At 71.2% G+C, this 56,016-nt stretch carries 54 protein-coding genes (2 of these 54 cut by a window edge); 20 read left to right on the top strand and 34 right to left on the bottom strand.

Translation table 11 applies throughout. The annotated features are described in order from the left end of the window. A protein-coding gene (locus ACYVJ3_RS09545) for a Fic family protein (protein ID WP_460852723.1) crosses the window boundary here: on the bottom strand, positions 1-728 show its 5' portion. The gene continues 4 nt to the left of window position 1, outside the view; only the first 728 of its 732 coding nucleotides appear in the window; the start codon lies at positions 726-728; its stop codon lies off the left edge, out of view. A 64-nt stretch (positions 729-792) separates the two neighbouring features. Here ACYVJ3_RS09545 and ACYVJ3_RS09540 point away from each other — a divergent pair, with 64 nt between their 5' ends. The 3 genes from ACYVJ3_RS09540 (at position 793) to ACYVJ3_RS09530 (ending at position 3,475) form a co-directional block, all read left to right on the top strand. Next, a complete protein-coding gene (locus ACYVJ3_RS09540) occupies positions 793-1,785 on the top strand; it encodes a class I SAM-dependent methyltransferase (protein ID WP_460852722.1) in 993 nt (330 codons plus the stop codon). Positions 1,786-1,936: 151 nt separating this feature from the next. Further along, complete coding sequence (locus ACYVJ3_RS09535) at positions 1,937-2,611, top strand: hypothetical protein (RefSeq protein ID WP_460852721.1); 675 nt, start codon at positions 1,937-1,939, stop codon at positions 2,609-2,611. Positions 2,612-2,932: 321 nt separating this feature from the next. After that, positions 2,933-3,475, top strand: coding sequence for a hypothetical protein (locus ACYVJ3_RS09530; RefSeq protein WP_460852720.1), 543 nt, complete (start codon positions 2,933-2,935; stop codon positions 3,473-3,475). A gap of 49 nt (positions 3,476-3,524) precedes the next feature. Here ACYVJ3_RS09530 and ACYVJ3_RS09525 read toward each other — a convergent pair whose 3' ends face one another. From ACYVJ3_RS09525 to ACYVJ3_RS09495, 7 genes are all read right to left on the bottom strand, one after another. Beyond that, positions 3,525-4,208, bottom strand: coding sequence for a sirohydrochlorin chelatase (locus ACYVJ3_RS09525; protein ID WP_460852719.1), 684 nt, complete (start codon positions 4,206-4,208; stop codon positions 3,525-3,527). Further along, entirely contained in the window at positions 4,205-5,323 is a 1,119-nt protein-coding gene (locus tag ACYVJ3_RS09520; RefSeq protein WP_460852718.1) for a uroporphyrinogen-III synthase, read from the bottom strand. The genes ACYVJ3_RS09525 and ACYVJ3_RS09520 overlap by 4 nt, the downstream gene beginning before the upstream one ends. Next, the gene (gene nirD, locus ACYVJ3_RS09515) at positions 5,320-5,688 is read right to left on the bottom strand and encodes a nitrite reductase small subunit NirD (protein WP_460852717.1); all 369 of its coding nucleotides are present in this window, start codon (positions 5,686-5,688) and stop codon (positions 5,320-5,322) included. The genes ACYVJ3_RS09520 and nirD overlap by 4 nt, the downstream gene beginning before the upstream one ends. Continuing rightward, the gene (nirB, locus tag ACYVJ3_RS09510; protein WP_460852716.1) at positions 5,688-8,249 is read right to left on the bottom strand and encodes a nitrite reductase large subunit NirB; all 2,562 of its coding nucleotides are present in this window, start codon (positions 8,247-8,249) and stop codon (positions 5,688-5,690) included. Before nirB ends, nirD begins: the two co-directional genes overlap by 1 nt. 108 nt (positions 8,250-8,357) lie before the next feature. Next, the gene (locus ACYVJ3_RS09505) at positions 8,358-8,999 is read right to left on the bottom strand and encodes an NADPH-dependent F420 reductase (RefSeq protein WP_460852715.1); all 642 of its coding nucleotides are present in this window, start codon (positions 8,997-8,999) and stop codon (positions 8,358-8,360) included. 57 nt (positions 9,000-9,056) lie between these two features. Further along, complete coding sequence (locus tag ACYVJ3_RS09500; RefSeq protein WP_460852714.1) at positions 9,057-9,677, bottom strand: hypothetical protein; 621 nt, start codon at positions 9,675-9,677, stop codon at positions 9,057-9,059. Positions 9,678-9,681: 4 nt separating this feature from the next. Next, positions 9,682-10,878 carry an ATP-binding protein gene (locus tag ACYVJ3_RS09495; protein WP_460852713.1) on the bottom strand — a complete coding sequence of 399 codons (1,197 nt, stop codon included), beginning with the start codon at positions 10,876-10,878 and terminating at the stop codon, positions 9,682-9,684. A gap of 84 nt (positions 10,879-10,962) precedes the next feature. Between ACYVJ3_RS09495 and ACYVJ3_RS09490 the strand changes: the two genes are divergently transcribed. Together ACYVJ3_RS09490 and ACYVJ3_RS09485 are read left to right on the top strand one after the other, a co-directional pair. After that, entirely contained in the window at positions 10,963-11,847 is an 885-nt protein-coding gene (locus tag ACYVJ3_RS09490; protein WP_460852712.1) for an Fpg/Nei family DNA glycosylase, read from the top strand. Beyond that, positions 11,844-12,194, top strand: coding sequence for a rhodanese-like domain-containing protein (locus tag ACYVJ3_RS09485; protein WP_460852711.1), 351 nt, complete (start codon positions 11,844-11,846; stop codon positions 12,192-12,194). The genes ACYVJ3_RS09490 and ACYVJ3_RS09485 overlap by 4 nt, the downstream gene beginning before the upstream one ends. Here the strand turns inward: ACYVJ3_RS09485 and ACYVJ3_RS09480 are convergent, their stop codons facing one another. Together ACYVJ3_RS09480 and aat are read right to left on the bottom strand one after the other, a co-directional pair. Next, positions 12,195-12,677 carry a hypothetical protein gene (locus tag ACYVJ3_RS09480; RefSeq protein ID WP_460852710.1) on the bottom strand — a complete coding sequence of 161 codons (483 nt, stop codon included), beginning with the start codon at positions 12,675-12,677 and terminating at the stop codon, positions 12,195-12,197. 30 nt (positions 12,678-12,707) lie between these two features. Beyond that, complete coding sequence (aat, locus tag ACYVJ3_RS09475; RefSeq protein WP_460852708.1) at positions 12,708-13,427, bottom strand: leucyl/phenylalanyl-tRNA--protein transferase; 720 nt, start codon at positions 13,425-13,427, stop codon at positions 12,708-12,710. A 62-nt stretch (positions 13,428-13,489) separates the two neighbouring features. Between aat and ACYVJ3_RS09470 the strand changes: the two genes are divergently transcribed. Next, positions 13,490-14,197: an EcsC family protein gene (locus ACYVJ3_RS09470; RefSeq protein WP_460852706.1), complete on the top strand. Its 708-nt coding sequence runs from the start codon at positions 13,490-13,492 to the stop codon at positions 14,195-14,197. Positions 14,198-14,318: 121 nt separating this feature from the next. On the opposite strand, the gene ACYVJ3_RS09465 is transcribed toward ACYVJ3_RS09470, so the two are convergent. From ACYVJ3_RS09465 to ACYVJ3_RS09455, 3 genes are read right to left on the bottom strand one after another with little or no spacing between them, the layout of a single operon-like run. Further along, complete coding sequence (locus ACYVJ3_RS09465) at positions 14,319-15,260, bottom strand: hydroxymethylglutaryl-CoA lyase (RefSeq protein WP_460852704.1); 942 nt, start codon at positions 15,258-15,260, stop codon at positions 14,319-14,321. Beyond that, positions 15,257-17,068, bottom strand: a complete 1,812-nt coding sequence (locus ACYVJ3_RS09460) for an ATP-binding protein (protein WP_460852702.1) — start codon at positions 17,066-17,068, stop codon at positions 15,257-15,259. The genes ACYVJ3_RS09465 and ACYVJ3_RS09460 overlap by 4 nt, the downstream gene beginning before the upstream one ends. Positions 17,069-17,073: 5 nt before the next feature. Beyond that, positions 17,074-18,612 carry a carboxyl transferase domain-containing protein gene (locus ACYVJ3_RS09455; protein WP_460852701.1) on the bottom strand — a complete coding sequence of 513 codons (1,539 nt, stop codon included), beginning with the start codon at positions 18,610-18,612 and terminating at the stop codon, positions 17,074-17,076. A 96-nt stretch (positions 18,613-18,708) separates the two neighbouring features. On the opposite strand from ACYVJ3_RS09455, the gene ACYVJ3_RS09450 reads away from it, so the two are divergent. The 3 genes from ACYVJ3_RS09450 to ACYVJ3_RS09440 all read left to right on the top strand — a co-directional run bounded on the left by ACYVJ3_RS09450 (position 18,709) and on the right by ACYVJ3_RS09440 (position 20,016). After that, positions 18,709-19,155 (top strand): hypothetical protein, encoded by a 447-nt coding sequence (locus ACYVJ3_RS09450; RefSeq protein ID WP_460852700.1) that lies wholly within the window; start codon positions 18,709-18,711, stop codon positions 19,153-19,155. 94 nt (positions 19,156-19,249) lie between these two features. Beyond that, positions 19,250-19,417, top strand: a complete 168-nt coding sequence (locus ACYVJ3_RS09445; RefSeq protein WP_460852698.1) for a hypothetical protein — start codon at positions 19,250-19,252, stop codon at positions 19,415-19,417. A gap of 20 nt (positions 19,418-19,437) precedes the next feature. Further along, positions 19,438-20,016 (top strand): TetR/AcrR family transcriptional regulator, encoded by a 579-nt coding sequence (locus ACYVJ3_RS09440; RefSeq protein WP_460852696.1) that lies wholly within the window; start codon positions 19,438-19,440, stop codon positions 20,014-20,016. A gap of 79 nt (positions 20,017-20,095) precedes the next feature. Here ACYVJ3_RS09440 and ACYVJ3_RS09435 read toward each other — a convergent pair whose 3' ends face one another. Both ACYVJ3_RS09435 and ACYVJ3_RS09430 read right to left on the bottom strand, forming a co-directional pair. After that, positions 20,096-21,733: an acyl-CoA dehydrogenase family protein gene (locus tag ACYVJ3_RS09435; RefSeq protein WP_460852694.1), complete on the bottom strand. Its 1,638-nt coding sequence runs from the start codon at positions 21,731-21,733 to the stop codon at positions 20,096-20,098. 5 nt (positions 21,734-21,738) lie between these two features. Continuing rightward, positions 21,739-22,662: a crotonase/enoyl-CoA hydratase family protein gene (locus ACYVJ3_RS09430; RefSeq protein WP_460852693.1), complete on the bottom strand. Its 924-nt coding sequence runs from the start codon at positions 22,660-22,662 to the stop codon at positions 21,739-21,741. Positions 22,663-22,691: 29 nt separating this feature from the next. Here ACYVJ3_RS09430 and ACYVJ3_RS09425 point away from each other — a divergent pair, with 29 nt between their 5' ends. After that, positions 22,692-23,408, top strand: a complete 717-nt coding sequence (locus ACYVJ3_RS09425; RefSeq protein WP_460852691.1) for a PaaX family transcriptional regulator C-terminal domain-containing protein — start codon at positions 22,692-22,694, stop codon at positions 23,406-23,408. A gap of 48 nt (positions 23,409-23,456) precedes the next feature. Here the strand turns inward: ACYVJ3_RS09425 and ACYVJ3_RS09420 are convergent, their stop codons facing one another. From ACYVJ3_RS09420 to ACYVJ3_RS09385, 8 genes are all read right to left on the bottom strand, one after another. Continuing rightward, a complete protein-coding gene (locus tag ACYVJ3_RS09420) occupies positions 23,457-24,143 on the bottom strand; it encodes an SWIM zinc finger family protein (protein WP_460852689.1) in 687 nt (228 codons plus the stop codon). Beyond that, complete coding sequence (locus tag ACYVJ3_RS09415) at positions 24,140-26,956, bottom strand: DEAD/DEAH box helicase (protein ID WP_460852688.1); 2,817 nt, start codon at positions 26,954-26,956, stop codon at positions 24,140-24,142. The genes ACYVJ3_RS09420 and ACYVJ3_RS09415 overlap by 4 nt, the downstream gene beginning before the upstream one ends. 97 nt (positions 26,957-27,053) lie before the next feature. Beyond that, positions 27,054-28,220, bottom strand: a complete 1,167-nt coding sequence (locus ACYVJ3_RS09410; protein ID WP_460852686.1) for a hypothetical protein — start codon at positions 28,218-28,220, stop codon at positions 27,054-27,056. A gap of 50 nt (positions 28,221-28,270) precedes the next feature. Then, entirely contained in the window at positions 28,271-30,388 is a 2,118-nt protein-coding gene (locus tag ACYVJ3_RS09405) for a DEAD/DEAH box helicase (RefSeq protein WP_460852684.1), read from the bottom strand. A gap of 103 nt (positions 30,389-30,491) precedes the next feature. Further along, entirely contained in the window at positions 30,492-31,049 is a 558-nt protein-coding gene (locus ACYVJ3_RS09400) for a hypothetical protein (protein ID WP_460852682.1), read from the bottom strand. After that, positions 31,046-31,732: a hypothetical protein gene (locus ACYVJ3_RS09395; RefSeq protein ID WP_460852680.1), complete on the bottom strand. Its 687-nt coding sequence runs from the start codon at positions 31,730-31,732 to the stop codon at positions 31,046-31,048. Before ACYVJ3_RS09395 ends, ACYVJ3_RS09400 begins: the two co-directional genes overlap by 4 nt. A gap of 36 nt (positions 31,733-31,768) precedes the next feature. Further along, a complete protein-coding gene (locus ACYVJ3_RS09390) occupies positions 31,769-32,467 on the bottom strand; it encodes a hypothetical protein (protein ID WP_460852678.1) in 699 nt (232 codons plus the stop codon). 9 nt (positions 32,468-32,476) lie between these two features. Then, positions 32,477-34,435, bottom strand: coding sequence for a M13 family metallopeptidase (locus ACYVJ3_RS09385; RefSeq protein WP_460852676.1), 1,959 nt, complete (start codon positions 34,433-34,435; stop codon positions 32,477-32,479). Between the two features lie 86 nt (positions 34,436-34,521). On the opposite strand from ACYVJ3_RS09385, the gene ACYVJ3_RS09380 reads away from it, so the two are divergent. Continuing rightward, positions 34,522-35,007, top strand: coding sequence for a CAP domain-containing protein (locus ACYVJ3_RS09380; RefSeq protein WP_460852674.1), 486 nt, complete (start codon positions 34,522-34,524; stop codon positions 35,005-35,007). Between the two features lie 391 nt (positions 35,008-35,398). Here the strand turns inward: ACYVJ3_RS09380 and ACYVJ3_RS09375 are convergent, their stop codons facing one another. Beyond that, on the bottom strand, positions 35,399-36,370 hold the full coding sequence (locus ACYVJ3_RS09375; protein WP_460852671.1) for an NADPH:quinone oxidoreductase family protein: 972 nt from the start codon (positions 36,368-36,370) through the stop codon (positions 35,399-35,401). 75 nt (positions 36,371-36,445) lie between these two features. Here ACYVJ3_RS09375 and ACYVJ3_RS09370 point away from each other — a divergent pair, with 75 nt between their 5' ends. The 3 genes from ACYVJ3_RS09370 (at position 36,446) to ACYVJ3_RS09360 (ending at position 40,215) form a co-directional block, all read left to right on the top strand. Next, positions 36,446-36,994 carry a PadR family transcriptional regulator gene (locus tag ACYVJ3_RS09370; RefSeq protein WP_460852670.1) on the top strand — a complete coding sequence of 183 codons (549 nt, stop codon included), beginning with the start codon at positions 36,446-36,448 and terminating at the stop codon, positions 36,992-36,994. After that, positions 36,987-39,002 (top strand): FAD-dependent oxidoreductase, encoded by a 2,016-nt coding sequence (locus ACYVJ3_RS09365; protein ID WP_460852668.1) that lies wholly within the window; start codon positions 36,987-36,989, stop codon positions 39,000-39,002. The genes ACYVJ3_RS09370 and ACYVJ3_RS09365 overlap by 8 nt, the downstream gene beginning before the upstream one ends. 70 nt (positions 39,003-39,072) lie before the next feature. Further along, a complete protein-coding gene (locus ACYVJ3_RS09360; protein WP_460852666.1) occupies positions 39,073-40,215 on the top strand; it encodes a MalY/PatB family protein in 1,143 nt (380 codons plus the stop codon). Here ACYVJ3_RS09360 and ACYVJ3_RS09355 read toward each other — a convergent pair. Next, a complete protein-coding gene (locus ACYVJ3_RS09355) occupies positions 40,208-41,560 on the bottom strand; it encodes a glycoside hydrolase family 1 protein (protein ID WP_460852665.1) in 1,353 nt (450 codons plus the stop codon). The genes ACYVJ3_RS09360 and ACYVJ3_RS09355 overlap by 8 nt on opposite strands. Positions 41,561-41,576: 16 nt before the next feature. Here ACYVJ3_RS09355 and ACYVJ3_RS09350 point away from each other — a divergent pair, with 16 nt between their 5' ends. Further along, complete coding sequence (locus tag ACYVJ3_RS09350; protein WP_460852663.1) at positions 41,577-42,224, top strand: pirin family protein; 648 nt, start codon at positions 41,577-41,579, stop codon at positions 42,222-42,224. A gap of 36 nt (positions 42,225-42,260) precedes the next feature. On the opposite strand, the gene ACYVJ3_RS09345 is transcribed toward ACYVJ3_RS09350, so the two are convergent. Then, positions 42,261-44,159: a penicillin-binding transpeptidase domain-containing protein gene (locus tag ACYVJ3_RS09345; protein WP_460852661.1), complete on the bottom strand. Its 1,899-nt coding sequence runs from the start codon at positions 44,157-44,159 to the stop codon at positions 42,261-42,263. A gap of 154 nt (positions 44,160-44,313) precedes the next feature. On the opposite strand from ACYVJ3_RS09345, the gene ACYVJ3_RS09340 reads away from it, so the two are divergent. Further along, complete coding sequence (locus ACYVJ3_RS09340; protein WP_460852660.1) at positions 44,314-45,507, top strand: oxygenase MpaB family protein; 1,194 nt, start codon at positions 44,314-44,316, stop codon at positions 45,505-45,507. On the opposite strand, the gene ACYVJ3_RS09335 is transcribed toward ACYVJ3_RS09340, so the two are convergent. From ACYVJ3_RS09335 to ACYVJ3_RS09305, 7 genes are all read right to left on the bottom strand, one after another. After that, positions 45,504-46,160 (bottom strand): TetR/AcrR family transcriptional regulator, encoded by a 657-nt coding sequence (locus tag ACYVJ3_RS09335; protein ID WP_460852658.1) that lies wholly within the window; start codon positions 46,158-46,160, stop codon positions 45,504-45,506. The two genes, ACYVJ3_RS09340 and ACYVJ3_RS09335, sit on opposite strands and share 4 nt — an antisense overlap. Next, complete coding sequence (locus ACYVJ3_RS09330) at positions 46,160-46,783, bottom strand: aggregation-promoting factor C-terminal-like domain-containing protein (RefSeq protein ID WP_460852656.1); 624 nt, start codon at positions 46,781-46,783, stop codon at positions 46,160-46,162. Before ACYVJ3_RS09330 ends, ACYVJ3_RS09335 begins: the two co-directional genes overlap by 1 nt. An 18-nt stretch (positions 46,784-46,801) precedes the next feature. Continuing rightward, a complete protein-coding gene (locus ACYVJ3_RS09325; protein ID WP_460852654.1) occupies positions 46,802-48,550 on the bottom strand; it encodes a DEAD/DEAH box helicase in 1,749 nt (582 codons plus the stop codon). Positions 48,551-48,614: 64 nt separating this feature from the next. Continuing rightward, positions 48,615-49,103: a hypothetical protein gene (locus tag ACYVJ3_RS09320; RefSeq protein ID WP_460852652.1), complete on the bottom strand. Its 489-nt coding sequence runs from the start codon at positions 49,101-49,103 to the stop codon at positions 48,615-48,617. Then, positions 49,100-49,540: a hypothetical protein gene (locus ACYVJ3_RS09315; protein WP_460852650.1), complete on the bottom strand. Its 441-nt coding sequence runs from the start codon at positions 49,538-49,540 to the stop codon at positions 49,100-49,102. The genes ACYVJ3_RS09320 and ACYVJ3_RS09315 overlap by 4 nt, the downstream gene beginning before the upstream one ends. 135 nt (positions 49,541-49,675) lie before the next feature. Next, on the bottom strand, positions 49,676-51,511 hold the full coding sequence (gene glmS / locus ACYVJ3_RS09310) for a glutamine--fructose-6-phosphate transaminase (isomerizing) (RefSeq protein WP_460852648.1): 1,836 nt from the start codon (positions 51,509-51,511) through the stop codon (positions 49,676-49,678). Positions 51,512-51,521: 10 nt separating this feature from the next. Further along, a complete protein-coding gene (locus tag ACYVJ3_RS09305) occupies positions 51,522-51,785 on the bottom strand; it encodes a hypothetical protein (RefSeq protein ID WP_460852647.1) in 264 nt (87 codons plus the stop codon). Between the two features lie 247 nt (positions 51,786-52,032). Between ACYVJ3_RS09305 and ACYVJ3_RS09300 the strand changes: the two genes are divergently transcribed. After that, positions 52,033-52,164 (top strand): hypothetical protein, encoded by a 132-nt coding sequence (locus ACYVJ3_RS09300; protein ID WP_460852645.1) that lies wholly within the window; start codon positions 52,033-52,035, stop codon positions 52,162-52,164. Positions 52,165-52,367: 203 nt separating this feature from the next. Beyond that, positions 52,368-52,928: a YceI family protein gene (locus ACYVJ3_RS09295; protein WP_460852644.1), complete on the top strand. Its 561-nt coding sequence runs from the start codon at positions 52,368-52,370 to the stop codon at positions 52,926-52,928. Positions 52,929-53,025: 97 nt separating this feature from the next. On the opposite strand, the gene ACYVJ3_RS09290 is transcribed toward ACYVJ3_RS09295, so the two are convergent. Beyond that, positions 53,026-55,002 (bottom strand): M3 family metallopeptidase, encoded by a 1,977-nt coding sequence (locus tag ACYVJ3_RS09290; RefSeq protein WP_460852642.1) that lies wholly within the window; start codon positions 55,000-55,002, stop codon positions 53,026-53,028. Positions 55,003-55,175: 173 nt separating this feature from the next. On the opposite strand from ACYVJ3_RS09290, the gene ACYVJ3_RS09285 reads away from it, so the two are divergent. Next, on the top strand, positions 55,176-55,706 hold the full coding sequence (locus tag ACYVJ3_RS09285; RefSeq protein ID WP_460852640.1) for a TasA family protein: 531 nt from the start codon (positions 55,176-55,178) through the stop codon (positions 55,704-55,706). Positions 55,707-55,747: 41 nt separating this feature from the next. After that, positions 55,748-56,016: the 5' end (the start) of a signal peptidase I gene (locus tag ACYVJ3_RS09280; protein WP_460852638.1), read on the top strand. 289 nt of this gene lie beyond the right edge of the window; the window shows 269 of its 558 coding nt (coding positions 1-269); the start codon lies at positions 55,748-55,750; the stop codon falls past the right edge of the window.

Genomic DNA, 56,016 nt, shown 5'->3' with positions numbered 1-56,016 from the left:
TTGGCGGTACGCCGCAGCGGGCTGGCCTCGGCCGCGGCGGCGTACGCCTCGGCGGTGTAGAGCATCCACGAGTGGCGGCCGGCGGTGGAGCCGGACGCCCAGCCGCGCAGGTTCGACTCGTACTCCGAGCGCAGCGCGAGGTGGGCGGCCTCGGGGACGATCAGCGACTTCTCGTCGACGCCGCGGGCGACGAGCACGAGACGCTCGACGGCGCGGGCCACGATGCCGTTGTGCGACGGGAAGGGTGCGGCCGTGGCGAGGTCGGCGTGCACGATCGCGGCGACACCCAGCGCGGGCGCGTCCAGCGCACCCTGCAGCAGCGAGGCGACGGCCCTCAGCGTCGAGGCGGACTCCGCGTCCCGCGGGCGCCCCAGGCGGTCGGCGGGCAGTGAGGAGCCGGCCGCCAGCGCGTGGATCCGCGCCAACGCCTGCAACGGCTGGCTCCGCAGGGCGGGCGCGAGACCGAGCAGCTCGGTCGAGAGCCGCACCGCGTCCGAGGCGATCTCGTCGCCCTCGCCGGCGCGCACCTGGGCCAGGTCCGAGGAGGATCCCTCCAGCACCGCCGACGCGGCAGCGCCGCGGAGCAGCGACTCGCCCGTCATGTCGGGGCCGGTACGCCGGAGCCCGCGGTCGCGCAGCACCACGTCGATGCCGTCCCGCGCCCCGGCGTACGCCGACGGGACGCCCTCGAGGGAAGAGATCCAGGCAGCGGTGTCGGACACGTTCACGGCGCCGATCCTACGGAGCCGTCTCCCGGGAATCGTCAGTCACTACGCGTAATCTGGACACACCATGGCCGACGAGAACCTCACCGAGCGCGCCCTCGCCGAACGGGCACTGTCCTTCGGCAGCGTCGCCGACGCGTACGACCGTGCCCGACCCGGCTACCCCCTCGAGGCCGCCGAGTGGCTGGTCGGCGGCGAGGCCCTGACCGTCCTGGAGCTGGGCGCCGGCACCGGCAAGCTCACCGAGCAGCTGCTCGCCCTCGGCCACGACGTGCACGCGACCGAGCCCGATCCGGAGATGTTCGACCGGCTCACCCAGCGCTTCCCGGAGATGCGGGTCACCCAGAGCACGGCCGAGGAGATCCCGGTCCCGGACTCCTCGATCGACGTGGTCGTCGTCGGGCAGGCCTACCACTGGTTCGACAAGGAGCGCGCTCTCCCCGAGATCGCCCGCGTGCTCAAGCGCGGCGGCTACCTCGCGCTGGTCTGGAACCTGCGCGACGAGCGCATCCCGTGGGTCAAGCGCCTCGGCCGGATCGTCGGCCGCCACGAGCAGGAGATGGCCGGCCCCGACGAGGCGCTCGAGGCGTCGCCGTACTTCGGTCCGCACGACGAGGCCACCTTCAAGCACTGGCAGACCGTCGACCGCAACACGATCCAGGACCTCGCCCTGTCGCGCTCCAACATCTCCACGCTCCCCGCGGCCGGGCGCGAGGCCAAGATCCGCGAGGTCGTGGAGTTCTACGACGACTTCGGGCGCGGGTACGACGGCATGCAGCTGCCCTACCTCACCACGTGCTACCGCGCGATGGTCGCCATCAAGCCGCACCGCGCCACCGCGCACCCGCTCATCGCCGAGGGCACCGAGCGCGAACGGATCGTCGAGGACGCCGACGCGACGGGCCAGCTCACCGCCGTGCGCCCGTCGTACCTCGGTGAGGACACGGTGCCGATCAGCCAGGACTACACGACCGGCAGCCTGCCCGCCCAGGGCGTGCCCGGGCTCGTCGAGCCTGCGTCCATGGACGACTCCGGGGTCATCCTGATCAACTTCCGCTGAGTCGAAGTCCGCAGCCCTGCTGCTGACCTCTTTCAGGTTCTTGCAGTGCAAGAACCTGAAAGAGCGGTCGCGATTGCGACCCAATTCGGTACGGGCATCATCCGATCGCTCGGCTGCATCGGGTAGCCGACCAATCGCATGTGGGGGATCGATGAACTTCAAGAACCGCGTCGTGACGGCGGCGTTGAGCACAGTCATTGTTGTTGGATCATTGGCGGGACCGGCGATCGCGGCTGGGCAGTCCGACGCAAGTGTGGGAGTCGGTACTTCTGTGTTGCAGGGCGCGCGGCCCACCAGCCCGCGAATCGCAGCGATGAAGCCCGAGGGAATCCAAGCGCATTTCAACGACGAGGGTCGTCATGGAGTCCTGGTGATGTGGGATCTCATTGGCGGCGACGGCGGAACCGTGCAGTACAACACGATCAAGCTTGTGCCACTCAACGGGTGCACGTGCAAGACCTACACGCGGCAGTGCAACTGCATCTACATCCCCTACAAGGACTTCCCGCGCCGTAATTCCGCGTTCAGGATCAGGATCACCGCGCACGGCTGGGACGGCAGCGCCTCGACCGGGACGACGTGGCTCAAGGCAGCGGTTCGCAGATACAAGGTGTCGGTTCGGCAACAGGCGAGGGCGACCGCCTTCGCGCAGTCCTGCCTGCAGAAGGGCGTGTCAGCCGCAGTCACGATTGCGGAAGGCGGAGGAGTCGTGAAGGCAGTTTCATACTTCATCCCCGGAGCCGGCGAAGTGAAGATGGCCACGATCGCGGCGGGTTCGATCTCTTCGGGGATCCTGAAGTACGTCCATTGCACCACTCCATGGTGAAGAGGCCTCGAGCCGAACGTGCGCCCGCAGACGGCGTGATTCTTCGCGCCACGCGATCTGCGGGAGCAGAGACAATCTGAACGCCATCGACCGTGGTTTGATGTTCGCAATCTTCGGGAAGGAACGGGCTATGTACGGCAGCATCGTCATGATCGTGATCGCATCCGTCGGGACGTTCGGGTTCACAAGCTCGTGGGTCGCTGGACTGGGTGCTGGACTCTTGACACTCGTGTTGATCCTCGCCTTCTCGGCCATCGGTCGCTTGCTTCGCGGTCATCGCTCGAGCAACTGAGCGTGTTAGCCATTCTCCGGAGATCCGAAATGAAGCGCACTTCGCAGTTGATGGTCGCGGCGCTCGGGGCGTCGATGGGGCTGGTCGGCCTGTCGGGATGCGGACAGCGCGATTCAACGCCGACACGCGACCAACTGTCCCAGGTCGCACAGTCGTACGAGGTCGCGCAGGCCACGGACGATGTCACCACCGCGTGCGCGCTGATGAGCCCCAGAATGCAACAGCAGGTCCTAGCAGTTGGTGGGCAGACGGATTGCCCGAGCCTTGGGCAGTGGCACAGGCTAAAGACCACGAGGACCGATGAGATGGTCGAGTCGCGTGTCGGTGAGTCGATGCTGACCATACGCCGAGAGACCAAAGTCGACGTCCAAACGACTGTGACGAGGCAAGGCACTCACGCTGCCACGCTGCAGACGACGTCGACGGTCAGTTACGTCGGTGGCAACGCGAAGACGCTTGCCTTTGTCTTCGGCGGCAAGCGTTCGCAGACGAAGACGGCGACACTCACGATGAAGTATGAGAACGATTCGTGGGTCGTCGACGCAGACACGTCCATGATGTCGCGGTACTGAGTCACAACAATCCAGAGCTTGTTCCACCGACACGCCGGCACGCGAAGTCTCAGGCCGAGGCGACGATCAGACCCGCGAGCAGAGCGTCCGCGCGACGGCAGACGAGCTCGACGACCGCGTCGTGGGTACCGATGACGTCGGCGACGACCGAGGCTCCGGCGGCCTCGGCCTGGTCGCGCGCACGGTCGGCGAAGAAGCCAGGCGCGAGGAGGTACGGCGACACCGCATCACCCGGTCGCACCACGTCGGCCACCCGCGGGCCCACGCCCGACAGCACGGCCACCCGGACGGTGCCGCCCCAGGAACGGGCGAGCAGCCGGCCCGCCTTGGCGATGTCGGCGACGGCGAGCGGGTCGTTGGAGCCGGCGGCCACCAGGACGACCGGCTGTCCACGACGGGCACCGGCGGCCTCCAGGCGCGCCACCTGAGCGGCGGCCAGCAGCGAGTCGGGGCCGAGCGCGGGGCCCAGGCGGAGGTCCCGACCACCGGACACGGCCTCGATCGCGGCCGGCAGGTCCACCCGCAGGTGGTAGCCGGTCGACAGCAGCAGCGGCACCACGACCCCCGCCTCCTCCGACGCCCCCACTGCGTCGGAGAAGAGCGGTGCGCAGAGCTCGACGTACGTCGCCTCCGCGGACAGGCCCATCCGCGCGCCGGCGACGGCGGTCAGCTCGCGAGCGACCTCGTTCCCGGCAGCGAGCCGGGTGCCGTGGGCGACGGTGAGGAGCCTCATGTCGCCACCGCGAGCCGGTAGCCGCGCTTGACGACGGTCTGGATGATCCGGGTGCCGAGGGCCGCGCGAAGGCGGGCCACGGCCATCTCGACGGCGTGCTCGGAGCCGGCGGTGCCGGACGGCAGGGCGGCGAGCAGGTCGCGCCGCGAGACGACGTTGCCGGGGTTGACCAGGAGCGCCTGCAGGACGGCGTACGGCGCCGGCGTCAGCCGGACCGCGACCCCGTCGATGAGCACGTCGTCGCCGTGCAGGAGCAGGGTGTGCCCGGCGACCTCGAGGGAGGTGCCGGAGGCGCGCGAGGGGAGCTCGGTCTCGAGCTGCTTGACCATCGCGGCGAGCCGCATGCGGTCGGGGAAGATCGTGGGGACGCCCCACATCTCGAAACCGGCGGCGGTGACCGGGCCGACACAGGCGGCGATGACGTCGGCCTGGAAGGCGCTGACGACCTCGTCGCGGTGGCCGGAGGTGACGGCCGCCTGCATGAGCGCGGCGACAGCGGGAGCGGCGGTGAAGGTGACCGCGTGGACGCGGCGGTGCGCGATGTCCTCGACCAGGCCGAACATCGGCTCGGGGTCGACCGCACCCTCGACGCGGTAGACGGTGACCACGTCGACCTCGGCGCCCTGACGACGCAGCGCGTGGGCGGCCATCGACAGCGACTGGCCGTGCTCCTGCACGACGATCCGCTTGCCGGTGAGGTCCTGCCCGCGCAGGTGCGCGAGCACGTCCTCGAGCTGCTCGGACTCGGGCGCCCACAGCTCGCGCAGGCCGAAGCGGCGCAGCGCGCCGACGCTCTTCGGACCGCGCGCCAGGATCACCGCGGAGGCCAGGTGCGCCTCGAGCCGGCTGAGCATCCCCCACCGCTCGGCGGCGTCGAACCACGACTTCAGGCCGATCCCGGTGGTCGCCAGGAAGATGTCGACCGGTCGCGCCAGCACGTCCTTCGTGGCGGTGCGCAGACCGTCCTCGTCGATGTGGTTCGGGTCGATCGACAACGCCGGGGCGTGCACCACCTCGGCCCCCCGACGTTCGAGGAGGGCGATCTGCTCGTCGGCCCGCCGGGTGGCGGTCACGCCGATGCGGAAGCCGTCGAGCGGGAGCTCGGGCGTGGTCACGACTCGATTGTCCCCTGTCGTGGCCCCACCACGACAACACCGTCGTCGACGCGCACCTGATAGGTCGGTACGACGACCGACGAGTCGTCCAGGCACAGGCCCGTGCGCAGGTCGTACTTCTGCTTGAGCAGCGGGCTGGCGATGAACGGGACGTCCTCGTCGACCCCGTCGACCGAGCGCGTCAGCGAGCCGACGATGCCTCGTGCCAGCACCGACGCGTGGGCGATCGGGTCGTAGTTCGACAGGGCGTACACCTGGTCGTCGTGCGTCCGGATCACGGCCAGCGCGCGGCCGTGGACCAGCGCGGTCACACCGCCCTCACGGTTGATCTGCTCCAGACGGCAGACGCTCTCCCACTCCTGCATCACGGTGCTCCTACCGGGATCATCGAGCCGAGCTCGACCGGGCCATCGGTCAACGCGGCCTGGATCTGGCCACGCTCCTCGCGGAAGGTGATGTTCGGGTCCGGCGTACCGGGGGCGTTCACGAACGAGACGAACCGCGACATCTTCTCCGGGTCCTCGATGGTGGCCTTCCACTCGTCGAAGTAGCTCCCGATGTGGGCCGCCATGGCCGACTCGAGCTCAGCACCCAGGCCGAGCGAGTCGTCGACGACGACCTCACGGACGCGGTCCAGACCGCCGATCTCGTCCATCCAGTACGCCGTGCGCTGCAACCGGTCCGCGGTCCGGATGTAGTACATGAGGAAGCGGTCGAGGTACGTGATCAGGTCGTCCTTGGACAGGTCGCCGGCCAGCAGCTGGGCGTGGGCCGGGATGGCGCCGCCGTTGCCGCCGACGTACAGGTTCCAGCCCTTGTCGGTGGCGATGATGCCGAAGTCCTTGGACCGGGCCTCCGCGCACTCGCGGGCACAGCCGGAGACGCCGCCCTTGAGCTTGTGCGGGCTCCGGAGACCGCGGTAGCGCAGCTCCAGCTCGATGGCCAGGCCGACCGAGTCCTGCACGCCGTAGCGGCACCAGGTCGAGCCGACGCAGGACTTCACGGTCCGCAGCGACTTGCCGTAGGCGTGGCCGGACTCCATGCCGGCGTCGACCAGGCGCTTCCAGATCGCGGGCAGGTCCTCCATGCGGGCGCCGAACATGTCGATCCGCTGGCCACCGGTGATCTTGGTGTAGAGGCCGTAGTCGCGGGCCACCTCACCGATCACGATCAGCTTGTCCGGGGTGATCTCGCCACCGGGGATGCGGGGTACGACGGAGTAGGTGCCGTTCTTCTGCAGGTTGGCGAGGTAGGCGTCGTTGGTGTCCTGCAGCGTGGCGTTGGAGCCCTCGAGCACGTGGTGGTTGAGCAGGCTCGCCAGGATCGAGGCGACCGTGGGCTTGCAGATGTCGCAGCCGCGGCCGGTGCCGTGCGCCTCGATGATGTCGTCGAACCGGTTGTAGCCGTGGATCGCGATGACGTCGAAGAGCTCCTGGCGCGTCATCGGGAAGTGCGCGCAGAGCGACTTGTCGACCGTCTTGCCCTCGGCCGCGAAGTAGTCCTCGACGATCTTCTTGACCGTGGGCTTGCAGGAGCCGCAGCTGCCGCCGGCCTTGGTGTGCGCGGTGACGCAGGCGGCGTCCGCACAGGGCGAGCCGTCGTTGAGGGTCGAGTCGTCGGCGATCGCGGCGACGATCTCGGCCTTGGTCACGTTGTTGCAGGAGCAGACCTGGGCGTCGTCGGGCAGACCCAGCTCCACACCGCCACGCGACGGCGGGAGGATCAGGTCCTCCGGGTTGTCCGGCAGCGTCATGCCGCTGGCGACCAGCGGGCGCAGGGCGCCGTACTGGCTGGCGTCACCGACCAGGATGCCGCCGAGCAGCTCGTAGCCGCCGTCGGGCTTCTCCTTGACGACCAGCTTCTTGTAGACACCGGCGACGGCGTCGGAGAAGACGACCTCGAGGCTGTCCTCGGTGTTGGCGAAAGCGTCACCGAACGAGGCGACGTCGACGCCGAGCAGCTTGAGCTTGGTGGACATGTCGGCACCGTCGAAGGTGCCCTCGCCGCCGAGGAGGTTGTCGACGACGACCTCGGCCATGTCGTAGCCGGGGGCGACCAGGCCGTACATCCGGCCGCCGGGCGCCGCGCACTCGCCGATCGCGTAGATGTGCTCGTCGCTGGTGCGGCACTGGGCGTTGACCAGGACGCCGCCGCGCTCGGCGATCTCGAGGTCCGCGGCGCGGCCGAGGTTGTCGCGCGGGCGGATACCGGCGGAGAAGACGACGACGTCGGCGTCGATCGGGTTGCGGTCCTTGAGCGCCAGACCGGTGACCTTGTCGGTGCCGAGGATGGCCTCGGTCATCGCACCGGTGTGGATGTTCAGGCCGAGCTTGTGGATGTGGCTGTTGAGCGTCGAGCCGGCGGCGTCGTCGATCTGGACCGCCATCAGCCGCGGCGCGAGCTCGACGACGTGGGTCTCCAGACCCAGCTGGTAGAGCGCGTTCGCGGCCTCCAGGCCGAGCAGGCCACCGCCGATGACGGCACCGATCTTGGCCTTCTTCGACGCCTTGCGGATCGCCTCGAGGTCCTCGATGGTCCGGTAGACGAAGACGTTCTTGAGGTCCTTGCCCGGCACCGGCGGGACGAACGGGTAGGCACCCGTCGCGAGCACCAGCTCGTCGTAGTGCAGGTCCTCGCCGGTGTTCAGGGTGACGATGCGGTGCTTCGGGGAGACCGCGATCGCCTCGACGTTGGTGCGCAGGGTGACCCGCGGGTCGGCGTACTTGCCTCCCGGCAGGTAGCTGAGCGCCTCGGCGCCGCGCTCGAAGAAGGAGGTCAGCGCGACGCGGTCGTACGCCGGGCGCGGCTCCTCGCCGATGATGGTGATGTCGTAGGTCTCGGTGAGTCCGCGCTCGATCGCCGACTCGACGAAACGGTGTCCGACCATGCCGTGACCGATCACGACCAGCTGCTTGCGAAGTGCCATCGCGAAGCCCCTTCCTTCTGCGTTGTCCCTATTCAAGGGACCGGGGGTTTCGCTTCCTTCGCCGTTGCCGACCCCGCAGGGTCAACTAGTTCTCACACGCTCACGGGGCTAACGCACGATGCGGTAGTTGAACTGCGGGGTGCCCAGGGCGTCCATCAGGCGGGTCCAGAACGGCATCATCCACTCGGTCCCACGGGCCGTGGTGATGTCACCGAGATCGATGACATCGGCGTGGCCGAGCTCATTGAGGAGCGCGGTCACGGTGGCCTTCGCGTCGGCGTCGTCCCCGGAGACGAAGACGGTCGTCGGCTCCGGCAGCGTCTCGGGATGGACCATCAGACCGGCGTTGAGGGTGTTGAGCGTCTTGACCACCCTGGCGTCGGGGAACGCACGCTGGACCTGCTCGCCGATCGAGTCGTCCTGCGGGGTCGTGATGGTCGGCGGGAAGCCCTGTGAGAAGTCCAGGCCGTTGGCCAGGTCGATCAGCACCTTGCCGGCCAGGTGGTCGGCACCGGCCTGCTGCAGCACGTCGAGGGTGACGCCGCCGTTGGTGGCGTTGATGACGACCTCGGCGCTCGCCGCGGCGTCGGCGTACGTCGCCAGGGCGACGCCGGCGATGGCCCGGAAGTCGTCGCGGGCCTGCGTGGCCGCGGGGTCGCGGGTGCCCATGGCGACCTCGTGGCCGAGCTCGGCCAGGCGCTGCGCGAGGGCGTTGCCGACCATGCCGGTGCCCAGGACGGCGAACTTCATCTCTGTCTCGCTCTCGATCGGCGCTGCCGGACAGTGCGGCCGGACGGCGTTGCGACGCTACCGCGAGGCACGCCTCCAGGCGACGGTACGGCGGCCCTGCCGGGCCTGCCCTCCGGGAACCAGGACCAGCAGGAGGCTGCAGCCCAGCGCGGCGACGAGGGCGATGCCGAGCTGCCAGGCGTCCGCGGCCCCGTGCGGGTCGCCGAGTGCGATGGTCAGCACCAGCACGGTCATGGGCGGAACGAGGGTGCCGAACGGCGGGATGAACGCGCCTCCGAGGAGGAACCCCGAGCCGGGCGACGGACCGTACTTGCCATGGCCGGTGATGCGGTGCTCGGTCCGGCCCCGCGGGGTCGTCGCCGGGTCGAGCAGCACGAGCCCGTCCACCCAGCGCCGCAGGTCGGACTGGAAGCGACGCCACGACCGGAGCATCGCAGCGTTGCCCGCGACGGCGGTGGCGATGATCGACCAGGAGAGCCCGATGAGCACCGGGTCGCGCGAGTCGCCGTCGGCGCCGCCGGTGTTGGCGTAGTAGAGCAGCATCAGGCCGCCGACCAGGACGTAGCCGAGCAGCCCGTAGAGCACGCCGGACCCCATCCTGAGGAAGGCGGAGTCCTCCAGCCGATCGCGCAGGTCGCGCATCTCGAACCGGTCGGGCAGGGACCGCTGCTGCTGCACGGGCTCAGCTGACGGTGCGGAGGTAGCGCCCGAAGTGGGGCACCGTGAAGGCGATCTTGCCGCGTTCGCCGGAGTAGATCAGTCCCTTCTTCAGCAGCGCGTCGCGCGCGGGCGAGAGCGACTGCGGACGCTTCCCGAGCACGGCGGCCACGTCGGCGGTCGCCACGGCACCGACCGGGTCGTCGGACTCCTCGGTCGCGGCGTCGGCCATCGCGCGCAGGTAGTCGCGCTCACCGGGTGTCGCCCGCTCGTAGCGCGACCCGAAGAAGCCGACGGCCAGCTCGCGCTCGGCCTCGGGCGCGGCGACCGCGATGTCGTCGACGGTGATCGGGCTGCGGGGAGCCAGGTCCCACACCGCCTTGCCGTAGGCCTGGATGAAGTAGGGGTAGCCCCCGGTGGCGTCGTACATCGCGTCGAGCGCGTCAGGCTCGAAGCGGGCGTCCTCGTCGGCGGCCGGCGCGCAGAGCGCCCGGTCGGCGGCGTCGCGGGCCAGCCGGTCGATGCGCTGGTAGGAGAAGAGGCGCTCGGAGTAGGACTTGCTGGCGCTCAGCACGGCGGGCAGGTGGGGCAAGCCGGCGCCGACCACGATGACCGGCAGGCCGTTCTGGCTGAGCTCGTGGCAGGCGGCGCAGAGCGCGCTGATGTCGTCGGCGCCGAGGTCCTGCATCTCGTCGATGAAGATGCCGACGCCCTTGCCGACGTCCTGGGCGAGGCCGCCGATGTCGGTGAGCAGCTCCACGAGGTCGATCTCGATGTCGCCGGAGTCGGCGCGACCCCGGGTGGGTGCCGCGTCGATGCCCGGGCTCCACTTGTCCTTGAGCTTGGCGGCCGGACCGGCGTCCCGCTCGACGAAGGCCCGCACCACACCGAGCACCTGCGCGGTCTCGTCGGAGGACGGGTGGCCGAGCTCGCGGACGGCCTGGTGGAGCGCGGAGGCCAGCGGGCGCCGCAAGGACTGGTCGGGCCGGGCCTCGAGCTTGCCGGTGCCCCAGCCCTTGCGGACGGCGGCGCTGCGGAGCGCGTTGAGCAGCACCGTCTTGCCGACACCCCGCAGGCCGGTGAGGACGAGCGACCGCTCGGGACGGCCACGGGAGACGCGCTCCAGCACCACGTCGAACTGCGCCAGCTGCTCGTCGCGGCCGGCCAGCTCGGGCGGCCGCTGGCCGGCGCCGGGCGCGTAGGGGTTGCGGATCGGGTCCATGATGTGACCGTATCGGCGTCTCTATCGCCTGCCCTAGATCCTTCTAGCGTGTCGCATCGTCGGCCCGCTCCCTAAGATTGCGCCATGCCCGAGCTGCCCGAGGTCGAGGCGCTGGCCCAGGACCTCACCGGCCGGCTGGCCGGCCGCGCGATCACCAAGATCCACGTGCCCCAGTTCAGCGCGCTGAAGACCTACGACCCGCCGCTCTCCGCGATCGAGGGCGCGTTCGTGGACGGCGTACGCCGGCACGGCAAGTTCCTCGACATCGAGGCGTCCGGGCTGCACCTGGTGTTCCACCTCGCCCGCGCCGGTTGGGTGCGCTGGAAGGACGAGGTCCCGGCGCTGCCGCCGAAGCCATCGATGAAGTCGAGGCTGGCCGTGCGGGTGGTCCTCTCGCCCGTCGACGACAGCGACGTCACCCCCGGCCTGGACGTCACCGAGGCCGGCACCAAGAAGTCGCTGGCCTGCTACCTCGTGCGCGACCCCCTGGACGTCCCCGGCATCGCCTCGCTCGGCCCCGATCCGCTGCGCGAGGACTTCACCGTCGACGCGCTCGCCGAGATCCTGGCCGCCGAGGGAGGCAAGCAGATCAAGGGCGTCCTGCGTCACCAGGGCACGATCGCCGGCATCGGCAACGCCTACTCCGACGAGATCCTGCACGCCGCGCGGATGTCGCCGTTCAAGCCCGCGAGGTCGATCGAGGGGGCGGACCTCGAGACGCTGTACGCCGCCATCCGCACCACGATCGGCGACGCCGTCGAGCGCTCCCGCGGGCTGGCCGCCAGCGAGCTCAAGGCCGAGAAGAAGTCGAACCTCGCCGTGCACGGGCGCACCGGCGAGAAGTGCCCGGTGTGTGGCGACGTCGTGCGTGAGGTGTCCTTCGCCGACTCGAGCCTGCAGTACTGCGCCACCTGCCAGACCGGCGGCAAGCCGCTCGCCGACCGCCGCATGTCCAAGCTGTTGAAATGAGTGCCATGAACGTCCCCACCATCGCCATCGAGAACGTCCCGAACCCGCTGCCTGAGGGGCTCACCGTCCTCGACGTGCGCGAGCCTCAGGAGTGGGCCGCGGGCCACATCGACGGCGCGCTGCACATCCCGCTCGGGATGCTCCCGGTCCGGATCAGCGACCTCGCCGAGCTCGACCCGGCCCAGACGCTGGTCGTGTGCAAGGTCGGCGGCCGCTCGGCCCAGGCCACCGCCTACCTCGCGCAGCAGGGGTACGACGTCGTCAACCTCGCCGGCGGGATGCTCGACTGGGAGGCCGCCGGCCGGCCCATGGTCAGCGAGACCGATGGGCCGGCGTACGTCGCCTGATCAGTTGCTGGGGATCGCGGTGGCCATGTCGGAGGCCAGGTCGCCGAGGTCGGGCATCTGACCCTTCGCGCAACCCATCATCGAATTCGTCAAGAAGCCCTGGATCACGTCGGCCTTGTCGCCGAACAGGTCCTTCGCGTCCCCTCCCGACATCTTGTCGAAGCGCTTCGCGTCGGCCTCGTCCAGGCCGTTGAGCCACTCGATCAGCGCCTCGAAGCCTTGGCGGTCGTCGCCGGTGACCGTCTTCGGGGTGCCGATCTTGGCCAGGTCCTCGGCGTACTTGTGAGCCTGCTCGACCTGGTCGGCAGGGCTGGCGGAGTCGTTGACCATCTGCTCGTGCTTGGTCAGGAAGTCACAGAAGGCCTTCGGATCGGCGTTCTTGGGCGCCCCTGCGGCATCGGCCCCGCCACCGCCGCAGGCAGTCAGCGAGAGGGACAGGACGGCAGCGGCGCCGAGCGCGCCGAGCTTCTTGTTGAGGGTCATGGCCTCCACGCTGCCCACCATCCTCCGGTTTCAGTCCTCGAAGTTCGCCTCAGGTGTCTCCAGCAGGCCCGGCAGGCGGGAGAGGTACGCCGACCGCGGGACCGTCCTGACGCCGAGCGAGCGCAGGTGCGGGGTGGCCCACTGGACGTCGATCAGCCGGTCGCCTCCTTGGCCGCGGAGCCTCTCGACCAGGCCGACGAGCGCGACCTTCGAGGCGTCGCGCTCGTGGTGGAACATCGACTCGCCGGCGAACAGCCCGCCGACGGCGACGCCGTACAGGCCCCCGACCAGGCGGCCGTCGCGCCAGGTCTCGACCGAGTGGGCCCAGCCGAGTCGGTGCAGCTCGGCGTACGCCTGCTTGATGCGGCGGTCGATCCAGCCGTGCGGGCGGCGCGGGTCGCCGCAGTGGTCGACGACCTGCCCGAACGCGGTGTCGACACGGATCTCGAAGTCCCTGGAGCTGCGGCGGAGGCTGCGGGAGACGCGCAGGTCGGCCAGCTCGAGGACGCCGCGGTGGGCCGGGCACCACCAACCGACGTTGCGGCGGCCCTCGGGCATCGGGAAGAGGCCGCGGCGGTAGGCGGCGAGGAGCGTGCCCGGGGCGAGGTCGGCGCCGATCGCGACCAGGTCGGAGGCGTCCTGGCCGTCCTGCTCCGCCTCGGCCCGTGTGGCGGACGTCTCGGGCCGGAGCGCGCTCAGTTCCGCCACGCTGGGGAAGACCCAGGGTGTCGGCGGCGGTTCGATGGGCACAGGTTGGAAACTAGCGGCTGCCGCCGACGTACCGGTTGCTCCTCGATGATGGGATGGGTGTCATGCGCAAGAGCGTCAAGACGGGCCTGGCGACCGAGGTCGCCCGACAGGTCGCACCGAAGGTCACCTCGATGGCACCCGGCATCACCGAGTCGTTCGTCCGGCACGCGCTGAACCGCGCGATCCTCGGCGTGGGCCGCCTGCCCGGTGCGGCCGCGGCCGCCGACGCGCAGCTGCGCGAGCAGCACGGCGACGTCACCAAGGCGGTCAAGGAGGTCATCGAGAACCACGTCCGGTACGCCGGCGCGGAGGGACTCGTGACCAACCTCGGCGGCATCGTCACCGCCGCGATGGTCGCCCCCGCCTCGATCACCGGCCTGGCGCTGGTGCAGTGCCGGATGGTCGCGGGCATCGCGCACCTGCGCGGCTACGACCTGGACGATCCCGCGGTGCGCAACGCGATCCTGGTCTGCCTGCTCGGCGAGGAGGTCGTGGCCAAGATGGTGAAGTCCAAGCGCATCCCCGGCCCACCCCTCGCCATCGCCTCCGGCCTGGCCACGGTGGCGAGCGACCAGGAGGTCGCGAACCTGCTCGCCGGCGAGCTGATCTCGCGGGTCATCGGCAAGCGCCTCGCCTCCACCGTCGGCAAGCGGATGCCGGTCATCGGCGGCGCCGTCGGCATGGTCGCCGATGGGGTCTCGACGTGGCGGGTCGGGCGCTACGCCGATCGCGAGTTCCTGCCGAAGGCCGTCGTCGTCGCGGCCGACTAGCCGCGGGCACGCCGCGTGTAACACGTCGTTCGCGTGTCTACCGCCCCGTTCTCGGTGCTTCCACGTCGTCACGACAGCGTGGAAGCACCTCCGACGACGTGGAAGTCCGGCGAACAGCGTGTTACATCGGAGCCAGGGCCCGCACGACGGCGCTCGGGCTCGGCCGACCGAGCTGGGCGGCCATCCAGGCCGAGGTGGCGACGTACGCCTCGAGGTCGATCCCGTGCTCGATGCCCAGGCCGGTGAGGAACCAGATGAGGTCCTCGGTGGCGAGGTTCCCGGTCGCGGACTTGGCATAGGGGCAGCCGCCCAGGCCGCCGGCGGAGGCGTCGTACGTCGTGATGCCCGCCTGCAGCCCCGCATGGACGTTGGTCAGGGCCTGGCCGTAGGTGTCGTGGAAGTGCAACGCCAACCGGTCGGCGCCGACGCCGGCGTCGGCGAAGGCCGCGACCAGCGCGCGCACGTGCCCGGCCGTCGCGACGCCGATGGTGTCGCCGAGGCTGAGCTGGTGGCAGCCGAGGTCGAGCAGCCGCTTGCCGGCGGTGACCACCTGCCCGAGGGGCACCGCGCCCTCCCAGGGGTCGCCGAAGCACATCGAGAGGTACCCGCGGACGTCCAGCCCGGCGCCGAGCGCCCGCGCGACCGTCGGCTCGAACATCTCGAACTGCGTCTCCAGCCCGCGATTGAGGTTCTTGTTGGCGAACGTCTCGGTCGCGCTGGCGAACACCGCGACGTGCCGCAGACCCAGCTCGAGCGCGCGGTCGAGCCCGCGGTCGTTGGGCACGAGCACCGGCATCGCGCGTGCGGCATCGCCCATCTCGGCGACCAGGCCGGTCATCAGGTCGGCGGCATCGGCCAACTGCGGCACCCACTTCGGGTGCACGAACGAGGTGGCCTCGACCACGGGCGCGCCCGCGGCGACCAGGCGGTGGATGAACTCGCTCTTGGTCGCCGTCGAGATGGCCTTCTTCTCGTTCTGCAGGCCGTCGCGGGCGCCGACCTCGTAGACCGTCACCCTGCTCGGCAGGCCGGGCTCCGGCACGACCATCGGCAGCGTGGTCATGCCGGCTCGACCACGAACAGCGTCGCGCCGAGGGCCACCTGCTGGGCGGTGGCCGCGGACACGGCGGTCACCGTGCCGGCGTACGGCGCCTTGAGCGCCAGCTCCATCTTCATCGCCTCCACGACCCCGAGGACCTGCCCCTCCTCGACACTGTCCCCGACCGCGACGCGTACGTCGAGGACCGTGCCGGGCATCGGGCTGACGATGGTGCCGTCGGCCGCGGCCGCGCCGTGGTCGGCGGACCCGTCGGGCCGGGTGAAGACGTAGCGCTGGCCGTGCAGCGCCAGCTCGACCTCGTGCGCCGTCACGCGAGATGCAGGTTGCGGCTGGGAATCGGCCCGAGATGCAGCCGGAACCTGCATCTCGACGACGCCGTCGGTGAACTCGACGGTGGCCGGAGCAGGAGCCGCACCCATCCGGAAGCCGTCGCCGGCCATCGGACCGGCGTGCTCGCGATGCCGGTCCAGCCAGAGCCGGGCCGCGATCGCCCGCGCCTCGGCCGGGTCGGGTGCCGGGACCTCGTTGCGGTCCAGCCACGCGGTGTCGATGGCGCCGGGCTTGGCGAACTCCGCGCTCGCGGCGAGCGCCCGCAGGAAGCCGGTGTTGGTGGTGAGCCCGAGGATCGCGGTGTCGTCCAGCGCGCGCACGAGCAGGTTCCGCGCCCGCTCGCGATCGGGCGCGAAGGCGATCACCTTCCCCAGCATCGGGTCGTACGCCGTGCTGACGACCTGTCCCGGCTCGAGGGCGTGATCCACACGGGCGTGGAAGGACCAGTGGACCTGGGACGCCGTACCTGCCTGCGGGAGGAAGCCGCCGAACGCGTCCTCGGCGTACACCCGCGCCTCGATCGCGTGGCCCTCCGGCACGACGGCCTCCTGCTCGACGGTGATCGGGTGGCCCGCGGCGACGTGGAGCTGCAGCTCGACGACGTCGACGCCGGTGACCTCCTCGGTCACGGGGTGCTCGACCTGGAGCCGGGTGTTCATCTCGAGGAAGTAGAACTCGCCGGTGTCGACGTCGAGCAGGAACTCGACCGTGCCGGCGTTCGTGTAGCCCACCGCTTCGCCGAGCGCGACGGCGGCCGCGTGCAGCGCGGCCCGGGTCTCCTCGGGCAGCGCCGGCGCCGGCGCCTCCTCGAGCACCTTCTGGTGACGACGCTGCGCGGAGCACTCGCGGGTCAGCAGGTGCAGCACCTTCCCGTGGGTGTCACCGACGATCTGGACCTCGATGTGCCGGCCACGCTCGACGTACTTCTCGATGATCATCACGTCGTCGCCGAAGGCGCTGAGCGCCTCACGCTGGGCGGCCGCGACCGCCTCCGGCAGCTCGGCGGCGGAGCGTACGACGCGCATGCCCTTGCCGCCGCCGCCCGCGGCCGCCTTCGCCAGCACGGGATAGGCGAACGTCGCCGGGTCGTCGTCGACGTCGTACGACGGCACGACCGGGACCCCCGCTGCCACGGCGATCTCGCGCGCGGCGTCCTTGCGGCCCATCCGCTCGATGACCTCAGGCGTGGGGCCGATCCAGGTGATGCCGGCCTCGCCCACCGCGCGGGCGAAGGCGGCGTTCTCGGAGAGGAAGCCGTAGCCCGGGTGGATCGCGTCGGCACCCGTGAGCGCGGCGGCCGCGACGACGGCGGCCGTGTCGAGGTAGGAGGGCACCGACACCGCCACGTCCGCCGCGCGGACGTGCGGGGCGTCGGCGTCGGCCTCGGTGTGGATGGCGATGGTGCGGATGCCGTGGGCAGCGCAGGTGCGGAAGACCCGCAGCGCGATCTCGCCGCGGTTGGCGACCAGCAGTGACTTCATCGCGCTCACATCCTGAAGATGCCGTAGGAGGGAGCCGGGACCGGCACGTGCGCGGTCACCGACAGCGCCATGCCGAGCACCCGGCGGGTGTCGGCGGGGTCGATGATGCCGTCGTCCCAGAGCCGGGCGGAGGCGTAGTACGGGTCGCCCTGGGTCTCGAACTGGCTCTTGATCGGCGCCTTGAACTCCTCGTCGTCCTCGCGGCCGCTCACGGTGGCGAGGACGTTGGCAGCCTGCTCGCCACCCATCACCGAGATGCGGGCGTTGGGCCACATCCACAGGAACCGCGGGTCGTAGGCCCGGCCGCACATGCCGTAGTTGCCGGCGCCGAAGCTCCCGCCGATGACGATGGTGAACTTGGGGACGACGGAGCACGCGACCGCGGTCACCAGCTTCGCGCCGTCGCGAGCGATGCCGTTGTTCTCGTACTCGCGGCCGACCATGAAGCCGGAGATGTTCTGCAGGAAGACCAGCGGGATGCCGCGCTGGTTGCACAGCTCGATGAAGTGAGCGCCCTTGAGCGCGCTCTCGCTGAACAGGATGCCGTTGTTGGCGACGATGCCGACCTCACGGCCGTAGATCCGCGCGAAGGCGCAGACCAGGGTGTCGCCGTACAGCTGCTTGAACTCCTGGAAGCGCGACCCGTCCACCAGGCGGCGGATCACCTCGCGGACGTCGTACGGCGTGCGGGTGCTGGTCGGGACCACGTCGTAGAGGGTCTCCGGGGCCTCGAGCGGCTCGTCCCAGTCGTCGACGTCGCACGCGACCTGCTTCGGGAGCGTGTCGACGATCCCGCGCAGGATCCGCAGCGCGTGCGCGTCGTCGTCGGCGAGGTGGTCGACCACGCCGGACCTGCGGGCGTGGACGTCGCCGCCACCGAGGTCCTCGGCGGACACGACCTCGCCGGTCGCGGCCTTCACCAGCGGCGGGCCGCCGAGGAAGATCGTGCCCTGGTTCTTGACGATGACGGTCTCGTCGGACATCGCCGGGACGTAGGCGCCACCGGCGGTGCAGGAGCCCATCACCGCGGCGAGCTGCGGGATGCCGCGCGCGCTCATGTTGGCCTGGTTGAAGAAGATCCGGCCGAAGTGCTCGCGGTCGGGGAAGACCTCGTCCTGCATCGGCAGGAACGCGCCGCCGGAGTCGACGAGGTAGAGGCACGGCAGGTGGTTCTCCGCCGCGATCGCCTGGGCGCGCAGGTGCTTCTTGACCGAGATCGGGTAGTAGGTGCCGCCCTTCACGGTCGCGTCGTTGGCCACCACCATGCAGTCGCGGCCCATCACCCGCCCGATGCCGGCCACGACACCGGCGGACGGGACGGCGTACGCGTCGTCGGCGTCCTTGCCGTGCATGCCGTACGCCGCCAGCGGCGCGATCTCCAGGAACGGGCTGCCCGGGTCGAGCAGGCGGTCGACGCGCTCGCGCGGGAGGAGCTTGCCGCGGTCGGTGTGCTTCTTGCGGGCCGCCTCGCTCCCGCCTTGGCGGACACGGGCGAGGCGCTCGCGCAGCTCGGCGGCAAGGTCGGTCAGGGTCTGCTCGGACACGGTCGTCAGGTTAACGATCATTAACCTACGCGGTCAACGGGTGAAGCGCGCCGGATCGGGTACCGACCTCTTTCCACGATCCGAGAGGAGCGGAAGTTGTCCGTCATCACGCTGACCAAGGGCGTCGCCAAGCGGGTCGCGCGAGCGATCGTCCACCCGATCGAGACCACCACGGAGGTCGCCGGCAGCGCGGCCGGTGCCGCAGGTGCTGCCGCCGACGTCATGCGCGGAGCCGTGCAGGACCTGACCGGCGACGCACGCCGTACGCCGCTCGAGCCGGTGCCGCCCGCCCCGCAGCCGGACGTCCGCCGGGCCGGCGTACCGACGCCGCCGCCGGTCGCGACCGAGCCCAAGCCGGCCGACGTCGACGACTGGCACGACGAGATGGACGACCTCGACGAGCTCGACGACGCCGAGGAGCTGCCGCGGGCCCCGATCGACCCGGACGTGCCGCTCATCGACCCCGGCGCCGCCAAGGCGGTGCGCAGCGAGTCCGAGACGCTCCGGCGGGCAGCCGAGCGGGACCCGGCCGACGAGTCGTGAGGCCGATTTCCGCTCGCTGATTGCTGCGACGCCCGACGAGGAGGACATTGGGGTTGACGGCGGCGCGTCGTACGCCGCCCGCGAGGAGGCCGCCATGCTCAGCGTCAGCACCGTCACCCACACCGCCCGCAAGCTCGCCGGCACGGCGTACATCATCGGTGTGGCCGTCGTCGACAAGGCGGAGGAGACGATCGGCGTCCATCCGCGCCAGCTCAAGCTGCCCGCCCACCGCAAAGCGGCCGGCGACGACGCCACGAGGTGAACGGGCGTTAACCTAGGCGGGTGACCGAGCCGACCCGCCGCGAGCAGATCCTGGCGACGGCGGCCGACCTGTTCGCCGCTCGCGGGTTCCACGGCGTCTCGGTCGCCGAGCTGGGTGCGGCGTGCGGCATCTCCGGTCCGGCGCTCTACAAGCACTTCCCGTCCAAGCAGGCGATGCTCTCCGAGATGCTGGTCTCGATCAGCGAGCGACTGCTCGCGGTCGGCCGAGCGCGCGTCGCCGCCGGCGAGGGCGACGCGGCCGCCGCCCTGCGCGGGCTGATCGACTGGCACGTGGAGTTCGCCCTCGGACACCGGGCGCTCATCGTCGTCCAGGATCGCGACTGGGAGTCGCTCCCCGCCGACGCGAGCGAGGCGGTCAGGTCCCTGCAGCGGCGGTACGTCGGCCTGTGGGCCGACCAGCTCCGCGCGCTCGACCCCTCGCTCTCCCCCGCCGCTGCCCGCGCCTGCGCCCAGGCCGCCTTCGGGCTGCTCAACTCCACCCCCCGCGCCGGCCACTCCGTCTCCGACGCCGAGCTCCGGAGGTTGCTGACCGGGTTGGCGGAGCGGGCGCTCGGGCTGCAGGTTTCCCAAGGGATGTAGCCGAACCTGCACTTCCCAAGCGTTGCAACCATGGGGACGTGCAGGTTTCCCTGCATACCTTGGGAAACCTGCAGGGACCTCAGACGGTCTGCGACGGCACCCGGTCGAGGATCGGACCGAGGTCCAGGCCGGCAGGCAGGGTGCCGAGGGCGGAGCCCCAGTCGCGACCGAGCCGGGTGGCGCAGAAGGCCTCCGACACGGCGGCGGGCGAGTGGCGCAGCAGCAGGCCGCCGGCGAAGACGAGGGCGATCTGCTCCACGATCCGGCGGGCACGCAGCTCGAGGTCGTCGACGGAGGTGAACTCCTTCTTGAGCCGCTCGAGCGCGTCGTCGTACCGCGCGTCCAGCCCGGCCGCGAGCTCCACCTCACCGAGGAACGCGTCCAGCGACTCCGGCTCACGACCGATCGCGCGCAGCGCGTCGAGGGCGGCGACGTTGCCCGAGCCCTCCCAGATCGAGAGCAACGGCATCTCGCGGTAGATCCGCGCGAGGTCGAAGTCCTCGGTGTAGCCGTTGCCGCCGAGGCACTCGAGCGCCTCGCCGGCCGCGACGGGCGCCCGCTTGCAGACGTAGTACTTGGTGGCCGCCAGGGCGAGGCGACGTACGGCGGCCTCCCCGGAGTCGCCCCGGATCGCGCGATCGTTGGCACCGGCCAGCCGCAGCATCGCCACCATCGCGGCCTCGGACTCGATCGCCAGGTCGGCGAGCACGTTGCGCATCGCGGGCTGCTCGACGAGGAGCTTGCCGAAGGCCGAGCGGTGGCGGGCATGGTGGGTGGCCTGCGCGAGGGCCGACCGCATCCCGGCGGTCGAGCCGATCACGCAGTCGAGCCGGGTCATGTTCACCATCTCCACGATGGTCTTCACGCCGCGGCCCTCCTCGCCGACCAGCCAGCCGATCGCGTCGTCGTACTCGATCTCCGACGACGCGTTCGACTTGTTGCCGAGCTTGTCCTTGAGCCGCTGGAAGCGGATCGGGTTCGCCTCGCCGCCGGGCAGCACCCGCGGCAGCAGGAAGCACGACAGTCCGCCGGGCGCCTGCGCGAGCGTGAGGAACATGTCGCTCATCGGCGCCGAGGTGAACCACTTGTGACCGCGGATCACGTAGGTGCCGTCGGACGCTCCGCTGATCGGCGTGGCCGTCGTCGTGTTCGCCCGTACGTCGGACCCGCCCTGCTTCTCCGTCATCGACATGCCGGCGATGAGGCCCTGCTTGGTCGCGGGGTCGCGCAGCCCGAAGTCGTAGGTGCGGTTGGTGAGCAGCGGCTCGAACGTCGCGGACAGCTCCGGGTTGGCGCGCAGGGCCGGCACGACGGCGTACGTCATCGAGATCGGGCAGCCGTGCCCGGCGTCGACGTTCCAGACCGCGAACTTCGCCGCCCGCGCGACGTGCGCGCCCGGCCGGTCGTCGGCCCACGGCGCGGCGTGCACGCCGTGCTCGACGGCCGTGCGCATGAGGGCGTGGTACGCCGGCACGTACTCCACCTCGTCGACGCGCTCGCCCGTGCGGGAGAACGTGTGCAGCACCGGCTGGACCCGCTCGGCCCACCGGCCGGCGTCGATCCACTCCTCAGCACCGGCCAGCGCACCGAGCTCGCGGATCTCGCCGAGCGCCCAGCCGGCGCCCTCACGCTCGACGCCCTCGAGCAGCACCGGGTCGTCGGCGGTGTTGTGCCCGACCATCGGCGGGACCTGGTTGAACACCTCGTGCGTCGTCATCTGCGTCATCCCTTGTTCGTGGAGGGTCCGAAGTCGTCGTACGGCGCGGCGTCGCGCTCCTGCACCGCCTGCTTGAAGCCGACCTCCATCGCGCGCTCCGCGAAGGAGTAGCCCTCGCGCGTGTGGCGGGAGATCCCGTCGAAGACGGTGCTGATCGTCTGGCTGTTCTGCACGCCCTGCGCGAGCAGCGCCGAGTTGAGAGCGAGCTTGACCATCATCAGCTGGTTGAGCGGCATCGCGGCGATGCGCTGGACGAGGTTCTCGGTGCGCTCGTCGAGGTCCTCGGGCTCGGGCGCCTCGATCGCCAGGCCCCACTCCTGGGCCTCCTTGCCCGAGAGGCAGTCGCCGGTCATCAGCAGCCGCTTGGCCTTCTGGTCACCGAGCCGGTGGGCCCACATGCCGGCGCTCGGCACGCCCCAGACCCGGGTCGGCGGGTAGCCGATCTTGGCGTCGGCGGCGATGACGATCTGGTCGCAGTGCAGCGCGATGTCGGTGCCGCCGGCCACGCAGAAGCCGTGGATCTTGGCGACGGTCGGCTTGTTCGCGTGCAGCAGGGAGGCGTAGGCCTTGGTGAAGCGGCTCATCATCGCGAAGTCGACCATCGGGTCCCACTGCTGCGACGGGTCGTGGTTGGGGATCATCTGCTCGGCGAACGCGGTCAGGTCGTACCCGCCGCAGAACCCCTTGCCCCGCCCGCTCACCACGATCACGTGCACGCGCGGGTCGAGGTCGGCCCGCTCGACCGCATCGGCCAGCTCACGCGGGGTGTCGAGCGTGATCGCATTGCCGTGCTCGGGGCGGTTGAACGTCAGCCGCGCGACCCGGCCGTCGACCTCGTAGGTCAGCGTCCTGTACGCCGGGGCCGGGCCCGCGTCGCCCGTCGGGACCCCGACGTCTGCCGAACCGCGCCACGGCGCTGCGTCACCCATGACTCCACATTACAGATACGATGACAACCGTGTCCACGACTGTAATGCGCCCGCTGCCGGCGCGCTCGGTCGTGCTGAGCCTGCTGCTCGGCTCCCACCCCGACCGGATGAGCCCGGCCGCGCTGACGCGGGCGGGCGAGCTCTTCGGCATCCCCGCCGCCACGCTCCGGGTCGCGCTCACCCGAGCGGTCGCGGCCGGCGACCTCGTGCGCCGCGACCGTGACTACGTGCTCGGCGAGCGCCTGGTCCGTCGCCAACGCCGCCAGGACGAGGCGGTCGAGGACGCCGAGACGCCGTGGGACGGCAGCTGGGAGATGGCGGTGGTGGTGGTCGGCGGCAGGTCCGCCTCCGAGCGCGCCACCCTGCGCGACGCGCTCTCCGCGCACCGCCTCAGCGAGCTCCGCGAGGGGGTCTGGACGCGTCCGGCCAACCTCTCGCGCCCGCAGTCCTACGCCGACGACCCCGTCCTCCGAACGTTCCGCGCCGAGCCTCCGGACCCGGCCGAGCTGGTCGGGGCCCTCTGGGACCTCGCCGCCTGGAGCACCACCGGTCGCGAGCTGCTGGCCCGGCTCGAGGGCACGTCCGAGCCGGCGCCCCGGCTCGCCGTCGCCGCCGCGCTGGTCCGACATCTCACCGCCGACCCGCTGCTGCCGCCCGAGCTGCTGCCCGCCGACTGGCCGGCCGGCGAGATGCGGGCGCGCTATGCGGCGTACCAGCAGGAGCTGCGCGAGCTCGCCGTCGACTGAGGTTGTGAAGTGGAGCGAGGCCCATGGGCCTCGCTCCACTTCACAACCTCAGAGCAGGTGCTCGGGGATCTCGGCGCCCCGCTCAAGGAGCTCGGCGAGCTGGCGGGCGCGGAGCACGGCATCGGCGGCGATCTCCACGTCGTCGGCGAGGTCGACGTCCCGACGGTCCGGATCATCGGTGGTCGAGGCCGCGACGCGTTCGTGCAGGGCGGCCAGCAGCGCCTCCCGGTCGAGACCCCGGACCGCGAAGAGCACCAGCGGATCGGCGCCGACCAGCCAGCCGACCTGGATCAGCACGGCGAGGGCGTGCAGGCAGGGGTCGAGGACGTGCGGGCAGGTGCACGAGCAGGACAGCTCGGAGCCGTACGGCAGCAGCTCGACGCCGACCTCCTCGAGGTGCTCGATGAGGTCGTGGGAGAGGTCGCCCGAGAGCAGCGCGGCGATGCGGCCGGACTCGGCGGCCACCGCCTCGACCAGCGCGTCACGCTCGTCGACGCCCAGCGGAGGCACCTCCACCGACACCGTCCATGCGTCGTCACCGGCGCGGACGGCCGCCAGCAGCGAGCCCGGGCCGACGGTGATGCCACCGACCTCGCCTGAGCGGGCGATCCGGCGGCCCCTGGCGAGGTCCCGCTCGGCGTACGCCGCCTCCTCGACCCCACGGGCCCACGCCTTGCCCCACCAGGTGCGGACGCCGCGGGTGGGCGGGTGCTGGCGGGGGTACGTCGACCTCACTCGTCGGCCTCGCGCTCGGCGCGATAGGCCGCTCGGCGGGCGTCCTCGCGCAGCATGACCAGGTCGCGCAGCTCCTCGTTGCCGAGCTCGGTCAGCGCCGCCTCGCCACGGGCGAGGACGGCGTCGGCCAGGGCGCGCTTGCGTTGCAGCAGCGCCGCCACGCGCTCCTCGATCGTGCCGCGGACGACGAGCTTGTGCACCTGGACCGGCTTGGTCTGGCCGATGCGGTAGGCCCGGTCGGTCGCCTGGTCCTCGACGGCGGGGTTCCACCAGCGATCGAGGTGGATGACGTGGTCGGCGCGGGTGAGGTTCAGGCCGGTGCCACCCGCCTTCAGGGAGAGAAGGAAGACGGGGACCTCGCCGGCCTGGAACCGCTCGACCATCGCCTCACGCTCGCGGACCGGGGTCTGACCGTGCAGGAACTGGTGCGGCACACCGATGGCGGTGAGGTGGCGCTCGACGAGTCGCGCCATCGCGACGTACTGCGTGAAGACCAGGACGGCACCGTCCTCGGCCAGCACCGTGCCGATGAGCTCGTCGAGCAGCTCCAGCTTCTCCGAGCGACCGCGCAGACGCACCCCGCGGCCACCGGACTCCTTGAGGAACTGTGCGGGGTGGTTGCAGATCTGCTTGAGGCCCGTGAGCAGCGCCAGCACCAGCCCACGGCGGCCCGGGTCGTCGGCGGCCAGCCGCTCGATGCGATCCATCGTGTCCTTGCAGAACGCCTCGTAGAGCACGACCTGCTCACGGGTCAGCCCCAGCAGGTGCTCGGTCTCGGTCTTGGGCGGCAGCTCGGGCGCGATGCCGGGATCACTCTTGCGGCGGCGCAGCAGGAACGGCCCGATCAGGTCCGCGAACTGGCGAGCGACCAGCGGATCGACGCCGCTCTCGATCGGGGCCGCCCACCGGCGACGGAACGCCAGCCGGCTCCCGAGCAGCCCCGGCACGCACCAGTCGAGGATCGACCACAGCTCGGCGAGGTCGTTCTCGACCGGCGTACCGGTGAGCGCGACCCGCGCGCTGCTCGGGACCTTGCGCAGGGCGCGCGCGGTGGAGGTCCGCGAGTTCTTGATGTGCTGCGCCTCGTCGGCCACGACCAGGTCCCACTCGACCGCGGCGAGGGCGTCGACGTTGCTGCGCAGGGTGCCGTACGTCGTCAGCACGAACCCGCCCTCGTCGGGGACGATCTCGCGCGCCGACCCGTGGAACCGCCGGACCGGTACGCCGGGGGCGAACCGCTCGATCTCCGCCTGCCAGTTGCCGAGGAGGCTGGCCGGGCAGACGACCAGCGTCGGCCTGCCGCCGGAGAGGCCGGTCGCGAGCCGGTGCAGGTGCAGCGCGATCAGCGTGATCGTCTTGCCGAGACCCATGTCGTCGGCGAGGCAGGCGCCGAGGCCCAGTCCCGTGAGGTCGGCGAGCCAGGTGAGGCCGTGGCGTTGGTAGGCCCGCAGCGTGGCGTCGAGCCGCTCGGGGACCGGGATCGGGTCGCGCGACGCCGCGCCGAGCAGCTGCTCGCGCACCTTGAGCAGCGAGGCACCGACGATCACCTGCTCCGCCAACGGCTCCTCGCCCGATCCGGCCGGCACCTCCGCGACACCGGTCAGCGCGGCGGCCAGCGCATCGGCGCCGGACGCGCGCCGGATCAGCCGCTTGCGCGCCCGGGCCGCGGTCGTCGGGTCGACGACGGTCCACGCACCGCGGAGCTTGAGGATCGGCGACGCCGCCCCCGCCAGCTCGGCCAGCTCGACGTCGGTCAACGGCTCGCCGTGCAGCGCGACCTGCCAGGCGAACTCGAACAGGCTGCCCGCCGTGAACGTCGAGCTCTCGAGCGGCAGCTCCTCGGCAATCCGGGCGCTGGTCGAGCCCGCCGAGACCCGGTCCAGCACGGCGCGCGTGGTCAGCTCGCGGCCGAGGGCGCGCGGCCAGTGCACATCGACCTGGGTGTCGCGCAGAGGCCCGACGTGGGCGAGCAGCGAGGACACCTCGTCGCCGTCGAGCTCGAGCTGGTCGGGCACGGCCAGCTCGAGGAACCGGTCGAGCACCGGCCACACCTCGGCCGCGGCCCGCAGCGCGATCCCCGCGTGCACCCGCGCCCGCGACCCGAACCCGTGCTCGGGAGCGTCGCCGGCCGCAGGCACGGTCCACAGCACCGCCGCGTCGCAGACGTGGAGCGGCTCCTGCTCGTCGTGCACCTGCAGGACGAGACGTACGCCGCCCGCGGCGAGGTCCTCCTCGTCGGCCTCCACCCGCAGGGAGATGCGCACCAGCTCGGGCAGGTCCTCGAGCGCGCGGCGCGAGCGGGCCCGTCGTGCCACCCGCTCCTCGACCTCGCGCGCGAACTCCTGGTCCGCCCGGCCACGACCCTCGGGTCCTGACGAGGTCGCGCTGCGACCGTCCCGGAGGAACCGAGACCCTCGCGGAGCAGCCCGCGGCAACCCGTCCGCGACCGCGGCGATCACCCCCTCGATGAGGGTGCGCGCGGAAGGGACGTCGAGGTCGGCGTACGACCGGGCCTGTGCGAGCAGCTCGATGCTGTCGCGATCACGCTGGTCGAGCCCGGAGGGCACCCAGCCGCCGTCACCCGGCGCGAAGCGGCCCGAGCCGACCAGGCGGGTGCCGAGCAGCACCGCGGCGCTGAGCAGCGCGACGCTCGGATGGGCGTCGTCCGCGGTGCGCGCGCGGCTCAGCACGGGCAGCGCGGCCCGGATCGGGAGCTCGATCCGCCGGCCGCCGCCGGTGAACTCGATGGTGCTCTCCCGCGCCGGCTCGGCGACCGTGAAGGTGGCCGGACCGGCGACGGGGACGAAGCTCACCCCGTGACGCTAGCCGGGTGCACCGACAGGGCCCGAAAAGCAGTCGTGTGCCTGAGACATCGGGCTACCGATGCGTCAGGCACACGACTGGGGACCGTCAGAAGCCGACGGCCTTGCGGGCCTTGCCACGCGCCAGGAACAGCGCCGCGACCAGCAGCACGCCGCCGACTGCACCGAGGCCGACGCCCCACCAGGTGGGGTGCTGGACCATGATCACGGCGGTCGCGAGCGGGACGACGACGGTCGGCAGCGCGATCGCCAGCACCTTGAAGCCAGAGTGGTCCGAGACGAAGGCCGCCAGCGCCCACAGCACCACCAGGATCGCCGTGAGGCCGAGGATCACGCTGACCTCGCCGGTGTAGTCCGACGGGTTGGAGCTGCTGTGCAGCATGCCCATCGCGGGGTTGCTGTCCTGCGTGTCCGTGCTCATCATCCCGCCCAGGCCGCCGAAGAACCCGGCCAGCATCCGCTCGGCGAAGAGCATCGCGGTGGCGCCGACGACGCTGAGCAGGCCGACGGCACCGACGACCACGCCGGTGACCGAGCGACTCGGCAGGAACCAGCCGAGGAGGGTGGTCGCGACGACGAAGACGGTGGCCGCCACGGCGAAGACGACGATGCCGTTGTCGTGCTTGAACGAGCTCTTCACCGTGTCGTCGAAGACCTGCGCGTAGAGCACGACCAGGCCGACGATCGTGGTGACGACGAACGCGGGACGCCGCGCCAGGACGTAGCCGACGATGGCCAGGCCGGCGATGAGGCCGCCGGTCAGGTAGGACACCCACGAACCGTCGGCGTTGTCGCCGAGGCCGACCATGATCACCGGCGCGGTCGCCAGGATGCCGACGACACCGGGCCAGGTGACCAGGTCGCTGCGCGCCTCGCCACCGGCCTTGCGGCGTACGGCGATCGCGGCGAACAGCGCCAGCGCGAGCAGGCCGGCGGTGACCACGATGCTGACGGCGTACGTCGACTTGTCGAGCACGTCCCCGCTGCGGGCACGGGTCGCGGTCAGCACGATGGCGGCGCCGGCGAGGCCGGAGCCGATCGCCACGAGCGCGCCGGTCAGGCCGCCCTTGGTGGGCGCCATCGGGAAGTCGGTGTCGATCGGTGCGCCGAAGCCGCCTTCGCCGCTGTCCGAGGCCGGGGTGGCATCGGCGTCGAGGTCGGCGACCTGGACCGTCTCGGTGGGCGCCGGGTCCGCGTCGATCGCGGTCGCGGGCGGGGCGTCGTCCTGCACGGGCTGGGGAGCGTCGTCACTCATGGGGCCGAATGTACGACCGGGGAGGCCGAATTCTGCGCTCCCGAGCCGGGCTACCCCGAGACCGCCAGCACCAGCGGGAGCACCGCGGAGGCGCCCGCCTCGTGGAGCGCCGTGCCGGCCATCGTCAGCGTCCAGCCGGTGACGCTGCGGTCGTCGACCAGCAGCACGCGCCTCCCGTCGACGGCGCCCGGCTCGTCGAGGTGCAGCGTCGAGCGGCGGCGTACGGCGGCCACGCGTTGGGCGGAGTTGGTCGCACCCTTGTCGGGAGGTACGTCGGGGTCGGCGATCGCCCAGCGCCCGACGACCGGGACACGGAGGAAGCGGGCGAGACCCGATGCCAGGTCGGCGACCAGCTGCGGCCGGCGCTCGGACTCGGCCACGACGATGGCGTCGACCTTGGGCTGCCAGTCCTGGAGCATCGTCACCATCGCCCGCGCGAGCTGCTCGGGCACCGGCCCGTCCTCGCCGTTGAACAGGGCGCGCAGGGTCCCCCCGTGGCCGAGGTCGGTCAGCCGGGCGATCGCGCGCCCCTCGTCGAGCGGTGGGTTGATCCGGCCCGAGAGCGACACCCCGATCGCGGACAGGCCCGTGGGCCAGAGCTTGCGCGGCTCGAGGGGTACGCCGGGCCGCGCGATCCGATCGGCGGCGGCCGCGACGGCCGCCTCGGAGACGGTCCCGGGCAGCGAGAGACCCCCGCAGTTGTCGCACCGACCGCACCGCCAGTCGGGGTCGGCCAGGACGGCGGGGTCGTCGAGCTGGCGGCGCAGGTAGGCCATCCGGCACTCGGTGCTGCTGAGGTAGTCGAGCATGGCCTGCTGCTCGCGCTCACGGGCCTCGGCGACGCGGCGGTAGCGCTCGGCGTCGTACTCCCACGGGCGGCCGGTGGACTCCCAGCCGCCGCGGACGCGGCGTACGGCGCCGTCGACGTCCAGCACCTTGAGCATGGTCTCGAGCCGGTTGCGCGAGAGGTCGACGCGCGGCTCGAGCGCGGCCGTCGACATCGACCGGCCCTCCTCGGCGAGCACCTCGAGGGTCTGGCGCACCAGCTCCTCGCGCGGGAAGGCGAGGGAGGCGAAGTAGGCCCAGATGTCGCGGTCCTCGATGGCCGGCAGCAGCACCACCGACGCCTCCTCGATCGCGCCACGGCCGGCACGACCGACCTGCTGGTAGTAGGCCACCGGGCTGCTCGGCGCACCCAGGTTCACCACGAACCCGAGCGCCGCGTCGAAGCCCATGCCGAGCGCGCTGGTCGCGACCAACGCCTTGACCCGCCCCTCGACCAGCGCCTGCTCGAGCGCGAGGCGCTCGGTCTGCTCGGTCTGGCCGGAGTACGCCGCGACCTGGTGGCCGCGCGAGCGGAGGTAGTCGGCCACCTCCTGGGTCTGCGCCACGGTCAGGCAGTAGACGATGCCGCTGCCGGGCTGCTCGGCCAGGTGGTCGGCCAGCCAGGCGAGCCGCTGCTCGGGCGCCGACAGGCGCACCACGCCCAGCTGCAGCGAGGCCCGGTCGAGCGAGCCGCGCAGCACCAGCGGCCGGTCGGCGGTCGAGCCTGTCGAGACCAGCTGCTCGGCCACGTCGTCGGTGACCCGCTGGTTGGCGGTCGCCGTGGTCGCGAGCACCGGGATGCCGGCCGGCAGCTCGCCCAGCAGCGTGCGGATCCGGCGGTAGTCGGGACGGAAGTCGTGGCCCCAGTCGGAGATGCAGTGGGCCTCGTCGATGACCAGCAGGCCGCAGGTCGCCGCCAGCCGCGGCAGCACCTCGTCACGGAACCCCGGGTTGTTCAGCCGCTCGGGGCTGACCAGCAGCACGTCGACCGAACCGGCCGCGATGTCGGCGTGGACGCGGTCCCAGTCGTCCATGTTGGTGGAGTTGACCGTGACCGCCCTGATCCCGGCACGCTCGGCGGCGGCGATCTGGTTGCGCATCAGCGCGAGCAGCGGCGAGATGATCACCGTCGGCCCGGCGCCCTGCTCGCGCAGCAGCAGCGTGGCCACGAAGTAGACCGCCGACTTGCCCCAGCCGGTGCGCTGCACCACGAGCGCGCGGGCGCGGTCGACGACCAGCGAGGAGATCGCGGCCCACTGGTCGTCGTACAACGTCGCGTCCGGCGACCCCACGAGGGCGCGCAGGTGCTCCTCGGCGCGGGCACGGACATCGGGACTGCTCATGCGTCGTGTCTATCAGCGGCCGTCGACAACCCGCCCTCCCCGGGTCGAGTTGTCCACAGGTACGCCGCCGCGCAGCATCGACCGACCACCACCCCCAGCGGAGCTACTGGTCCGCCGGGCCCTCGCTGAGCACCTTGCCGGCCAGGTTCGCGTCGAGGACGTACGCCGAGTCGTCGACCCCGGTCACGACGACCCGGATCGCGGGGCCGCCGGGAGTGGTCGGGGCGGTGATGGTCGTCTCGGTGCTGGCGATGCGTCGGCTCGCGTCGTCCCAGGCCCGGTGGTGGACCTTCTCGATGACGGCGAGGTCGAGCTTCGCCAGGTCGAAGGTGGCGGCATCCGGGTCGACGTACGCGTCGGAGATGTAGGGCTTGTCGAGCTTGGCGTAGGTGTAGTCGTAGGAGAAGCGGCGCGGCTTCTCGCCACCGACCTCGACGTCGTACTCGGCGTAGCCGCGGACCTCGCTGGTCAGCGAGACGACCTGGGTGCTGCCGGTCTCCTGACGGATCGCCGCGACGAGTCGGCCGAACGACGGCTGGGAGACGGGCGTGCCGTACGAGACCGCGTCGGGGGTGTAGTGCGAGTGGTCGCCCCCGGAGCCGCAACCGGCCAGCCCGGCCATCGTCAGCCCCGCCGCGACGAGCAGCGCCAGGCCCTTCACTCGTCCTCGACCCGTCGTCGGTTGACGATGGTGCCGTCGAGGTCACCGTCGAAGGCGTAGAAGGCGTGGCCGGGCACGTGGAGGAAGAGACCCAGCCAGCTCTTGCCCGGCGACGGCGGCGGCACGACCGACAGCGAGTAACCGGTCACCGACTCGTCGACCGAGTGCCAGGCGGCAGCGAAGAACTTCTCGACCGCGGAGAGGTCGAGGGTGGCCAGGTCGAAGGTCTCGCGGTGGCCCTCGTCGACCGCGTCACCGCTGTCGCGCAACCCGGAGTCGCGCCGCCAGAAGTACTCGCGTGGAAGCTGGCGCCCGTTCCCGGCCGGCACGACGACGGAGAAGGAGTCCTCGAACGCCGTGAGCTCCTCGATCGTGGTGGTCCCCGCCCGCTGTCGCAGCGCCGCGACGAAGCGGTCGCGGTCGCCGGCCGTCATCACCGGCGCGAACGCGATCGGGGTGGTGTCCTCCGGCTGGCCGTTCTCGGTGCTGCCGCCCGAGCGGAACGCCACGACCACAGCCACGACGAGCAGGACCAGCGCGACCAGCGCACCGACCACCCACGGCGTACGCCGGCCACCGCGCTCCCGCACCGCGCTCGGCAGGGGCTCGCCCGCCGCTGCGCGCGTCTCCGGGCGCGGCGCGTCGTCCGGGGCGTCGTAGACGTCCCACTTCTCGTTGCTCACGGGCACATCCTGCCCGCTCTCGGCGGCCGGCATGCCTCAGCCGAGCTCGGTCTCGCTCACGATCTTGGCGTCGAGGTCGCCCTCGACGGAGTGGACGCCGCCGCTGAGCTCGTGGACGAGGATCGTGACCCAGGGGTCCTTCGGGCCGTCGGGCGGCTTGATCACCATGACGGTGTCGGTCGGGACGCTGGGCGAGCCGTACCAGGCGTGCTGGTAGAGACTCGCGATCGCATCGACGTCGAGGTCTGCGGCATCGAAGGCCCGCAGGTGGGCGGCCGGGTCGGTCCTCGCGTCGCCGCTCGCGCGCAGCCCACCGTCGGCGACCATGACCAGCTCCTGCGGCCTCCCGCCCGCGACCCGAGGAGGTACGACGACCGTGTAGTCGCCGTCGCGTGCGCGGAGCTCGTAGATCTCGGTACCACCCGTCCGCTTGCGCAGCTCGGTCAGGAAGATCCGGTAGTGCGCCGGCGTCACCACCGGCTGGTAGGTCATCGGGTGGCTGCCGCTGTCGGGCAGGTCGTGGCCGCCCTTGGCCACCAGCCACACCGTGCACAGCGCGACGGCGGCGACGCCGGCCAGGGACGGCAGGCGTCCCCGGACCCAGGAGCCGAACGGGTGGCCCCGGTCCGGCACGGCGGTCGGCCGAGGCTCGTCCGCGCTCTCGGTCTCAGCCTCGGCTCCGGCCTCGGCTCCGGCCTCGGCTCCGGGAGCGTCGTAGACCTCCCACTCCCTCACCACGAGCCGTCACCAGATCCGGACGCGGGCCTCCGGATCGAGCCACAGACCGTCGCCCTCGGCGGTCCCGAAGACCTCGTGGAACTCGTCGAGGTTGCGCACGATGTTGGCGCGGAACTCCGGCGGGCTGTGCGGGTCGATGGTGAGGTACTGGCGCTCCTGCTCCTCGCGGCGCTTGGTGCGCCAGACGTAGGCCCAGTTGAGGAAGACCTTCTCCTTGTCCTCGACGCTGGCGTCACCGCCCTGCGAGATGAGGAAGGCCTTGAGGCCGATGGTCAGGCCGCCGAGGTCGCCGATGTTCTCGCCGACGGTGAGCGCACCGTTGACGTGCTCGCCCGGCAGCGCACGGGGGCTGAACCCGTCGTACTGCTCGATCAGCGCCTTGCTCTTCTTCTCGAACGCGGCCTTGTCGTCGGCGGTCCACCAGTCGTTGAGGTTGCCCTCGCCGTCGTACTGCGCGCCCTGGTCGTCGAAGCCGTGCCCGACCTCGTGGCCGATGACGGCACCGATGCCACCGTAGTTCTCGGCAGGGTGCGCGTCGGGGCTGAAGAACGGCTTCTGCAGGATGCCCGCGGGGAAGCAGATCTCGTTGGTGCCGGGGTTGTAGTAGGCGTTCACGGTCTGCGGGAGCATGAACCACTCGTCGCGGTCGACCGGGCTGCCGATCTTGGCGAGGTGGCGCGCGGTCTCGAACGCGGAGGCCGCCTGGACGTTGCCGAACAGATCGGTCGCGCTGACCTGGAGCGCCGAGTAGTCGCGGAACTCGTCGGGGTAGCCGATCTTGGGGCGGAAGGTCGCGAGCTTCTCGTAGGCGCGCTGCTTGGTCTCGTCGGTCATCCAGTCGAGCTTCTCGATGGAGACCTTGTACGCCGCGAGCAGGTTCGCGACCAGCTCGTCCATCATCTGCTTGCTGGTCGGCGGGAAGTGGCGGGCGACGTACTCCTGGCCGACGGCCTCGCCCATCGCGCCCTCGACGAACGCGACCGCGCGCTTCCAGCGCGCGCGCAGCTCGGGGGTGCCGTTGAGGGTGCGGCCGTAGAAGTCGAAGTTGGTCTGCACGAAGTCGTCGGAGAGGTACGCCGCCGCGTGCCGCCACACGTGCGACATCAGCCAGTCCTGCCACGTCGCCAGCGGGACGCTGGCGAGGACCTTGGAGAGGTGCTCGAAGTAGCTCGGCTGCCGCACGCAGACCTCGGCGATCGTGTCCTCGGTGCCGCCGAGGTTGGTGATGTAGGCGTGCCAGTCGAAGTTCGGGCAGAGGTCCTGCAGCTCCTGGAGCGTCAGCAGGTTGTAGGTCTTCTGCACGTCGCGGGTCTCCGCGCGCTCCCAGTGGCCCTTGGCGAGCAGGGTGTCGATCTCGAGGATGTTCTCGGCGGCCTTCGTGGGCTCGGCGTGACCACCGAGGGTGAGCAGCTTCTCGAGGTAGTCGACGTACTTCGCACGGATCTCGGCGAACTTCTCGTCGCGGTAGTAGCTCTCGTCGGGCAGCCCCAGGCCGCCTTGGCCCAGGTGGAACAGGTAGCGGTCGGACTGCTTGGAGTCGGTGTCGACGTACGAGCCGAACAGGCCGTGGCCGCCGATCCGCTCGAACTCGCCGAGGTACGCCGCGAGGTCGCGCACGTCGCGCAGCCCCGTCACCGCGTCCGCGAGGTGCTGGGCGGGCGCCTTGCCGGCGGTGTTGATCAGGGCCTCGTCCATGAAGGAGTTGAAGAGGTCGGCGATCTTCTTGGCGTCGGGATTCTCGGTGGTCGAGCCTGCCGTGACCCCACCGGTGGTCGCCAGGTCGGTGATGATCGCGCGGACCTGCTCCTCGGCCCGGTCGGCGAGCTGCACGAAGGGACCCCAGCTCGAGCGGTCGGCGGGGATCTCCTCCTCCGCGAGCCAGGTGCCGTTGACGTGGCCGAAGAGGTCGTCCTGCGGCCGGATCGAGGTGTCCATGCCCGAGCGGGCGTCATCGAGGATGCTCACGCCACGAACCTATACGGACCCTGGTCCCGGTCGGACGAGCCGATCAGCCGAAGCGGTACGGCGGGTCCTCGGCGCACCGTGGAGCGATGGGGAAGATCGTCACCGTCATCACCGCGCTGCTCCTGTCGTTCCTGTCGGCACCGCCCGCACACGCCGACCCGGCACCTGGGGGGCCCGACCTCGCGGCGTACGCAGCGAAGGTGCTGGACCTGACCAACCAGCAGCGCGCCCGCCACGGCTGCGCCGCCCTGGCCGCCGAGCCGCACCTGGCCACGGCCGCCGCTCACCACTCGCAGCTGATGGCCGCACGCGGGATCATGTCGCACCTGTTGGGCGGCGAGCTCGCCCTGGTCCAGCGCGTCCTGGCCGCCGGGTACTCCCACCACTGGCGCCGCCTCGCCGAGAACGTCGCAGCCGGCTATCCGTCGCCCCGCTCCGTGGTCCGGGCCTGGATGGCCTCCCCCGGCCACCGCCGCCACATCCTCGACTGCCGCCTCCACGACCTCGGCGTCGCCGTCGCCCCCGACCGCTACGGCACCCTCTGGTGGACCCAGGACTTCGGCTCCCACTGACCCCTCGTTGGTTGAGTAGCCCGAGCCGCTAGGCGAGGGCGTATCGAAACCAACGTCGCGGCCGGTGGCTCCTGGTCGATGCTCCCCGCTGTCCCGCAAGACCGTGTGGATCTGGAGCCACCACGTGGCCACGAATCCACACGATGTGGCCGCATCGCATCGCGCCGACACCCGCGCCACCAGCGCGCCGCCAGGGCCCCGCAGTCAAGGATCGCGAAGCGACCGCGCAGCGGCGCCGAAGGCGTCCTTGACGGCGGGGAGCGGCGCGCTACGCGCGGCCGCCACACCGACCCGAGAAGTCATCGACCAGGGAAGGCGCTGGGTCGATACGCCACCGACCACGACGACGCCCCGGCCAGCGCCTCGGACGACTGGACCGACGACGAAGGCCCTACTCCCCCGGCAGGACGACGGACTTGCCCAGCGTGCCGCGGGAGTCCATCTCGGCGAGGGCATCCACGAAGCCGGCCAGCCCGAAGGTCCGGCCGATCGGCGGCTTCACCACACCCGACTCGATCATCGGCACCAGCTGCTTCCACTGCTGCTGCATGTACCCGGGGTGGCTGAAGGCGTGCTCGCCCCACGCCGCACCGCGGACATCGGTGTTGTTGAGCAGCAGGCGGTTCACCTTCACCTCGGGGATGCCGGTGCTGGCGGCGAAGCCGACGACCATCAACCGGCCCTGCTTGGCCAGGCAGCGCAGGGAGTCGGTGAAGATGTCGCCGCCGACCACGTCGACGAGCACGTCGACACCGCGACCACCGGTCAGCTCCTTCACGGCGTCGCGGAAGCCGTCGAGCAGCACGACCTCGTCCGCCCCGACCGACCGGGCGAACTCCGCCTTCGACGCCGACGAGACCACCGCGATCGTCCGAGCACCCAGCGCACGAGCGACCTGGAGGGTCGCCGTACCGACGCCACCGGAGGCACCGTTGACCAGCACCGTCTCCCCGGCCACCAGCCCGGCGCGCTCGGCCAGCACGAACAGCGCGGTCATGTAGTTCATCGGCATCGCGGCGCCCTCCTCGAAGGAGAGCGACGAGGGCAGCGGGAACACCCAGTCGGCGGGCGCGACGGCGTACTCCGCGGCGAAGCCACCGACACTCACCGCGCACACACGCGTCCCGGGAGCCAGCGATCCGCCGGAGACGACGACCCCGGCACCGTCGACGCCGGGCGTGTACGGGATCGGCGGCTTGAACTGGTACTCGCCCTTGGTCATCAGGAGGTCCGGGAACGACACCCCGCACGCCTCCACGCGGATCAGCACCTCATGGTCGGCGGGCTCGGGCGCCTCCACGTCGGAGACGACGACGGTGTCGGCAGAGGGACCAGACGTGGCATTGACTCGTACGGCGCGCATGGGCCGAACCTAGCGGCCGGCAACGCGACGTACGCCACCTTGCAACTCGTTGCATAGGTGGTCCACACTGATCCCATGGCCCTGGAACACGCGCTGCTCGTCGCCCTGCGCGAGCGCCCGTCGTCCGGCCTGGAGCTGTCGCGGCGCTTCGAGCGGTCCATCGGCTACTTCTGGTCCGCGACCCACCAGCAGATCTACCGCGTCCTCGCGCGCATGGAGGCCGACGGCTGGGTGAGCGTCGAGACGGTCGCCCAGCAGGGCAAGCCCGACAAGAAGATGTACGCCGTCACGCCGGCCGGCAAGGCCGAGCTGGCCACCTGGCTGGCCGCCCCCAGCAAGGAGCCCGCGACCCGCAGCGAGCTCGCGGTCAAGCTCCGCGGCGCCTCCTTCGGCGACCGTGCGGCGGTGCTGAGCAGCGTGCGCGACCGGCTCGCCGACCACCAGGTCCGCCTCGACCTCTACCGACAGCTGATGAAGCGCGACTACCCCGACGGGCCCGGCCGCCTCGACGACCTCACGCTCGACCAGTACCTCGTCCTGCGCGGCGGCCTGCTCCTCGAGGAGGGGCAGATCGCCTGGCTCACCGAATATCTCACCACCTGGGAGAACCGCCACCATGCCTGACACCGTGAACGCCCACTACCCCCACCTGCTGAGCCCGCTCAAGGTCGGCACGACCGAGCTGCGCAACCGCGTGGTGATGGGCTCCATGCACACCGGCCTGGAGGACAGCATCGCGAACACCGCCAAGCAGGCGGCGTTCTTCGGCGAGCGCGCCAAGGGCGGCGTCGGCCTCATCGTGACCGGTGGCTACGCACCGGAGTGGCAGGGCTGGGTCAAGCCGCTGGCCGGCGGGATGCGCACCCGCCGCGACGCCCACCACCACCGCGCGATCACCGACGCGGTGCACGCCCACGGCGGCAAGATCCTGATGCAGGTCCTGCACGCCGGCCGCTACTCCTACCAGCCGTTCAGCCTGGCCCCCAGCGCGATCAAGGCGCCGATCAACCCGTTCAAGCCGAAGGCGATGTCGACCAAGCGCGTCGAGCAGACCGTCAGGGCGTTCGCCCGCTCGGCCTGGCTCGCGCAGAAGGCCGGGTACGACGGCGTCGAGATCATGGGCTCCGAGGGCTACCTGATCAACCAGTTCCTCGCCGAGCGCACCAACAGGCGCACCGACAAGTACGGCGGCAGCGCGGCGAACCGCATGCGGTTCCCGATCGAGATCGTGCAGGCGACCCGCGAGCTGGTGGGCCCCGACTTCATCCTGCAGTACCGGATCTCCCTGCTCGACCTGGTCGACGGTGGCCAGCAGTGGGACGACATCGTCACCCTCGCCAAGGAGCTCGAGCAGGCCGGCGTCGACATCTTCAACACCGGCATCGGCTGGCACGAGGCGCGTGTCCCCACGATCATCACCCAGGTCCCCCCGGGCGCGTGGGTCGACTCGACCGCCGCGCTCAAGCCGCACGTGACCGTCCCGGTGATCGCCTCCAACCGGATCAACAGCCCCGAGATGGCCGAGCAGATCCTGGCCGACGGCCAGGCGGACGCGGTCTCGATGGCCCGTCCGTTCCTCGCCGACGCGCACCTGGTCAACAAGGCCGCCGAGGGTCGCGCCGACGAGATCAACACCTGCATCGCCTGCAACCAGGCCTGCCTCGACCACGCCTTCAAGAACAAGAAGGTCTCCTGCCTGGTCAACCCGATGGCCTGCAACGAGACCACGCTGGTCCTGGCCCCGACGCGCACCAGGAAGACGGTCGCCGTCGTCGGTGCCGGCCCCGCCGGCCTGTCCGCCGCGGTCTCCGCCGCCGAGCGCGGCCTCGCGGTCACCCTGTTCGAGAAGAACAGCGAGATCGGCGGCCAGTTCCGCCTCGCCATGCAGGTCCCCGGCAAGGAGGACTTCAAGGAGACGGTCCGCTACTTCACCCGCCGCCTCGAGGTCCTCGGTGTCGACGTGCGGCTCAACACCGTCGCGGACGACGCCGCCCTCGCGGCGTACGACGAGGTCGTCGTGGCCACCGGCGTCGAGCCGCGGATGCCCGCCATCAAGGGCATCGACCACCCCAAGGCGGTGTCGTACGCCGAGGTCCTCGACGGCCGCGTCGTCCCGGGCAAGCGGGTCGCGGTGATCGGCGCCGGCGGGATCGGCGTCGACATGTCGGTCTTCCTGACGCACGAGGACGAGACCCTCGAGGAGTGGAAGGCCCACTGGGGCGTCGGCAACCCGCAGCTCGACGCCGGCGGCCTGACCGAGCCGAAGCCGCGCACCCCGGCGCGTGAGGTGTGGCTGCTCCAGCGCAAGACGTCGCGCATCGGCAAGGACCTCGGCAAGACGTCGGGCTGGGCGCACATGGCCCACCTCAAGCAGGACGGCGTGCACCAGGTCACCGGTGCGTCGTACGACCTGATCGACGACGCCGGCCTGCACCTCACCATCACCGACAAGGACGGCACCACGACGCAGCAGGTGCTCGACGTCGACCACGTCGTCATCTGCGCCGGCCAGGAGTCGGTCCGCGACCTCGTCGCCGACGGCCGCCACGTGATCGGTGGCGCGGACTTCGCGGCCGAGCTCGACGCCAAGCGCGCGATCAAGCAGGGCACGGAGCTGGCCGCCGCGCTCTGATGCCTCTCGTCTCACTGGGAGTGACCTGGAGGTCACTCTCAGTGAGACGAGACGTTTGTAGGGTCGGGACATGATCCGCGACCTGACCGACGCCGAGGCGCGACGCGCGCTGCCGTGCAAGTGGGGGCAGGTCCCCGACGACGTGCTGCCGGCGTGGGTCGCCGAGATGGACTACGCGATCGCGCCGGTGATCAGCGAGGCGGTGCAGCGAGCGGTCGCCGACGGGATGACCGGCTACCCGGACTTCGCCCTCGGCGGCCCCCTCGGTGAGGCGTACGCCGGGTTCGCCGACCGCCACTTCGGCCACACCGTCGACCCGACCCAGGTCATCCCCACGGTGGACGTGACGGCCGGCGTGCGCGTCGCCCTCGATGCGTTCAGCGAGCCCGGCCCCGTGGTGATGACGCTGCCGGGATACCCGCCGCTGATCGACATCGCCGGGGTCACCGGCCGCGAGCGGGTCGACCTGGTCGTAGACGCCGATGCCGATCGCGCCGAGGTCGACCTCGACCAGCTCGACCACCTCCTCGGGCAGGGCGCGCGCACGCTGCTGCTGACCAACCCCCACAACCCGTGGGGCCGGGTGCTCACCCGCCACGAGCTCGAGGGGATCCGCAACGTGGTGGTCAAGCACGGCGCCCGCGTCGTCGTCGACGAGATCCACGCGCCGTTGGTCCTGGCCGGCGCGCCCCATCACACCCCGTACCTCTCCCTCGACGGCACCGCCGATCACGCGATCGCGGTCGTCGCGGCGAGCAAGGCGTTCAACACGCCGGGCCTGCGCTGCGCCCAGCTCGTCACCGGCGACGCCGCGAGCCGCGACCGGATCCGCTCCCTGCCGATGGCGCGCAACGACTCGTGGTCCCCTCTCGGCGTGGTCGGCGCGATCGCGGCGTACGCCGAGGGCGACGACTGGCTCGCCTCCCTCGTCGAGCGGCTGGCGGCCCAGCGCGACCTGCTCACCGAGCTGCTCGCGCAGCACCTCCCGCTCGCGCGCATGCGCCCGCTGGAGGCGACGTACCTCGCCTGGCTGGACCTGCGGGCCTACGGCCACGACGACCCGGCCGACGTCGCGCTCGCCCGGGGCCGGGTCCGGCTCGCGCCGGGCCACGACTACCACCCCGGCCTGACCGGCCACGCCCGCCTGAACATCGCGACCAGCCCGGAGCGGCTGACCGCGATCGTCGAGAGGGTCGCGAGCGCGCTCAGCTGAGCACGTTGCGGTGCGCGGCGATGAGGTCGCGCAACCAGGCGTACGACGCCTTCGGCGTACGCACCTGCGTGGTGTGGTCGACGTGCACCAGCCCGAACGGCGTCACCAGGCCGTCGTCCCACTCCCACCCGTCGAGCAGGGACCACACCCAGAAGCCGCGTACGTCGACCCCGGACCCGATCGCCGCCGCGACCGCCGCGAGGTGCTCGGCGAGGAACGCGATCCGGCGCTGGTCGTCGACGATGCCCGCCGGCCCGATCGGGTCGGGGAACGCGGCGCCGCACTCGGCGATCACGAACGGCGGGAGCACGTCGCCGTACCTGATCGTGGCCATCTCCAGCCAGTCACCCAGCGCCGCCGGGACGACCGGCCAGCCCGACAGCGTCCGCTCGTAGCCCTGGATCTCGATCCGCTCGAGCGGCGAGTCGGAGCCGTCGCGGGCGGCGCCGATGCGGTGCGGGCCGTAGTAGCTCACGCCGTAGAAGTCGAGCGGCTGCCGGATCGTCTCGAGGTCACCGGGCTGCGTCAGCTCCTCGAAGATCGGCGCGATGTCCTCGGGGTAGCGGCCGAGCACCATCGGCTCGAGCAGGATCAGGTTCCAGATCGAGTCGAACAGCTTGGAGGCGGCGATGTCCTCCTCGGCCACCGACGCGGGCCAGACCGGCGCGTGCGCGTTCACGCAGCCGACCGAGGTCGCGCCCGCGGCCCGCAGCACCTGCACCGCTCGACCGTGGGCGAGCAGGAGGTGGTGGACGGCCGGCATGCAGTCGAAGAGCAGGCGGCGACCCGGCGCGTGCTCGCCGAGGCCGTAGCCCATCATCGCGACGGCGGCCGGCTCGGCGATCGGCACCCAGGCATGGACGCGGTCGGCGAGGCGCGCGGCCACCACGGCCGCGTACTCCGCGAACGCGTCGGCCGTGTCGCGGGCCAGCCAGCCGCCGCGGTCCTCGAGCGCCTGCGGGAGGTCCCAGTGGTGCAGCACGGCGACCGGGTTCACGCCGCGCTCGAGCAGCCCGTCGACGAGGCGGTCGTAGAAGTCCAGGCCCTCGGCGTTGACCCTCCCCCGGCCTTCGGGCATGACCCGGGACCACCCGATGGAGAAGCGGTACGACGACACCCCGAGTCCGGCCACGAGGTCGAGGTCCTCGGCCAGGTGGCGGGTGTGGTCGCACGCGACCGCGGCACTGGAGCCGTCGAGGATCCGGCCGGGCCGGTCGGCGTACGTGTCCCACACGTGGCGGCCCCGCTCGAGCGGCCCCGAGGCGCCCTCGACGGCCGCGGCGGCCGTGACCACGCCGAAGTCGAAGTACGACGGGAACCGCCCCCCGGGGGGCCCTGCTTGCACGGGCACAATGTCCCACGTGACCGTCGAGATCCGCAGGGGAACGCACCGCTTCACCGACCGCGAGCAGGGGCGCCGCACGCTGCACTCCTTCGCCTTCGGCGAGCACTACGACGCCGACCGTCTCGACTTCGGTCCGATGGTCTGCCACGACGAGCACCTGCTCGGCTCCGGGCAGGGCTTCGAGCAGCACCGGCACAGCGGGCTGGAGATCGTGTCGTGGGTCGTCAGCGGCTCGCTCGTGCACGCCGACTCCTCCGGCGCGACGGTCGAGGTCGAGGCCGGCAGCTGGGGCTGGCTGACGGCCGGCGCCGGCATCGACCACTCCGAGCACGCGTCCGCCGACGGCCCGTGCCGGTTCATCCAGGTGTGGTTGCGCGCGGACGAGTCGCCCGAGTCGGTCTACCAGACCGGCACCGGCCCACTCACGGTCCCGCTCGCCGACGGCGACGCCACCTTCACCCCCGTCCACCTGGAGGCGGGCGAGACGTTCACCCTCCCGGCAGCTCGCCGCGTCCACGCGTTCGTCGCCTCCGGCGCCCTGCTGCGCTTCAGCCTCGCCGAGCCGCTCCAGGCCGGCGACGCGCTCCTGCTCACCGACGAGCCGGCGTACGACGTGCAGGCCGGTGTCCCCACCGACCTGCTGGTCTGGAATTTCGGTGGTTGAGTAGGCCGAGGCGCCAGCCGAGGCCGTATCGAAACCCTAGCCGCGAGCGGCCGTCAGGAAGTCCCGCAGGATCGGGCCGGCCGTCTGCGCGCCGGTGATGCCGACGTCGACGAAGACCGCGACCGCGAGGTCGCCCTGGCCGGCGACCATCCAGGCGTGCGTGCCGGTGCCCGAGCCCGCCTCGAACTCGGCGGTGCCGGTCTTCGCGATGACCGGCGGTCCCGGCACCTCGAGCAGCCCGCGGCCGGTGCCCGTCTCCACGACGTCACGGAGCATCGCGCGCAGCTGCGTGGCCTCGGCGGCGGTCAGCGGCTTCGCGTCGGACGGGGCCTTCGGGCGCACCGAGTCCAGCAGGTGTGGGACGACCGTGTGACCGGCCACCACGGAGGCCATCTCGGTGGCGACGGCCATCGGTGAGGCGAGGATCTTCCCCTGACCGATCAGGTCGGCGGCCGCCTCGGTCTCGCTGGCGGGCGCCGGCACCTGCCCGAAGTACGCCGGGAAGCCCGCATCGTGGTCGACGCCGATGCCGAGCGTGGCGGCCGCCGCGGCCAGCGCACCGTCGGTGACCTTCGACCGCTGGCCGATGAAGGCGGTGTTGCAGGACTGCGCGAGCGCCTGGCTCAGCGAGATGGTGCCGATCGAGCCGGGCGGGAAGTCGCGGTCGTTCTTGAAGCCCTTGCCGTCCACGCTCGTCGTCGCGGGGCACGAGACCGACGACCGCGGCGTCAGCCCGGCCCGCAGCAGCGCCAGGGAGCTGACGATCTTGAAGGTCGAGCCCGGCGCGAACCGGCCATAGGTCGCCAGGTCCTGCCCGCCGTCGCCCGGCCCGTTGGCGGCGGCGAGGATCGCGCCGTCGCTGGGCCGGATGGCGACCAGCGCGCTCCCCGGTCGTACGCCGGCGAGCAGCGACTCGGCCTTCTCCTGGAGCCGTTGGTCCAGGCTGAGCCGCAGCGGCTTGCCCGGCTTCGCGCCCACCTGGAACACGGTGCGCGGCGGCGCGGTGGTGCCCGGGGTCTCGATCCGCACCTGGCGCCCGGCGGTCCCCCGCAGGTCCTTGTCGTAGCGCGCCTGGAGCCCGGACAGGCCGGCCTGGTCGCCCACCTTCAGCGACGGGTCGGCCTTGATCTGGTCGGCGGTCACCGACCCGACCCGGCCCAGGATCGGCGCGGCGAACTCCTTGGTCGGCGCCAGCGGCAGCGAGCCCGCGACGGTCAGCAGACCGGGCAGCGACGCGTGCGAGACCGGCCCCGGCACCTCGCCCTTGCGGTAGGTGATCGCCTCGACGAAGGCCTTCGCCCCCGCGGCCCGCACGGCCTTGACGTACGCCGGCGCGTCGATCCCGACCAGCCCGGCCAGCGCGCGGGCGGACGTGACCGCCTGCGCCACCGGCACGCGGGACCGGTCGATGCCGATGTGCTCGACCGGCCGGTCCTGGACCAGCGCCTTGCCGTGGGCGCCGAGGATCGCCCCACGCCTCGCGGGCAGGGTGAGCGCGTTGAGGACGTCGCCAGGGCCGAGCTTCGGCGCGACGTCGCTGCGGGCCCACCTCGCCGCCCAGCGCGATCCGTCCTGCACCAGGCGGACCGTGGAGGTGTAGCTCCACGGCTGCTGACCGTCGACGACCGCCCACGACCACTGCAGGGTCGCCTGCTTGCCGTGGGGCCCGTCGTCGACGGAGGCCACCGAGACCGACGGCTCGATGCCGTCCATCCCGTCGACGACCGTCGCATAGTCCTTGGCCACGGCCGCGGCGGTCGTGCCGTCGAACGGCACGTCCGCGAACGCGGCCGCCTGCGGCACCGCGGCCGACGACAGCGCGGCGGCGAGCGCGTCCGCGGTCGTCGTACCGGGGGCGGCACCGGACCCTCCGCACGCGCTCAGGCCGAGCCCGCAGGCGAGGGTGAGGGTCAGGGCCGCCGAGATCTGCCGCATGCCGTCGGTTCTACCAGCCGGCACCGACCCGGCTCGTCCGGCGCTCTTGCGGTCGCGCCCGACTCGTGTTGTGATCTCCCTGGAGATACAAATGCGCATGATTTGTATCACGAGGCGAGGTGGGCGACCCATGGCAGGCATGACGAGGCGTCGGATGTTGACGAGCACCTCCGCGCTCGGGGCCCTCGGCGCCCTCGAGCTGACCGGCGCGCCACGCGCGTGGAGCTGGTCGTCGTCGGGCTCGATCGCCGGCAGCACCACGACCACCGATCCGGCCTGGGTCTGGGACGACCCGGCCGACACCCTCGTCGCCGCCGTGCTGGCCCGCGGCGGCGTCGCCGAGGTCAACGCGGCGCTGGCCGGCTGGCAGAAGAACTCCGACGCCGTGCCGGCCGCGACCCCGCCCGACGTGGCCGAGTTCGTGGCGGCGGCCCGCCAGCTCCCCGCGTGGGCCGACCCGGCCAAGCTCGTCGCGGCGGCCCAGTTCAACAAGCGTCAGGGCGACGTCATCGCGGTCCTCTACGGCATGGGCAGCGGCATGATGAGCTGCCTGATCCCGCACGAGGCGCGGGCGGTCTACTGCTCCCGCGGCGGCGCGAACATGAAGGACCGCATCGCCAAGACCGCCAAGCTCGGCTACGACATCGGCGCGATCAACGCCTACGACGCCGCCGGCTCGATGGTCGTCACGGCCGTCAAGACCCGGCTGGTGCACGCCGCCGTGCGCAACCTGCTGCCGTCGTCGCCGTACTGGCGACCCACCGCCGACCAGACCACGCCGATCAGCCAGCGCGACCTGCTCATCACCTGGCACAGCCTCGCCTCGACGGTGATGGCCAACCTGGAGAGGTGGAAGGTGCCGATGACGGCAGCCGAGAAGTCGGCGTACCTCCACCTCTGGCAGGTCTCCGCACACCTGCTCGGCATCCAGGACCAGTTCATCCCGGCCACCTGGGCGGACGCGTTCGCCCAGCGGGACGAGCTGCTCACCCCCGTGATCGCTCCGACGTCCGAGGGCCTCAAGCTCGCGCAGGTCCTGGTCAACCTCGGCTCCAGCGTCGACGGCGGCTTCGCCTCGCGGCCGATGCTCGAGTCGATGACGCGCTACGTCCTGGGCAGCACGTACGCCGACCTGCTCGGCCTTCCGCGTCACCCCGTGCAGGACGAGTCGATCGCGCTGGGCTGGCCCGGTTTCATCGCGCTGCGGTCGGCTGGCCTGAACCTGCCGCTGATGCCGGACGTCTACAACCTGTTCGACGAGTTCCTCCGCCAGGGCGCCCTGTTCTACCTCTCCAGCGGGCAGAAGATCGACATCGTCGTCCCGGACGGGAACCGCACCAGCTTCTAGCGGGCGGGCAGGTCGAGCAACGGCAGCAGGGCCCGCTCGGCGACCCGCCGCAGGTCGCCCTCGTCCTCGACGTCGACCGCGTCGCTCGGCGTCAGCAGCAGCGAGGTGCACAAGCGCACCATCACGTCCGCCGCGAGGTCGACGTCGACCCCCGCTGCGATCGCTCCCGCCGCCTGCTCCGAGCGCAGCTGGGCGACCACGAAGGCGTGGACGGCGGCGTGCAACGAGCCGTCCGAGAGGACGGCGTACATCGCGGCGCCGTCGTCGTCGCGACCGAGGCCGGCGAGGACGGGGCTGCTGCGCATCGTGCGCACGGAGCTGGTGAAGCCGAGGACCAGCCGCTCGCCGGCGGTGGCGCCGGGCGCCACGTCGGCGCGGAACTGCTCGAAGTAGCGACGCAGCTCGGCGCGGACGACGTGGACGACGAGGTCATCCTTGCTCGCGAACCTGCGGTAGACCGTGATGCGGGTGATGCCGGCCTCCGTCGCGACCTGGTCCATGGTCGTCCGCTGGACGCCCTGACGACAGATCAGGTCGTGGGCCGCCACCACGATGCGGCTGCCGATCTCGTCGACCGGTTCCGCCGACACCTCGGGCCCCTGCCGCAGGGCGGCGAGGACCGCCGGCTCGCGGGGACCGGACAGCTTGGCCATCAGTACCAGCCGAACCGCTGGCTGTGTGCCCAGGCGCCCTGCGGGTTGCCGTAGCGGGCGGAGATGTAGGCCAGGCCCCACTTGATCTGGGTCTCGGGATTGGTGCGCCAGTCGGGGCCGACGACGGCCATCTTGGTCCCGGGCAGCGACTGCGGGATGCCGTACGCCCCCGACGACTTGTTCTCGGCGAGCTGGTTCCAGCCGGACTCGCGGTTCCAGAGCGCGTTGAGGTAGGGCCACTGGCTCTTGTCGAAGCCGAACTCGATGAGCAGCGAGTAGCCCAGCGCCTGGTTGGACCCCGGCCGGACCTCGGCCGGCGTCGTCGGCATCGGCATGTGGTTGGCGATCCGCTCGGCGACGCGCGCCAGCTGGCGCAGGATCACCGCCCGCGGGACCTTCTCGGTCGCGCCCTGCTTCTTGCCGTGCGGGCGCTCGGCAGTGGTCGACACGACCGAGCCCGGAGGCACCGCCGCCGGCGGAAGGGTGTGCGCGGGCGGGTCGGCGACCTCGTCACCGGTGACCGCGCCGTACCTCACCGCGGCGACCAGCAGCACGACCACCAGCACCGCGAGCCCGGCGATGCCGGCCACGCTGGCTGGGTGCTGCTTCTCCCCCGAGGTCACGGGAGTTGTCTACCAGGGTCAGTCGCGGGGCTTGCGCGAGCCGCCCTGCGACGGGCCGTAGTCACGAGCGAGCTCGATCTGCTTGCCGCTGATGCGGGTCTCCTTGAGCTTCTCCCACGCCTCGGGAGAGAGCTTCGCGGGCAGCTCGACGATGGAGTAGTCGCCACGGATGGTGATCCGGCCGAAGTCGCGACGGTCCAGGCCACCCTCGTTGGCGAGCGCGCCGACGATCATGCGGGGCTCGACGCGGTGGCGCTTGCCGACCTGGATCTTGTACGCCGCCAGCGGGGCACCCGATCGCGGAGCGCGGTCGCGCTGCGGGCGGTCGCCACGGTCGCCGCGGTCGGGACGGTCGCCGCGGTCGCGGGCGCCACGGTTGTCGCGGTCCTCGTGCTCGCGGCGCTGGCGGGTCTGCTCGGCCTCGGGCGAGAGCAGGAGCGGGGTCTCGCCCTGCATCGCGATGGCGAGCGCGGCGGCCACGTCGACCTCGGGGACGTCGTGCTCCTTGATGTAGTGGCTCACCACGTCGCGGAAGAAGTCGATCTGCGGGTTGCCCAGCGCCTCGGTGATCTGGTCGTCGAAGCGGGCGAGGCGGGTCTCGTTGACGTCCTCGACGCTCGGCAGCTGCATCTGCTCCAGCGTGGAGCGGGTGGCCTTCTCGATGTGCTTGAGGAGGTAGCGCTCGCGCGGGGTGATGAAGGAGATCGCGTCACCGGAGCGACCGGCCCGGCCCGTGCGGCCGATGCGGTGGACGTAGGCCTCGGTGTCGGTGGGGATGTCGTAGTTGACGACGTGGGTGATCCGCGGGACGTCGATGCCGCGGGCGGCGACGTCGGTGGCGACCAGGATGTCGAGCTTGCCGGACTTGAGCTGGTTGACCGTGCGCTCGCGCTGGACCTGGGCGACGTCACCGTTGATCGCGGCCGCGCCGTAGCCGCGCGCACGCAGCTTCTCGGCGAGCAGCTCGGTCTCGCTCTTGGTGCGGACGAAGACGATCATCGCCTCGAAGTTCTCGACCTCGAGGATGCGGGTGAGCGCGTCGACCTTCTGCGGGTAGCTGGAGATCAGGTAGCGCTGACGGATGTTGTCAGCGGTGCGCGTCTTGCGCTCGATCGTGACCTCGGTGGGGTTGTTCAGGTAGGTCTGCGAGAGCTTGCGGATCTGGTTCGGCATGGTGGCCGAGAACAGCGCGACCTGCTTGTCCTTCGGGGTGTCCTTGAGGATCGTCTCGACGTCCTCGGCGAACCCCATGTTGAGCATCTCGTCGGCCTCGTCGAGGACCAGGAAGCGCAGCTCGGAGAGGTCCAGCGTGCCCTTCTCGAGGTGGTCCATGATCCGGCCCGGGGTGCCGACGACGACGTGCACGCCACGGCGCAGGGCCGACAGCTGCACGCCGTACGCCTGGCCGCCGTAGACCGGCAGCATCTTCACGCCGCGCGAGTGGGCGGCGTACTTCTCGAACGCCTCGCAGACCTGGATCGCGAGCTCACGCGTGGGCGCGAGGACCAGCGCCTGCGGGGTCTTCTGCGAGAGGTCGAGCTGATCGAGGATCGGCAGCGCGAACGCGGCCGTCTTGCCGGTTCCGGTCTGCGCGAGACCGAGCACGTCGCGGCCCGCGAGGAGGTGCGGGATGGTCTCGGCCTGGATCGCCGAAGGGCTCTCGTAGCCGACGGCCGCGAGCGCCTTGAGGACGTCCTGCCCGAGACCGAGGTCGGCGAAGGTGGTGGTCGCCTGAGCGGCCTCGGTGGTGTCGTCGGGGGAAGTCACATTCCTACGGTAGTGAAATGCACCACGACGTGCTCATTCGCCGACGCGGTGGGTCCCGTCACGCTCACTTCAGGCCGAGGTCGAAACCGCAGTCCTTCTTGACCTCGGCGTTGATCCGCTCGGGCGCCTTCCGGTCCAGGTCGGCCAACGGCTGCAGCACCTTGGTGAGGAACTGGACGGCCTGCTGCTGCTTGGGGAGCCCCTGCCAGGTGGCGAACGCGGCCGGGTCGAGGAAGTCGCCGAGGTTGTCCACCAGGCCCTGCTGGGCGGTCTGGATGGAGGTCCAGTCGGTCTTCACCGAGTCAGGCGCGACCGCGACGATCTTGGCGGTGCGTCCGGGCAGCGGAGCCACCGCGTCGGTCAGCCACTTGTTCATGGCACCGAGGTCGAGGTGCTGGGGGTCCCCGGCCGGAGGCTGGGGTACGGCGACCGGGGCCTGCTTGGCCAGCGAGCAGTAGGAGTCGCCCGCGGCCTTGCTGGAGTCGTGGCCGCCGCACGCGCCGAGCGCGCCGGCGAGCACCCCGGCCATGGCCAGGGCAGCGAAGGACCTCACAGGGCGATCTTAAAGCCGCACTCGGAGGAGACGTTGCTGGTGACCTTGCGGATGTCGGGGAACGCGACCTTGACGTTGGTGCGCCAAGCGGTCTCGATCAGTCGCTTGTTGAGCGCCCTGGTCTTGGCGGCGTTCAGGCCGATCGGCGGGTGCGCGGGATCGCGGACGGCCTTCTTGGCGACGCCGGCGTAGATGATCACGGCCTGCACGATGTTGTGCCAGCTGCCGGCGACCTCGCCGGGCGAGTCGTTGCCGACGTCCTGCACCTTCTCCACGATCGTGGCCGGTCCGGGCCGGTGACCGGTCAGGGCACGCGCCGCTTGGCAGTACTCCTTCTTGGTCGGCAGCCCCGAGCTCGCGGCCTTGTCGCCGCTGCCGCACGCACTGAGCGAGAGCGCCAGCACCGCACTCAGGACCACACCCGTCATCGACCGCATGGCCGACCCCCTCACATCACATGTCCCGCGACCGCCGTACGGATCGCTGGGCCGACGGTAACGCCCGTCACAGCAGGTTGGCGAGGGTTCTCGCGACATGGCGTCCGCCCATGTCGCGATCCGACACCGCCGGAGTCACTCCACAGTGACGGACTTGGCCAGGTTGCGCGGCTTGTCGACGTCCAGACCGAGGGCCAGCGAAGCGCGGTAGGCCAGCATCTGGAGCGGGATCGTGAGCAGGATCGGGTCCAGCTCGCGCTCGCTGCGCGGTACGTCGATGCGGGTGCACGCGACCTCCCCCAGGTCCACGGCCGGGTGCGTGACCACGACCAGCGGGCCGCCACGGGCGGCGATCTCGTGGAGCGCGGCGACGTTGCGCTCGACCAGCTCGTCCTCGGGCACGATCGCGACGGTCGGCACCTCGGTCGAGATCAGCGCCAACGGGCCGTGCTTGAGCTCGGAGGTCTGGTAGGCCTCCGCGTGGCGGTAGCTGATCTCCTTGAACTTCTGCGCGCCCTCGCGCGCGACCGGGAAGCCGCGCACCCGTCCGATGAAGAACAGGCTCTCGGCCTGGGCGAGCACCTTGGCGACGTCGGAGAGCTGCTCCTCCTGCGCGAGCACCTCCTGGATCTGCTCGGGCAGCCTGGTGAGGGCGTTGATCAGCCGCTTGCCGTCGGCGATGGACAGGTCGCGGACGCGGCCGAGCTGCAGCGCCAGCATCGCGAAGCCCAGGAAGGAGTTGGTCAGCGCCTTGGTGCTCGCGACGGCGACCTCCGGGCCGGCGTGCAGGTAGATGCCACCGTCGACCTCACGCGCGATCGCGGACCCGACCACGTTGACCAGCCCGATGACGAAGCCGCCCTTGCGGCGTACCTCCTGGACCGCGAGGAGGGTGTCGATGGTCTCGCCGGACTGGCTGACCGCGACGTAGAGCGTGTCCGGCTCGATGATCGGGTTGCGGTAGCGGAACTCGCTGGCGGCCTCGGCGTCGGCGGGGATGCGGACCAGCTCCTCGATGAGGGCGGCGCCCATCTGGCCGACGTAGTACGCCGACCCGCAGCCGAGGATCTTGACGCGCTTGAACGCGCGGAGGTCCCGGGTCTCCAGGTTGAGGCCACCGAGGTGGCCGGTGCCGAAGCGCTCGTCGAGGCGGCCGCGCAGGACGCGCTCGGCAACAGCGGGCTGCTCGAGCATCTCCTTGTGCATGAACGACGAGTGGTCGCCGGCGTCGTACTCCTCGGGGTCGACCTCGACCTCGGTGACCGCCTTGTTGCCGGCGGCCTCGACGGCGCCACCGGCGCCGAGTCGGTACGTCGTGAAGCCGGTCGCCGTGACCGTGGCCATCTCACCGTCGTGGAGGTGGGCGACGGTGGTCGTGTAGCGGACGAGCGCGGACAGGTCGGAGGCGACGTGCATCTCCTTGTCGCCCACCCCGATGATCAGCGGACTGCCGTTGCGGGCCACCACGATCCGGTCGGGGAAGTCGGCGTGCAGGAACGCGACGCCGTACGTGCCGTCGACCCGGCCGAGCGCGTCGGCGACCTTGTCCTCGAGGGTCTCGGCCGTCGAGCGGGCCACGAGGTGGGCCAGCACCTCGGTGTCGGTGTCGGACGTCAGCTCGACGCCGGCGTCGGCCAGCTCGTGCCGCAGCGCCGCGGCGTTGTCGATGATGCCGTTGTGGACGACGGCCACCTTGCCGTCGGCACTCAGGTGCGGGTGGGCGTTGGCGTCGTTGGCGGGGCCGTGCGTGGCCCAGCGGGTGTGGCCGATGCCGGCCTTGCCGGTGAACCGCTTGGGCAGGCCGTTCTCCAGGTCGCGCACCCGGCCGGCCTTCTTGGCCACGCGGACGCCGGTCGGCCCGACGACCGCGACACCCGCCGAGTCGTAGCCGCGGTGCTCGAGGCGCGCCAGGCCCTCCAGGAGCAGAGGTGCTGCCTGCTGGTTGCCGATGTAGCCGACGATGCCGCACATGGAGGACGCCCTATCCGTAGATCATGCGGCGTAGCTGCCGCTCCGAGAACTGAGGTGCCGCCACGACCCGCTCGGCCAGCTCGGCCTGGAGCGTGGTGAAGATGTCGGCGTTCTTCGCGCCGTACGTCTTGAGCTCGACGTGACGACGGCGTACGACGTCCTCCACCGGCTCGCGCAGGAACGCGATGACGTCCTCGACCACCCGCTCGGCCTCCGCTGGGGAGAGGCCGGTGCCGGCCACGACGTGGCTCAGCAGGCGCGGATCGACGGACACAGCGATGATCCTGATCCTGATTTGCGGTCTTTGTCCATTTCCTGCCCGCATTCGGGCAGAACGAGGCGGTACCCGCGCGGGCGCCGCGCATCGATCGGATCTTTCCCGCTCAGGTGGAGGGGTTGGCGCGCCTGGAGCCGGACTCAGCCAGCCAGGTGGAGCACTCGGCATGCCTCCGACGCGGTTTCTGGACGCTGGGTGGGGGCCGTGCTACCTTGGTGAACAGAAAGTGAACAGGAGGTGGATCATGCACGACAGCAACGAGCCGCATCTGGAGATGCGCTGGCTCCCGGTGACCGACGCCCAGGGGCGCGAGCACATGGAGGCGTGCTGGATCACGGTCGGCCAGGCGCATGCGTCGGCCACCCACGCCGCCTGACACCACACGATCTTCGGCCCGCGGCCGCGAACCCTCGAGGTTCGCGGCCGCGGCGCTTTTTCCAGCCCACGGTCCCGGCACGAGCTGTTCGCGAACAATTTCAGCGCCAGCGGAATACCTGCTTGCCCGGAAGCGCTATGGTCATTGATGTTTCAACGATCTGCCGAGATCGGCAGCCCCACCACCACTCCGAGGAGATCCCGATGACCGAGCAGACCACCCCCGCCGTCGACACCCTGACCGGCGACTACACCCTCGACCCGGCGCACTCGCGCCTCGGCTTCGTGGCCCGCCACGCGGTCGTCACCAAGGTCCGCGGCCAGTTCAGCGACTGGTCCGCCACCGCCCACATCGACGCCGAGAACCCGGCCGCCTCCTCCGTCGAGGTCACCATCAAGCCCGCGTCGGTCTCCACCGGCTCGGCCGACCGCGACGGCCACCTGGCCTCCGCCGACTTCTTCGACACCGAGCAGTTCCCGGAGTGGAAGTTCGTCTCCACCGCCGTGTCCCGCGACGGCTCCGACTGGACCATCGCCGGCGACTTCACCGTCCACGGCGTCACCCAGCCGCTGACCATCGTCTTCGAGGAGACCGGCTCGGCCAAGGACCCGTTCGGCAACATCCGCGTGGGCTTCGAGGGCGCCGCCGAGATCAACCGCAAGGACTTCGGCCTGACCTGGAACGCCGCGCTCGAGACCGGCGGCGTGCTCGTCTCCGAGAAGATCAAGCTCGAGCTCGACATCAGCGCGATCAAGAACGCCTGACCTGATCCGCCCGAACGGGCGGTCGGTCGGTTGAACGAGGGGTGCTCCGGTTCCGGGGCACCCCTCGAACGCGTGTCAGCCCCGGCGCCGGAGCGACTCAGCGGGCGAGCCAGGCGGCGTACGCCTCGAAGGAGAACGGGCGGCCGAGGAAGTCAGCGACGAGGTCCGCCGCGTCCTTCTCGCCGCCGCGGCCGATCACCCGGTCGCGGTAGCGGCTCGCGACCTCGGCGTCGAACAGGTCGCCGGCCGCCTCGAAGGCGCTGAACATGTCCTTCGCGATCACCAGCGACCACATGTAGGTGTAGTAGGCCGAGCTGTAGCCAGCGAGGTGACCGAAGCTGGCGAAGAAGTGCGTGCCGTCGAGGTACGGCGTCGGCGAGTAGCGCGCCTGCAGCTCCTTCATCCGCGCGGTCAGGTCCGTGGGCTGCCCGTCGGCACGTCCGGCCCGATCGGCGTGGAACCAGTACGACACCGCGGCGTAGAACATCTGGGTCCGCGCCTGGATCCCCTTGCCGTAGTCGTCGCCGGCGCGCATCGCGGCGACGAGCTCGACCGGGATCGGCTCCCCCGCCGCGTCGGTCGCGAAGGTCCGCAGCACGTCGGCGTACCAGGCCCACTCCTCCAGCATCTGGCTGGGCGCCTCGACGAAGTCCCACTCGGTGGCGACGCCGGACAGGCGGTGCCAGTCGCCCTGTCCGCCGAGGACGTGGTGCAGCAGGTGCCCGAACTCGTGGAACAGCGTCACCACGTGGTCGTGCTCCATCAGGCCGCGGGAGAAGTTGCAGACCAGCACGCCCTCGGGCAGCTGCTCGCCGTCGACGCCCGAGACCAGCGTGAACTGCGCGGCGTGCTTGTACTTGTCCTCGCGCGGGTGCAGGTCGAGGTGGATCCGGCCGAGCCGATCCTGGGTCGAGCCGGCATCGGTGGTCGAGCCTGTCGAGACCCGGAAGACGTCGTACGCCGTGACCTCCTCGTGCCACGAGGCGACCTGGACCGGCTCGTAGCGCACCCCGAACAACCGGCCGGTCACGTCGAGCAGACCCTGGCGCACCTTCGCGAAGTCGAAGTAGGTGCGCACCCGCTGCGCGTCGACCTCGTAGCGCTCGCGGCGCACGGCCTCCTGGTAGTACGCCGAGTCGTGCTGCTCGATGGTCGTGGCGTCGGGGAAGTCGCGGCGGTAGACCTCGAGCAGAGTGGCCAGGTCGCGCTCCATCGGCTCCTGCGCGGCGGCGGCGATCCGGTCGATGAACTCGGGGATCGCGGACCCGGAGCCGATCATCTTCACCTCGGCGTCGTACGACGGCCAGTCGGGGTAGCCGACCGCGGAGGCCAGCTCCTGCCGCAGGTCGAAGAGCTCGGTCAGGAGCGGCTCGGCGGTGGGCCAGCCGCGGTCGAGGAAGGCCGCGACGAGGTCGTGGCGCAGTGCGCGGTCGTGCGCGAAGGTCCGTACCGGGACGACATCGGGGTAGTCGGTCGTGATCGTGACCAGCCCGTCGTCGCCGGCCGGATGCGCCTCGCGCCAGTCCTCGGGCATGCCGGCGAGCCGCTCGGGCGCGACCCGGACCGTCCGGACGTCCTCACGGATCACCTTGCCGAACTCCTGGTCCAGCTCGACGAGCCGGTCCTGGATCTCGGCGATCCGGGCGCGGGTGGCGTCGTCGCGGTCGACGCCGGAGCGGCGGAAGTCCTGACGGACCTTGGCCAGCATCCGCTGCGCGAGCGGGTCGCCGTCGAGCAGCGTCTCGTCGAGCGCGGCGAGGACGTCGTACAGCTCGCGGTCCAGGCTCCACGCCGTGGTCAGGCGTACGGCGTCCTGGCCGACCCGTTCGGCCAGCTCGCGGACCTCGGCGCTGGGGTGCACCTCGGCGAAGGTGAAGCCGACGGCGGCGGCATTCCCGACGTGGCCGGTCGCGCGGTCCCAGAGCCGCACCACCTGCAGCGGGTCGCTGCGGTCCGCCGTACGGACCTGCTCGATCAGCGTCCGCGCCCGGTCGAGCTCGGTCGTGGCGCGCTCCTCGAGCCATTCGGCCCAGGAGTCGGCGTCGGTGGGCAGCGAGAGGGGCTCGAGGGTCACGATCCCGACCCTACGTTTCCGTGCCGTGGAGGTTGTGGATCAGCCGTGGAGAACCCGTGGAGAAATGTGGAACGGGAGGTTCCGCAACGTGGATCGCTCGTGGCGCGGCCCTCCCTAGCGTTCTGGTCATCGGGAAACGACCCGGACAAACCTCGAACTCCAAGGACATTCGCATGAACATCTCGACCAAGGTCCTCATCCCCCTCGCCACCGCCGCTGCCGCCACCGCGGTCGCCGTGGGCTCGGGTGCGACCTTCACCTCGCAGTCGAACAACACGATCAGCGCCGTGACCTCCGGGACCCTGACCCAGTCGAACTCGAAGGCGAACGCCGCGATCTTCAACCTCGCCGACATGAAGCCGGGCGACACCCTCAACGGCAGCGTCACGCTGACCAACACCGGCAGCCTGCCCGCCGCCTTCAGCCTCACCGAGGTCTCCTCGAGCAACGGCTTCACCGGCGACAACCTGTCGCTGTCGATCACCGACACCACGACCGGCGTCAACGTCTACACCGGCACGTTCGGCGGCCTGGTCGACGGCGCCAAGACCGACATCGGCACCATCGCCTCGCACGTCGCCAACACCTTCGTCTTCACCGTCAAGCTCGCCACGGCCACCCCCAACGCGGACCAGGCCAAGACGGCCTCTGCCGTGTACCAGTGGGACTCCGTCCAGCTGGCCGGCGGCTCCAGCGACCAGTGATCAGCAACCGCTGACCACCCACCAGTGATTCGAGCCTGAACATGCGCACCGTCGTCCGCTGGACCGTCAACCTCACCCTCGTCGCGGCCTTCCTGGTCGCAGCGGCGTACGTCGTGCCGAGCCTGACCGGCTACGCCCGCTACGTCATCACGGGCGGATCGATGACGGGGACCTACGACAAGGGCTCCATGGTGTTCGAGAAGGAGGTCACGGCCGCCGACCTGAAGGTCGGCGACGTGATCACCTACCAGCCGCCGGCCTCCAGCGGGGTCACCTGGCTGGTCACCCACCGGATCATCAAGATCGGGCA

The organism is Nocardioides montaniterrae (assembly GCF_054782655.1).
The sequence above is the reverse complement of the archived record's forward strand: the minus strand, read 5'-3'. Positions and strand labels throughout refer to the sequence as shown.

Excerpts from the sequence above, each read along its gene's own strand:
- ACYVJ3_RS09540 (WP_460852722.1), top strand. The coding sequence starts at position 793 with ATGGCCGACGAGAACCTCACCGAGCGCGCCCTCGCCGAACGGGCACTG.
- ACYVJ3_RS09535 (WP_460852721.1), top strand. The coding sequence starts at position 1,937 with ATGAACTTCAAGAACCGCGTCGTGACGGCGGCGTTGAGCACAGTCATT.
- ACYVJ3_RS09530 (WP_460852720.1), top strand. The coding sequence starts at position 2,933 with ATGAAGCGCACTTCGCAGTTGATGGTCGCGGCGCTCGGGGCGTCGATG.
- ACYVJ3_RS09525 (WP_460852719.1), bottom strand. The coding sequence starts at position 4,208 with ATGAGGCTCCTCACCGTCGCCCACGGCACCCGGCTCGCTGCCGGGAAC.
- nirD (WP_460852717.1), bottom strand. The coding sequence starts at position 5,688 with ATGCAGGAGTGGGAGAGCGTCTGCCGTCTGGAGCAGATCAACCGTGAG.
- nirB (WP_460852716.1), bottom strand. The coding sequence starts at position 8,249 with ATGGCACTTCGCAAGCAGCTGGTCGTGATCGGTCACGGCATGGTCGGA.
- ACYVJ3_RS09505 (WP_460852715.1), bottom strand. The coding sequence starts at position 8,999 with ATGAAGTTCGCCGTCCTGGGCACCGGCATGGTCGGCAACGCCCTCGCG.
- ACYVJ3_RS09495 (WP_460852713.1), bottom strand. The coding sequence starts at position 10,878 with ATGGACCCGATCCGCAACCCCTACGCGCCCGGCGCCGGCCAGCGGCCG.
- ACYVJ3_RS09490 (WP_460852712.1), top strand. The coding sequence starts at position 10,963 with ATGCCCGAGCTGCCCGAGGTCGAGGCGCTGGCCCAGGACCTCACCGGC.
- ACYVJ3_RS09485 (WP_460852711.1), top strand. The coding sequence starts at position 11,844 with ATGAGTGCCATGAACGTCCCCACCATCGCCATCGAGAACGTCCCGAAC.
- ACYVJ3_RS09480 (WP_460852710.1), bottom strand. The coding sequence starts at position 12,677 with ATGACCCTCAACAAGAAGCTCGGCGCGCTCGGCGCCGCTGCCGTCCTG.
- ACYVJ3_RS09470 (WP_460852706.1), top strand. The coding sequence starts at position 13,490 with ATGCGCAAGAGCGTCAAGACGGGCCTGGCGACCGAGGTCGCCCGACAG.
- ACYVJ3_RS09465 (WP_460852704.1), bottom strand. The coding sequence starts at position 15,260 with ATGACCACGCTGCCGATGGTCGTGCCGGAGCCCGGCCTGCCGAGCAGG.
- ACYVJ3_RS09460 (WP_460852702.1), bottom strand. The coding sequence starts at position 17,068 with ATGAAGTCACTGCTGGTCGCCAACCGCGGCGAGATCGCGCTGCGGGTC.
- ACYVJ3_RS09445 (WP_460852698.1), top strand. The coding sequence starts at position 19,250 with ATGCTCAGCGTCAGCACCGTCACCCACACCGCCCGCAAGCTCGCCGGC.
- ACYVJ3_RS09435 (WP_460852694.1), bottom strand. The coding sequence starts at position 21,733 with ATGACGACGCACGAGGTGTTCAACCAGGTCCCGCCGATGGTCGGGCAC.
- ACYVJ3_RS09430 (WP_460852693.1), bottom strand. The coding sequence starts at position 22,662 with ATGGGTGACGCAGCGCCGTGGCGCGGTTCGGCAGACGTCGGGGTCCCG.
- ACYVJ3_RS09410 (WP_460852686.1), bottom strand. The coding sequence starts at position 28,220 with ATGAGTGACGACGCTCCCCAGCCCGTGCAGGACGACGCCCCGCCCGCG.
- ACYVJ3_RS09405 (WP_460852684.1), bottom strand. The coding sequence starts at position 30,388 with ATGAGCAGTCCCGATGTCCGTGCCCGCGCCGAGGAGCACCTGCGCGCC.
- ACYVJ3_RS09380 (WP_460852674.1), top strand. The coding sequence starts at position 34,522 with ATGGGGAAGATCGTCACCGTCATCACCGCGCTGCTCCTGTCGTTCCTG.
- ACYVJ3_RS09375 (WP_460852671.1), bottom strand. The coding sequence starts at position 36,370 with ATGCGCGCCGTACGAGTCAATGCCACGTCTGGTCCCTCTGCCGACACC.
- ACYVJ3_RS09370 (WP_460852670.1), top strand. The coding sequence starts at position 36,446 with ATGGCCCTGGAACACGCGCTGCTCGTCGCCCTGCGCGAGCGCCCGTCG.
- ACYVJ3_RS09365 (WP_460852668.1), top strand. The coding sequence starts at position 36,987 with ATGCCTGACACCGTGAACGCCCACTACCCCCACCTGCTGAGCCCGCTC.
- ACYVJ3_RS09360 (WP_460852666.1), top strand. The coding sequence starts at position 39,073 with ATGATCCGCGACCTGACCGACGCCGAGGCGCGACGCGCGCTGCCGTGC.
- ACYVJ3_RS09345 (WP_460852661.1), bottom strand. The coding sequence starts at position 44,159 with ATGCGGCAGATCTCGGCGGCCCTGACCCTCACCCTCGCCTGCGGGCTC.
- ACYVJ3_RS09340 (WP_460852660.1), top strand. The coding sequence starts at position 44,314 with ATGTTGACGAGCACCTCCGCGCTCGGGGCCCTCGGCGCCCTCGAGCTG.
- ACYVJ3_RS09335 (WP_460852658.1), bottom strand. The coding sequence starts at position 46,160 with ATGGCCAAGCTGTCCGGTCCCCGCGAGCCGGCGGTCCTCGCCGCCCTG.
- ACYVJ3_RS09315 (WP_460852650.1), bottom strand. The coding sequence starts at position 49,540 with ATGCGGTCGATGACGGGTGTGGTCCTGAGTGCGGTGCTGGCGCTCTCG.
- glmS (WP_460852648.1), bottom strand. The coding sequence starts at position 51,511 with ATGTGCGGCATCGTCGGCTACATCGGCAACCAGCAGGCAGCACCTCTG.
- ACYVJ3_RS09300 (WP_460852645.1), top strand. The coding sequence starts at position 52,033 with ATGCACGACAGCAACGAGCCGCATCTGGAGATGCGCTGGCTCCCGGTG.
- ACYVJ3_RS09295 (WP_460852644.1), top strand. The coding sequence starts at position 52,368 with ATGACCGAGCAGACCACCCCCGCCGTCGACACCCTGACCGGCGACTAC.
- ACYVJ3_RS09285 (WP_460852640.1), top strand. The coding sequence starts at position 55,176 with ATGAACATCTCGACCAAGGTCCTCATCCCCCTCGCCACCGCCGCTGCC.